Origin of the sequence: Enterobacteriaceae endosymbiont of Donacia semicuprea, assembly GCF_012570535.1 — a bacterium.
Taxonomy (GTDB): domain Bacteria; phylum Pseudomonadota; class Gammaproteobacteria; order Enterobacterales; family Enterobacteriaceae.
In genome coordinates, this window is record NZ_CP046210.1 from 100962 (window position 1) to 154076 (window position 53115).

The 53115-nt window shown below is 19.6% G+C and carries 41 protein-coding genes, 2 tRNA genes and 1 pseudogene (1 of these 44 cut by a window edge); 22 read left to right on the top strand and 22 right to left on the bottom strand.

Going from position 1 to position 53115, the window contains the following annotated elements; all coding sequences use genetic code 11:
- From pheS to tyrS, 4 genes are all read left to right on the top strand, one after another.
- On the top strand, positions 1 to 140 hold the final stretch of the coding sequence (gene pheS, locus GJT91_RS00530; protein ID WP_168868317.1) for a phenylalanine--tRNA ligase subunit alpha. Its footprint begins 856 nt before the window's first position; the window shows 140 of its 996 coding nt (coding positions 857-996); the start codon falls outside the window, past its left edge; it ends in the stop codon at positions 138 to 140.
- Positions 137 to 2254 carry a phenylalanine--tRNA ligase subunit beta gene (gene pheT, locus GJT91_RS00535; protein WP_168868318.1) on the top strand — a complete coding sequence of 706 codons (2118 nt, stop codon included), beginning with the start codon at positions 137 to 139 and terminating at the stop codon, positions 2252 to 2254. The genes pheS and pheT overlap by 4 nt, the downstream gene beginning before the upstream one ends.
- Positions 2255 to 2410: 156 nt before the next feature.
- Positions 2411 to 3031: a riboflavin synthase gene (locus GJT91_RS00540; RefSeq protein WP_168868319.1), complete on the top strand. Its 621-nt coding sequence runs from the start codon at positions 2411 to 2413 to the stop codon at positions 3029 to 3031.
- A 22-nt stretch (positions 3032 to 3053) separates the two neighbouring features.
- Positions 3054 to 4343, top strand: a complete 1290-nt coding sequence (gene tyrS, locus GJT91_RS00545) for a tyrosine--tRNA ligase (protein ID WP_168868320.1) — start codon at positions 3054 to 3056, stop codon at positions 4341 to 4343.
- A gap of 22 nt (positions 4344 to 4365) precedes the next feature.
- Here the strand turns inward: tyrS and GJT91_RS00550 are convergent.
- Positions 4366 to 4438 (bottom strand) — tRNA-Val (locus GJT91_RS00550).
- A gap of 1429 nt (positions 4439 to 5867) precedes the next feature.
- Here GJT91_RS00550 and grxD point away from each other — a divergent pair.
- Positions 5868 to 6185 (top strand): Grx4 family monothiol glutaredoxin, encoded by a 318-nt coding sequence (gene grxD, locus GJT91_RS00555; protein WP_168868321.1) that lies wholly within the window; start codon positions 5868 to 5870, stop codon positions 6183 to 6185.
- 8 nt (positions 6186 to 6193) lie between these two features.
- Here grxD and rnt read toward each other — a convergent pair whose 3' ends face one another.
- Positions 6194 to 6835: a ribonuclease T gene (gene rnt, locus GJT91_RS00560; RefSeq protein WP_168868322.1), complete on the bottom strand. Its 642-nt coding sequence runs from the start codon at positions 6833 to 6835 to the stop codon at positions 6194 to 6196.
- A gap of 304 nt (positions 6836 to 7139) precedes the next feature.
- Positions 7140 to 7820, bottom strand: a complete 681-nt coding sequence (tsaB, locus tag GJT91_RS00565; protein ID WP_168868323.1) for a tRNA (adenosine(37)-N6)-threonylcarbamoyltransferase complex dimerization subunit type 1 TsaB — start codon at positions 7818 to 7820, stop codon at positions 7140 to 7142.
- 254 nt (positions 7821 to 8074) lie between these two features.
- Between tsaB and hslV the strand changes: the two genes are divergently transcribed.
- Together hslV and hslU are read left to right on the top strand one after the other, a co-directional pair.
- The gene (gene hslV / locus GJT91_RS00570; protein ID WP_168868324.1) at positions 8075 to 8608 is read left to right on the top strand and encodes an ATP-dependent protease subunit HslV; all 534 of its coding nucleotides are present in this window, start codon (positions 8075 to 8077) and stop codon (positions 8606 to 8608) included.
- A gap of 14 nt (positions 8609 to 8622) precedes the next feature.
- Positions 8623 to 9942 (top strand): ATP-dependent protease ATPase subunit HslU, encoded by a 1320-nt coding sequence (hslU, locus tag GJT91_RS00575; protein ID WP_168868325.1) that lies wholly within the window; start codon positions 8623 to 8625, stop codon positions 9940 to 9942.
- A gap of 93 nt (positions 9943 to 10035) precedes the next feature.
- Here the strand turns inward: hslU and hisIE are convergent, their stop codons facing one another.
- From hisIE to rnhA, 9 genes and pseudogenes are all read right to left on the bottom strand, one after another.
- Complete coding sequence (hisIE, locus tag GJT91_RS00580) at positions 10036 to 10653, bottom strand: bifunctional phosphoribosyl-AMP cyclohydrolase/phosphoribosyl-ATP diphosphatase HisIE (protein ID WP_168868326.1); 618 nt, start codon at positions 10651 to 10653, stop codon at positions 10036 to 10038.
- On the bottom strand, positions 10647 to 11426 hold the full coding sequence (gene hisF, locus GJT91_RS00585) for an imidazole glycerol phosphate synthase subunit HisF (protein WP_168868327.1): 780 nt from the start codon (positions 11424 to 11426) through the stop codon (positions 10647 to 10649). Before hisF ends, hisIE begins: the two co-directional genes overlap by 7 nt.
- A complete protein-coding gene (locus tag GJT91_RS00590) occupies positions 11408 to 12148 on the bottom strand; it encodes a 1-(5-phosphoribosyl)-5-[(5-phosphoribosylamino)methylideneamino]imidazole-4-carboxamide isomerase (protein WP_168868328.1) in 741 nt (246 codons plus the stop codon). The genes hisF and GJT91_RS00590 overlap by 19 nt, the downstream gene beginning before the upstream one ends.
- A gap of 9 nt (positions 12149 to 12157) precedes the next feature.
- Positions 12158 to 12748, bottom strand: coding sequence for an imidazole glycerol phosphate synthase subunit HisH (hisH, locus tag GJT91_RS00595; RefSeq protein ID WP_168868329.1), 591 nt, complete (start codon positions 12746 to 12748; stop codon positions 12158 to 12160).
- Positions 12745 to 13812 carry a bifunctional histidinol-phosphatase/imidazoleglycerol-phosphate dehydratase HisB gene (hisB, locus tag GJT91_RS00600; protein ID WP_168868330.1) on the bottom strand — a complete coding sequence of 356 codons (1068 nt, stop codon included), beginning with the start codon at positions 13810 to 13812 and terminating at the stop codon, positions 12745 to 12747. Before hisB ends, hisH begins: the two co-directional genes overlap by 4 nt.
- Positions 13813 to 13822: 10 nt before the next feature.
- On the bottom strand, positions 13823 to 14944 hold the full coding sequence (gene hisC, locus GJT91_RS02275; protein ID WP_246212912.1) for a histidinol-phosphate transaminase: 1122 nt from the start codon (positions 14942 to 14944) through the stop codon (positions 13823 to 13825).
- Positions 14921 to 16225 (bottom strand): annotated as a pseudogene (hisD, locus tag GJT91_RS02280) (histidinol dehydrogenase); the annotation flags it as partial. The pseudogene hisD and the gene hisC, both read right to left, overlap by 24 nt.
- Positions 16226 to 16227: 2 nt before the next feature.
- Complete coding sequence (gene hisG, locus GJT91_RS00610; RefSeq protein WP_168868331.1) at positions 16228 to 17127, bottom strand: ATP phosphoribosyltransferase; 900 nt, start codon at positions 17125 to 17127, stop codon at positions 16228 to 16230.
- A 174-nt stretch (positions 17128 to 17301) separates the two neighbouring features.
- A complete protein-coding gene (gene rnhA / locus GJT91_RS00615) occupies positions 17302 to 17772 on the bottom strand; it encodes a ribonuclease HI (protein ID WP_168868332.1) in 471 nt (156 codons plus the stop codon).
- A 45-nt stretch (positions 17773 to 17817) separates the two neighbouring features.
- Here rnhA and dnaQ point away from each other — a divergent pair, with 45 nt between their 5' ends.
- A complete protein-coding gene (dnaQ, locus tag GJT91_RS00620; RefSeq protein ID WP_168868333.1) occupies positions 17818 to 18552 on the top strand; it encodes a DNA polymerase III subunit epsilon in 735 nt (244 codons plus the stop codon).
- 59 nt (positions 18553 to 18611) lie between these two features.
- Positions 18612 to 18685 (top strand) — tRNA-Asp (locus tag GJT91_RS00625).
- A gap of 30 nt (positions 18686 to 18715) precedes the next feature.
- On the opposite strand, the gene GJT91_RS00630 is transcribed toward GJT91_RS00625, so the two are convergent.
- The 4 genes from GJT91_RS00630 to tkt all read right to left on the bottom strand — a co-directional run bounded on the left by GJT91_RS00630 (position 18716) and on the right by tkt (position 23967).
- Positions 18716 to 19549 carry a mechanosensitive ion channel domain-containing protein gene (locus GJT91_RS00630; protein WP_168868334.1) on the bottom strand — a complete coding sequence of 278 codons (834 nt, stop codon included), beginning with the start codon at positions 19547 to 19549 and terminating at the stop codon, positions 18716 to 18718.
- A gap of 56 nt (positions 19550 to 19605) precedes the next feature.
- The gene (gene fbaA, locus GJT91_RS00635) at positions 19606 to 20685 is read right to left on the bottom strand and encodes a class II fructose-bisphosphate aldolase (RefSeq protein ID WP_168868335.1); all 1080 of its coding nucleotides are present in this window, start codon (positions 20683 to 20685) and stop codon (positions 19606 to 19608) included.
- A gap of 65 nt (positions 20686 to 20750) precedes the next feature.
- Complete coding sequence (locus GJT91_RS00640) at positions 20751 to 21920, bottom strand: phosphoglycerate kinase (RefSeq protein WP_168868336.1); 1170 nt, start codon at positions 21918 to 21920, stop codon at positions 20751 to 20753.
- Positions 21921 to 21966: 46 nt separating this feature from the next.
- Complete coding sequence (tkt, locus tag GJT91_RS00645) at positions 21967 to 23967, bottom strand: transketolase (RefSeq protein ID WP_168868337.1); 2001 nt, start codon at positions 23965 to 23967, stop codon at positions 21967 to 21969.
- A gap of 195 nt (positions 23968 to 24162) precedes the next feature.
- Here tkt and metK point away from each other — a divergent pair, with 195 nt between their 5' ends.
- Positions 24163 to 25317 (top strand): methionine adenosyltransferase, encoded by a 1155-nt coding sequence (gene metK, locus GJT91_RS00650; protein WP_168868338.1) that lies wholly within the window; start codon positions 24163 to 24165, stop codon positions 25315 to 25317.
- Positions 25318 to 25370: 53 nt separating this feature from the next.
- Here metK and gyrA read toward each other — a convergent pair whose 3' ends face one another.
- The 3 genes from gyrA to GJT91_RS00665 form a co-directional block, all read right to left on the bottom strand.
- Complete coding sequence (gene gyrA / locus GJT91_RS00655) at positions 25371 to 27905, bottom strand: DNA gyrase subunit A (protein ID WP_168868339.1); 2535 nt, start codon at positions 27903 to 27905, stop codon at positions 25371 to 25373.
- Between the two features lie 126 nt (positions 27906 to 28031).
- Positions 28032 to 30425 carry a DNA mismatch repair protein MutS gene (gene mutS / locus GJT91_RS00660; RefSeq protein WP_168868340.1) on the bottom strand — a complete coding sequence of 798 codons (2394 nt, stop codon included), beginning with the start codon at positions 30423 to 30425 and terminating at the stop codon, positions 28032 to 28034.
- A 76-nt stretch (positions 30426 to 30501) separates the two neighbouring features.
- Positions 30502 to 31230 carry a Bax inhibitor-1/YccA family protein gene (locus tag GJT91_RS00665; protein ID WP_168868341.1) on the bottom strand — a complete coding sequence of 243 codons (729 nt, stop codon included), beginning with the start codon at positions 31228 to 31230 and terminating at the stop codon, positions 30502 to 30504.
- Between the two features lie 150 nt (positions 31231 to 31380).
- On the opposite strand from GJT91_RS00665, the gene rsmH reads away from it, so the two are divergent.
- The 8 genes from rsmH (at position 31381) to GJT91_RS00705 (ending at position 41249) form a co-directional block, all read left to right on the top strand.
- Positions 31381 to 32310 (top strand): 16S rRNA (cytosine(1402)-N(4))-methyltransferase RsmH, encoded by a 930-nt coding sequence (gene rsmH, locus GJT91_RS00670; protein ID WP_168868342.1) that lies wholly within the window; start codon positions 31381 to 31383, stop codon positions 32308 to 32310.
- Between the two features lie 72 nt (positions 32311 to 32382).
- Positions 32383 to 33897 carry a UDP-N-acetylmuramoyl-L-alanyl-D-glutamate--2,6-diaminopimelate ligase gene (gene murE, locus GJT91_RS00675; RefSeq protein WP_168868343.1) on the top strand — a complete coding sequence of 505 codons (1515 nt, stop codon included), beginning with the start codon at positions 32383 to 32385 and terminating at the stop codon, positions 33895 to 33897.
- Positions 33898 to 33905: 8 nt separating this feature from the next.
- Complete coding sequence (locus tag GJT91_RS00680) at positions 33906 to 35282, top strand: UDP-N-acetylmuramoyl-tripeptide--D-alanyl-D-alanine ligase (protein ID WP_168868344.1); 1377 nt, start codon at positions 33906 to 33908, stop codon at positions 35280 to 35282.
- Entirely contained in the window at positions 35276 to 36361 is a 1086-nt protein-coding gene (gene mraY, locus GJT91_RS00685) for a phospho-N-acetylmuramoyl-pentapeptide-transferase (RefSeq protein WP_168868345.1), read from the top strand. Before GJT91_RS00680 ends, mraY begins: the two co-directional genes overlap by 7 nt.
- A gap of 18 nt (positions 36362 to 36379) precedes the next feature.
- Positions 36380 to 37693, top strand: a complete 1314-nt coding sequence (gene murD, locus GJT91_RS00690) for a UDP-N-acetylmuramoyl-L-alanine--D-glutamate ligase (protein WP_168868346.1) — start codon at positions 36380 to 36382, stop codon at positions 37691 to 37693.
- A gap of 63 nt (positions 37694 to 37756) precedes the next feature.
- Positions 37757 to 38815, top strand: coding sequence for an undecaprenyldiphospho-muramoylpentapeptide beta-N-acetylglucosaminyltransferase (gene murG / locus GJT91_RS00695; protein WP_168868347.1), 1059 nt, complete (start codon positions 37757 to 37759; stop codon positions 38813 to 38815).
- An 18-nt stretch (positions 38816 to 38833) separates the two neighbouring features.
- Positions 38834 to 40324 (top strand): UDP-N-acetylmuramate--L-alanine ligase, encoded by a 1491-nt coding sequence (gene murC, locus GJT91_RS00700; RefSeq protein WP_168868348.1) that lies wholly within the window; start codon positions 38834 to 38836, stop codon positions 40322 to 40324.
- A gap of 7 nt (positions 40325 to 40331) precedes the next feature.
- Positions 40332 to 41249: a D-alanine--D-alanine ligase gene (locus tag GJT91_RS00705; RefSeq protein ID WP_168868349.1), complete on the top strand. Its 918-nt coding sequence runs from the start codon at positions 40332 to 40334 to the stop codon at positions 41247 to 41249.
- 66 nt (positions 41250 to 41315) lie between these two features.
- Here GJT91_RS00705 and GJT91_RS00710 read toward each other — a convergent pair whose 3' ends face one another.
- On the bottom strand, positions 41316 to 41801 hold the full coding sequence (locus GJT91_RS00710; protein WP_168868350.1) for a hypothetical protein: 486 nt from the start codon (positions 41799 to 41801) through the stop codon (positions 41316 to 41318).
- A gap of 115 nt (positions 41802 to 41916) precedes the next feature.
- Between GJT91_RS00710 and secA the strand changes: the two genes are divergently transcribed.
- On the top strand, positions 41917 to 44655 hold the full coding sequence (gene secA / locus GJT91_RS00715; RefSeq protein ID WP_168868351.1) for a preprotein translocase subunit SecA: 2739 nt from the start codon (positions 41917 to 41919) through the stop codon (positions 44653 to 44655).
- A 64-nt stretch (positions 44656 to 44719) separates the two neighbouring features.
- On the opposite strand, the gene dnaJ is transcribed toward secA, so the two are convergent.
- On the bottom strand, positions 44720 to 45829 hold the full coding sequence (gene dnaJ, locus GJT91_RS00720; protein WP_168868352.1) for a molecular chaperone DnaJ: 1110 nt from the start codon (positions 45827 to 45829) through the stop codon (positions 44720 to 44722).
- Between the two features lie 119 nt (positions 45830 to 45948).
- A complete protein-coding gene (dnaK, locus tag GJT91_RS00725; protein ID WP_168868353.1) occupies positions 45949 to 47862 on the bottom strand; it encodes a molecular chaperone DnaK in 1914 nt (637 codons plus the stop codon).
- A gap of 374 nt (positions 47863 to 48236) precedes the next feature.
- Here dnaK and GJT91_RS00730 point away from each other — a divergent pair, with 374 nt between their 5' ends.
- The 3 genes from GJT91_RS00730 to GJT91_RS00740 all read left to right on the top strand — a co-directional run.
- On the top strand, positions 48237 to 49733 hold the full coding sequence (locus GJT91_RS00730; RefSeq protein WP_168868354.1) for a leucyl aminopeptidase: 1497 nt from the start codon (positions 48237 to 48239) through the stop codon (positions 49731 to 49733).
- Positions 49734 to 49777: 44 nt separating this feature from the next.
- On the top strand, positions 49778 to 52618 hold the full coding sequence (locus tag GJT91_RS00735) for a valine--tRNA ligase (protein ID WP_168868355.1): 2841 nt from the start codon (positions 49778 to 49780) through the stop codon (positions 52616 to 52618).
- A 45-nt stretch (positions 52619 to 52663) separates the two neighbouring features.
- A partial coding sequence (locus GJT91_RS00740) for a Rossmann-fold NAD(P)-binding domain-containing protein (RefSeq protein ID WP_484488976.1) occupies positions 52664 to 53115 on the top strand: 452 nt, incomplete at its 3' end.

Below are 53115 nucleotides of genomic sequence, written 5' to 3' on the forward strand. Positions count from 1 at the left end.
CTTCTAAATATAATGGATTTGCTTTTGGTATAGGAGTAGAACGATTAACAATGTTATATTATAATATAAATGATATTCGTTCATTTTATGAAAATGATTTACGTTTTCTTAAACAATTTAAATTAAATAATTTTATATGATTAAACTTAGTGAATCATGGTTACGTGAATGGTTAAAAATTAATGAAGATATTAATGTTTTATCTAAAAAATTAACAAAATTAGGTTTTGAAGTAGAAAAAATAGAACATATTTGTATTAATAATAATTATGATAATATTTTATATATAAATATTCCATTTAATAGACCAGATTGTTTAAGTATATTAGGTTTATCAAGAGATTTATCTACTTTATATAATAAATCTTTTTTTAAAAATCTTCATGATAATTTTTTAAAAAAGACTAAAAAATATAATATAAATATTTTTTTTGATAAAAAAATTGAAAAAAAATTATATCAATATAATTATTGTATAATAAAAAATATTAATTTTCAAAAAAAAAAATTTGTAACGATTAAAAATAGATTACATCAATCAGGTTTATATATACATAAAAATCCAATATTAAATATTCGTAATTATATATTTTTAGAATTAGGTTATCCTATTCAATTTTATGATTTTAATAAAATTAAAGGAAATATTTATATAACAGATAATAAAAAAAATAAATTTAATTTTATTGATACTGAAAATCAAAAAATTAATTTTGATAGTAATAATTTATTAATTATTAAAGATAATAATAAAATATTATCTATACCTGCAATAACTCAAAATAAAAAAATAATAGTAGAATTAAATACAAAAGATATTTTAATAGAATGTTTGCTTTTAAATAAAGTATATATAAATTCACTTTTTAAAAAATTTAATTTTCATAATAATATTTCTAATATGTATACTAGATATTTAGATCCATTAATTACTAAAAAAGTAATTATAAGAACAGTAGAATTATTATTAGAAATATTTCAAGGACAAATAAGTAATATATATTCATTTAATATAAATAATTATAATTATATTCATAAAAAAATAACATTATTTTTTCATACAATAGATAAAATTTTAGGTTTTAATATTAATAAAAAGAATATAAAAGAAATTTTAATTAAATTAGGTTTTTTTATTATAAAAAAAACAATTCATTATTATATTATACAAATACCTAGCTGGCGTAATGATATAAATATAGAAGAAGATATAATAGAAGAAATTATACGTATATATGGATATAATAAAATTCCCAATAATGTAAAAATATATTTAACTGAAAATAATATTTTAAAAAATAATAAATTTAAATTAAAAAATGATAAAATTAATATAAAAAAAATTAAAAATATATTAATTCAAAAAGGATATTATGAAGTAATTAATTATAGCTTTATAAATCCTAAAATACAATCTATTTTATATCCTAAAATAAATTGTATTAAGATTAATAATCCTATTACAAAAGAATTATCTGTAATGCGTAATTCATTATTATATGGTTTAATAAATAATATTATTTATAATCAAAATAGACAACAGAAAAATTTACGTTTTTTTGAATATGGTTTATGTTTTTATAAAAATTCAGAAAAAAAATTAGGTATATTACAAAAATTTGTATTATCTGGTATAGTTAATGGTAATATATATGAAGATTATTGGAATGAAAAAAATAGACTTATTAATTTTTATGATTTAAAAGGTGATTTAGAATCTATTTTTAGCTGTTTTATTAAAAAAAATAAAATTGAATTTCGTAAAAACTGTAAAATAACAATTTTACATCCTAATATAAATTCATTAATTTATTTTAATAATATATATATTGGATATATCGGCATGTTACATCCTCAATTAATTAATTATTTTAATATAGAAAATAAAAATACTTTTTTTTTCGAATTATTTTTTAATAAAATTATTATTAATAATATTTTTTCTATTAAAAAAGTTATTAATTTCCCAATTAATCGTAGAGATATTTCTTTTATTATTAATAAAAATATCTATTTTAGAAATATAGTAAATGAATTAAATTCATTAAATCTAAAAGAAATAATAAAAATAAATATATTTGATATATATAAAGGTAAAAATATTCCTGTTGGTTTTAAAAGCATTACTTTAAGTCTATTTATTCAAAATAAAAAATATACTTTAAATGAAAAAGAAATAAATTTTATTTTAAATAAGTGTATTTCAAAATTAAAAGAAAAATTTCAAATTTTATTAAGAGATCATATTATTTAATATAATCTAAAAAAAATTAAAATTATTTATAAAATTATTTAAATAAATAAAAGTTTATTTTTATCTATCATGATTAATTAAATATTTTTTATTATAAAAAATAATAATTATTTGTTAATATATAATTCACAAATATACTTAAGAGCTAAGTGTAAAATGTTTACAGGAATTATTCAATCCATAGGTCAAATTAAAAATATTATTTTTAAAAAAAATTTATATTTTATTTATATAAAAATACAAAAAAAATTTAAAAAAAATTTAAAAATAGGACAATCAATTTCTAATAATGGATGTTGTTTAACAATTATTAATTTATATAAAAATATAATTGTTTTTAATATAATAAAAGAAACATTTGATATGACAACTTTTAAAAAAATTAAAATAGGTGATTATTTAAATCTTGAAAAACCTATGAAAATAAATGATTTTATTGGAGGACATATAGTTACAGGACATATTACTGATATAGCTAAAATTATTAATATTAAGAATTATAATTTATTTAAAATTTTATGGATAAAACCAAATAATATTGTTCAAATGAATTATATTTTTCAAAAAGGATCAATATGTATTGATGGTATTAGTTTAACTATAGATAAAAAATTAAAAAAAGAATTTAGTGTAAATATAATACCGGAAACATTATTAAAAACTACATTATCAAATAAAAATATTAGTGATTATGTAAATATTGAAATTGATTTATATTCTCAAATTATAGTTAAAACAGTAAAAAAAATTTATCAAAATAATATTAAATATATTTAATAAAATAAATAAAGGAATATGGATGTTAATAAAAAAAAAAAGAAAAATAGATGTTATACAAATATTAGAAAATCGTAATATTTTATATCAAGTAACTAATAAAAATAATTTATGTAAAATTTTAAAAGAAAAAAATATTAATCTTTATTGTGGATTTGATTTAACAGCAGATAGTTTACACATAGGTCATCTTATACAATTAATTACACTACAATATTTTCAAAAATTAGGACATAAACCAATAATTTTATTAGGTGGAGCTACTAGTTTAATTGGTGATCCTAGTTTCAAATTAAAAAAAAGACAAACTAATTCAATAGAGTTAATAAATACATGGTTACAAAAAATTAGTTTACAATTAGAAAATTTTTTAGATTTTGATTGTGGTCACTATAGTGCAAATATAATTAATAATTATGAATGGTTTCATAAAATGGATATTTTATCGTTCTTAAAAAAAATAGGAAAATATTTTTATATTAATAATATGATGAATAAAGATTCAATAAAAAAAAGAATGACAAATAATAATGTAGAAGGTATCTCTTTTAAAGAATTTTCTTATAATTTATTGCAATCTTATGATTTTGCTTACTTAAATAAAAATTTTAATGTTATCCTCCAAATTGGAGGATCTGATCAATGGGGACATATTATTTCCGGTATTGATCTTGTAAAAAAAATAAATAAAAAAAAAGTTTTTGGTTTAACTACAAATTTAATTATTAAAAATGATGGAACCAAATTTGGAAAAACAGAAAATAAAACAATTTGGTTAGATTCTAAAAAAACTAGTCCATATAAATTTTTTCAATTTTGGTTAAATATTCCAGATTCAATAGTATTTAATTTTTTATATATGTTTACTAATTATGAAATAAATTTTATTAACCATTTTAAACAAAAAAATCAAAGAATTAAAAAAGATAGTCCTCAATATTTATTAGCTGAATATCTTACAAAAATAGTTCATGGGGAAAAAAAATTAAATATATCAAAAAAAATAACTAATTTACTTTTTAATAAAAATATAAATAATTTATCAGAAAAAGAATTCTATATATTACTAAATAATATTAATAATCTTTATTTAGAAAATAAAGAATTTGATTTATCAACAATTCTTATTTTAAGTAAATTTGTCTCATCTCGTAATCAAGCTTTTATTATGATCAAATCACATTCAATATATATAAATAATGAAAAAATATTAAATAATTCATTTATTTTTACAAAATATCATAAAAAATTTAACCATTTTACTTTATTACGTAAAGGAAAAAAAAATTTTTGTTTAATTTATTGGAAATAAAAAATATTTAATTATGATTTTATGCGTTCTAGAGGATTTGAACCTCTGACTTTCACCATGTCATAGTGACACTCTAACCACTGAGTTAAGAACGCATTTATAAAATAAATATTAATAATATATATATAATATATATTATTATTTTAATAGTCAATTTTTTGTATTTTTATAATATTTAATATAATTAAAAACCTAAATCTAAAAATCCTAAAAAATTCATTAGTAATGATATAATAAAATGAGTAATATATAAAAATAATCAAGGGGGTAAATTTATTATATAATAAGAAAAAATGTAATTAAAAAATAAATTTATTATCTACTTTTAAAATTACATATCCTATAATTTGAATAAAATCTAAAATTTAATAAATAAATGCTAATAAAATTAGATATGAAGATAAATTTATAATATTTATATTAAAATTATATAATAATACCATTTTATTTCTAAAAATAATACATCTTAAAATAATAAAGAAAGATATTATTATTTTTATAATTTGTAGAATTTAACTAATAATTTTTGATTTATCTTTATTAACTTAAGCTAAGGATCCTATAATTAGGATTTATTGAAATATTTAAAGATAAAGAAGAAACAAAAATTAATAAACTAAAATTCAAATTTATTTAATGACTAATCATATTTTCTATTTTCATATTAAAAAATATTAATAAAAAAATAACAATAAATAATTTTATTTAAAAAGAATGAATAATCAAATAAGAATTTCTAATTTTAATAATTTCATTAATATTCTAATATTAAATTTATTAAATAAACTAAAATATTTAATATTATTAAAAAATTTAAATTATAATATATATTATATGGTAATAAAAAAATTATCTAATATATTAAAATTATAAATATATTATATTACTATAAATTTTGGTTTTTAATAATTAAATATATGTATACAAATTATATTTGTATACATATATTTAATTATTTTTAACCAATTAATTAATCTGTATACAATAAATAATAAACTTATATATTAGTGTTTTAATATTTGTAATAATAAATATCCTAGTATACTTTATGAAATAATTTTTAAATAAAAAAATTAATTTTATAAATAATAAACATTATATTATATAAAATAATATTATTACTAATAAATATAATTATTATATATATTTTGTTATATTTTTTTATTATTAAATTAATTTATTTTTGTATTAATTATTAATAAATATAATAAGTTACTATAACTAAATAATACTATTATAGCTATCATAACTAAATCTATATTATTATAATAATAATTAGGCTAGATAATATTTAGAATATTTATGAAATAAACATGCTATTTTTGTTAAAATAATTAGTATTGTAATATTAAATAATTTTTTTATTTTAATTAAATATTTTTACATATATATCCTTTTTAATTTTAATATTTATTGAGTTTTAAATAATAAAGTAAATATATTTTTAAAAAAATTTGAAATTATTTTATATGATTAATATAATTATATTAGTTTAAAATAAATTAATATTAAATTGAGGAATTTATGCAAATTTTTCAAAAAATTAAAGAACAGATAAAAAATAATCCTATTATTTTATATATGAAAGGAACACCTAATAATCCTCAGTGTGGTTTTTCAAATAAAGCTATAAAAATTATTTTATATTATAAAGTAAAATTTACTTATATAGATGTTTTAAAAAACCCTGATATTAGAAATTTTTTACCAAAATATGCTAATTGGCCTACTTTTCCTCAATTATGGGTAAATAATAAATTAATAGGAGGATATGATATCCTAAATTCATTACATAATACAAAAAAATTAAAAAAAATTTTAAATTTTAAAAAAAATAATTAATTTAATATTTAAAATAAAAATTTTGGAGGCCATCCTCCTATTTCTTTCCACTTATTAACTAATTTACAAAATAATTCAGCAGTACGATTAGTATCATATAAAGCTGAATGTGCTTGATTATTATCAAAAGAGATTCCCATAGCATGACATGATTTTGCTAAAACAGTTTGACCTAAAATTAAACCACTCATTGAAGCAGTATCAAATGTTACAAAAGAATGAAATGGATTATAATTTTCCATTTTTGTACGTTTTATAGCTTCCATAATAAAACTATGATCAAAACTAGCATTATGTGCTACTATAACTGCTTTTTTACATCTGTTTTTTTTTATATCTTGAGAAATTTTTGAAAAAATAATTTTTAAAGCTTTATTTTCAGTTATAGCACCTCTTAACGAGGTATTAATATTTATACCATTAAAAGCTAATGCATCTTTAGATATATGAGAACCATTGAAAGGTAAAATGTGAAAATGTAACATTTCATTTTTTTCTAACCAACCATTATTCATTTTTAATGTTATTAGACTAATTTCTAATATAGCATTATATTTGGAATTAAATCCTGAAGTTTCAATATCTATTACAACAGGATAAAATCCTCTAAATCTAGAAGATAAAAGATTAAATTTTGATAATTTATTCATTTTTTAAAATTTTAAATATATTAACATTAATTTTATATACATAAATAAATTATACTTTTATGAAAAAAATTACAAGTATAAAATATTAAAACTATTTTATAATTAAATTAATTTTTTACCAAAATTTTTTTTAAAATAACATTTAAATTTAATTTTAAAATTAATTTATTATAATAATAACTATAAAAAAAATAATATAAATTAAAAAATAATAAAAATAAAAATAGGAATTTATATTTTAATTAAATTTTTAAATAAGAATAAAATTTATATAAAAAATCCTAATTATATATTAAATTTATATTTAAAAAATATTTTTAATATAATTAATTTTATAATGTTTTTTTATTTTTTTTTTATTTAATAAAATATTATCAATAATATTAATAATTTCTTCTGATGAATTAGATAAATTTTTAATAAAATATATTTTTAAATTTTTATTTAATTTTTTTTTTATATAAAATCTTATTTTTTCACTAATATTAGAAGTTAAAACCCATATTCCTTTTAATATTAAAATTTTTTTTAAAAAATCATTATAATTTAATAAACATTCACTATTCTTACCAATCCATAAACCTTTAAAATTTTTTTTATATAAAGCAAAATATATATAATTTTTATTACATTTTATTACAGTTATTATATTTTTAATTCCAGTTAATTTCCAAGATTTTTCAGCAATAATCATTAAATGAGATAAACCAATTTTAGGAATATTAAGAGCATAAGATATACTATCAATTGTTGCAATACCTATTCTTAAACTTGTAAAATTACCCGGTCCTAAATTACATCCTAATAAATTTAAATTAGATAATAATAACTTATTTTTTTTTAAAATATTATGAATTAAATGTAATATATATTTTATATGTGAGTAAGGACAATATATTTTTTCATTATAAATAATATTTTTACTTTTTAAAGTAATAAGACAATATTCAGTAGAAGTATCAATAGCTAAAATATTTTTGCACATAAAATTTTATTATTAATTAATTAAATATAAATTTATTGTTTAAAATTTAAATTATGTTATAATTTTACTGTTTTTAATAGAATTAAAACTTTTTTTTATAAAAAAATTATAATATTATATATTATATAATAATTATTTATTTAATTAATTTAAATTTTATTAAAAATATTATTAATATTTAATATTTAATATTTAATATTTAATATTTTAGTGTTATGAGATATAAAAAATAATAATTGAGGATAACGTAACTCATGACAACAATAGTTAGTGTAAGAAAAAATGGAGATGTAGTTATTGGTGGTGATGGACAAGCTACTCTTGGTCATATTATAATGAAAGGAAATGTAAAAAAAATTCGTAAATTATATAATAATACAGTAATTGCTGGTTTTGCCGGAGGTACTGCGGATGCTTTTACACTTTTTGAATTATTTGAACAAAAATTAGAAATATATCAAGGAAATTTAACAAAATCTGCAGTAGAATTAGCAAAAGATTGGAGAACAGATCGTATTTTACGTAAATTAGAAGCATTATTAGTAATTGCGGATAAAGTTACTTCTTTAATAATTACGGGTAGTGGAGATGTAATTCAACCTGAAAATAATATAGTGACTATTGGTTCTGGTGGTCCATATGCACAAGCTTCTGCACGGGCTTTATTTGAAAATACTAATTTAAGTGCATATGAAATAGTAAAAAAATCTTTAAATATTGCAGGAGATATTTGTATATACACTAATCATAATTTTACAATTGAAAAATTACCATCTAATAAAGCATGAGGAAAATGCTAATTATGTCTGAAATGACTCCAAAAGAAATCGTTAATGAATTAAATAAATTTATTATTGGTCAAGAAAATGCAAAAAAAGCTGTAGCTATTGCATTAAGAAATCGTTGGCGACGTATGCAACTTAATGAAAATTTAAGACAAGAAGTAACACCCAAAAATATATTAATGATAGGACCTACTGGAGTAGGAAAAACTGAAATTGCACGTCGTTTAGCAAAATTAGCAAATGCTCCTTTTATTAAAGTAGAAGCAACTAAATTTACTGAAATTGGTTATGTAGGAAAAGAGGTAGATTCTATTATTCGAGATTTAACTGATGTTGCAATAAAAATGATACGTATAAAAGAATTTAAAAAAAATTGTGATAAAGCAAGAAAAATGGCCGAAGAAAGAATTCTTAATGTATTAGTACCTAATAAAAATAATTGGAATCAAGATGATAATATTAAATCTATTCGTGAAAAATTAAAAATTAAATTAAAAAAAGGATTATTAGATAATCAAGAAATTGAAATTAATATATCAAGCTCCCCAATGGGGATCGAAATTATGGCACCTCCCGGTATGGAGGAAATGACAAGCCAATTACAATCATTATTTCAAAATTTAGGAGGTAATAAACAAAAAAAACGTAAATTAAAAATTAAAAATGCTGTGAAATTATTAATAGAAGAAGAAGCAAATAAATTAATTAATAATGAAAATATTAAACAAAAAGCTATAGAATCAGTTGAACAAAATGGTATTGTTTTTTTAGATGAAATAGATAAAATTTGTAGAAGAAACAACAATATATCATCAGATGTCTCACGAGAAGGTGTACAAAGAGATTTATTACCATTAGTAGAGGGATGTACAGTTTCAACAAAACACGGAATGGTTAAAACAGATCATATTTTATTTATTGCATCAGGATCATTTCAAATATCTAAACCCTCTGATTTAATTCCAGAATTACAAGGTAGATTACCTATTAGAGTAGAATTAAAAGCTCTTACTAGTAATGATTTTGAAAGAATTCTTATAGAACCTAATGCTTCTATAACAGTGCAATATAAAGCACTTTTAGCAACTGAAAAAATAAATATTATCTTTACTAAAGATGGCATTAAAAGAATAGCTGAATCTGCTTGGAAAGTAAATGAAACAACAGAAAACATAGGAGCAAGAAGATTACATACTGTTCTTGAACATTTAATGTCAGATATTTCTTATGAAATTGATGAATATAATAATAAATCAATTTTTATTGATAAAAATTATGTAAGTAAACATCTTGATTCATTAATCATAAATGAAGATATTAGTAGATATATTTTATAATAAATTTGCCATTTTATTTTTCTATAAAAAGTGTATTAATATGATAAATTAAAAAATTTACTTTAAGTATAATTAATGAAAAATAAATAAAATTTAATTATTTCTTTTTTTTAAAATATTTATAATATCATTTAAATTAATATTTTTAAATCTTAAAAGTATAATTAAATGATATATTAAATCCGCTGTTTCTTCAATAAAACTTGTCTTATTATTATGATTTGCAGCTATAATAGTTTCTATAGCTTCTTCGCCTACTTTCTGTGATATTCTTTTTAAACCACTTTGATATAAGCTATAGGTATATGAAAAAGGTTTTATATTATTTTTTTCTTTTTTTTTATCTAAATATATTTCTAATAAATATAAAAAGGTAAAATTTGATATAGATTTTTTAAAACAACTATATTCATTTAAATGACATGTTTTATTAACCGGATCTACCAAAATAAGTAATGTATCTTTATCACAATCTGTAGTAATATTTTTTAAAAATAAAAAATTACCTGTGGTTTCTCCTTTTGTCCATATTTTTTTTTTAGTTCGAGAAAAAAATGTAACTTTTTTAGTTTTTAAAGTTATTTCTAAAGATTTTTTATTCATATAAGCATGCATAAGAATTTGTCCAGAAATTTTATGTTGTATAATAGCAGGTATTAATCCATTAGTTTTTATCCAATTTAAATTACTTATAAAATTTTCTTTTAACATATTCTTACCTCTATATTTTTTTTATATAAAAAATTTTTTAATACTGTAATATTAAGAATATTTTTATGAAAGATGGATGCTGCTAAAGCACCATCTACATTAATTTTTTTATTGAACACATTATAAAAATCTTCTTTAGAACCTGCACCTCCAGAAGCAATTAATGGAATTTTACAAATTTTTCTTATTTTTTTTAGTTGTTTTAAATCATAACCACTACATAATCCATCTTTATTCATTGTATTTAATACTATTTCACCAGCTCCTAAATTTTGTACTTTTTTAATCCATTCAATTGTTTCCCAATTAGTTACCTTAGTGTATTTTATATTACCAGTATATTTATAAACATGATATTTTTTTGTTTTTTTATTATAATAAGAATCAATACCTACTACTACACATTGTTTTCCAAAATATTCTGATAATTTTGTAATTAAAGAAGGATTATTTAATGCAGGAGAATTTATAGATATTTTTTCAGCTCCTAAATGCAATATTTGTGCAGCATCATTTACTGATTTAATTCCTCCTGCTACACAAAAAGGTATATTAATTAAATTTGCTATTTGAGATATCCATTTTTTATTAACTAATCGATTATCAATTGATGCTGTAATATCATAAAATATTAATTCATCTGCCCCTTCTTTATCATATCTAGAAGCTAATGATAAAATATCTCCTACAATTTGATGATTTTTAAATTGTTTACCTTTAACAACTTTATCTTTATAAACATCTAAACAAGGAATTATTCTTTTTGCCAACATAAATTAGCCTCTTTAAGAGAAAATATTTTTTCTAAAAAAGCTCTTCCAATAATTATATCCTTTATTCCAATTTTTTTTAAATTTTTAATATCTTTTAATTTGGATATACCTCCTGATGCTTGAAAAAATATTTCTGGATATTTTTTAACAATCTCATTATAAAGATTTATATTAGGTCCTAATAAAGTACCATCTTTAGAAATATCAGTACATAAAACATATTTTAATCCTAAATCTAAAAATTTTTCTATAATATCTTCAAAAATAACATTACTTTTATTTTGCCATCCATTAATAAAAATTATTTTTTTATTATTTATATCAAATTTAATATCTAATGCTAAAATTAAAGAATACGGATTATATAATTTAAACCATTTTTTAACATTATTAAAATTTTGTATAATTGAAGAACCTAATATAATTTGTGCTTTAGGCATTAAACCTAAAATAAAATCTATATCTTTTTTAGTTCGAATACCTCCTCCTATTTGTATAGAAATAGGATTAATTTTAGATAAATTCTTTAATAAAGAAGTTTGTTTTTCACTAGGATTTTTTGCACCATCTAAATCTATTAAGTGTATTTTTTTAGCTCCTTGTTTTAAATATTTTTCAATATAAAAAAACGGTTTATATAAATATTTACGTTTTAAATTAAATTTACCTTGATGTAGTCTAACAACTTGTCCTTTTATTAAATCAATAGCTGGAATAATCATTTTTTTATTTTATATTTGTAAAAAATTTTTAATTAATTGAATTCCATTAGTTCCTGATCTTTCTGGATGAAATTGTACTCCAAAAAAATTATTTTTTTGTATAGCCGAACTAAATGAATTTTCATACTTTGTTTTAGCTATAGTATAATTATTTAAATTAATATTATAACTATGAGAAAAATAAAAATAAGAATTTGTATGTATATTTTTAAATAATGGAGATTTTTTTATAATATTTACTGTATTCCATCCCATGTGTGGAATTGGTAAATTTTTATTATTCATTAAATGGACCGAATAATTTAAAATTCCTAAAGTATTTATTCCTTTATTTTCTTCACTATATTTACCTAAAATTTGCATTCCTAAACATATTCCTAAAATATCTTTTTTACAATTTTTAATTAATTTTATTAAATTATCATTTTTTAATTTTTTTATTGCAGAGTATGCTGAACCTACTCCTGGTAAAAAAATTTTATCAGCATTTAAAATTAAATCTTTATTATTTGTAACAATAGCATTAAATCCTATTTTTTTTATAGTTGATTTTAAAGAATAAAAATTACCACAAGATGTATCTAAAATAACAATATTCAATCTAATACTCCTTTTGAACTAGGAATAATATTATTTACAATTTTTATTGCTTGTTTTAAAGTACACCCAAATGCTTTAAATAAACTTTCAACTTTATGATGATCATTATCTCCTATAACCTTTAAATATATATTACATGACATAGAATACGATAAAGAATAAAAAAAATGTTTAATCATATCAGTATTTAAATCACCAACTTTTTGATATTTAAATTTAGCATAATATTGTAAATATGGTCTTCCTGATAAATCTAACGCACATTGTGCTAATGATTCATCCATAGGTAATAAAAAACCAAATCTATTAATTCCTTTTTTATTTCCAATAGCTTTAGATAAAGCTTGTCCTAATGATATTGCAATATCTTCTATTGTATGATGATCATCAATTTTTAAATCTCCTTTACTAAAAATATTTAAAATAAATCCTCCATGTATTGCTATTTGTTCTAACATATGATTTAAAAAATTAATTCCTGTATTAATTATATTTTTTCCTTTTCTATCTAAAAATAACTCTACAAATATTTTAGTTTCTTTTGTTACTCTTTTTATTATAGCATATCTTTTAATTGGTGTTAATTTACTTAAAATATCTAACCAATTACATTTTTTGCTGTTATATAAAATACCGTTAATACCAATATTTTTAGCTAATTCTAAATCAGTTAAACGATCACCTATTACATAACTATTTTTTTTATCTAAGTCATTATTTAAATAAAATTTTAACATTGTTATGTTTGGTTTTCTACATATACAATTATCATATGAATAATGAGGACATATCAAAATATCTTCAAATTTTATATTTTGAGATTTAAAAATACTAAGCATAAAATTATGAGGTATATTAAAATTTTTGTAAGAAAAAGATTCAGTACCTAGACCATCTTGATTTGTGATCATTACAAATGAATAAGACAATTTTTTTAATTCTGATAATACAATAATAACATTTTTTTCAAAAAATAGTTTATTTATATGATCAATTTGATAATTATTCTTTGGTTCAGATATTAATGTACCATCTCTATCTATGAAAAGTATTTTTTTTAACATATATTAAACCTTAATGTGATAATTTTTTTAATTCAAAAAGTAATTTTTTACATTCATAAAATGTTCCTATTGTAATTCTTAAACAATTATTTAATCTTTTTTCATGATTTTGATTTCTAACAATTATTTTATTTTTATATAATTCTTTAAAAATATAATTAGAATTGTAAAATTTAATTAAAATAAAATTTGTTTCACTATAAAATATTTTTTTTATAATTTTACATTTTTTTAAATTATTAATTAACCATTTTTTATTATCGATAATTATTTCTACATTTTTTTTCATAATGATCAAATTTTTAGGATATAAAGCTTGTTTTGCTATATCTATTACAGGATCTGGTATTGGATAAGGAGCTATAACTTTTTGTAAAATATTGATAATTTTTTTATTAGTTAATATGAAACCACAACGTAAACCAGCTAATCCAAATGCTTTTGATAAAGTTCTTATTATAATTAAATTATTATATTTATTTATTAAATTAATTAGAGTTTTATTTATACAAAATTCAATATATGCTTCATCGATAACAACAATTATATTATAATATACTAATTTTAAAAGTTTTATTATATTTTTTTTATCTAAACAATTACCTGTAGGATTATTTGGATGACAAATAAATATTATTTTAACATTATAAAGATTTTCTTTAATAAGATTTATATTTAATTCCCAATTATCCAAACTGTTAATCATAATATATTTAATATTTAATATTTCAGCATTAACACGATACATATCATATGTAGGAGGACAAAATAAAATTTTTTCTTTTTTAGGATCACAAAAAGTACGCATAATTATATCTATACCTTCATCTGCTCCTCTAGTAATTAAAATATTTTTAGAATTTAAATTTATGTATTTACTATAAAAATTAATTAATTCCTGAGATTGTGGTTCTGGATATTTGTTAAATATTTTTTTATTTAAAGAAAAAAGAGAAATAATAGGAGATTCATTAGCATTTAATAAAATTGAATCATTATTATTATTATTATTATATAATGACCTTGCTGATTGATATGGTTTAAGATTAATAATATTTTTTCTAACTATATTATTTATATTTTTTTTTATATTTAATAAATTATTATTAATAAAATTTTTTCTTACAGTAATAGCATTACTATGACCTAACAAATTTTCTGATTTTGCCATAATTTCTACTGTATGAGAAATATTTAATAATCCTTGTTTAGTTAGTTTCTGTACGGATATTTTTTTTTGAAAATCATATACTCCTAAACAAGAATAAGTTAATGCATGTCCGTAAGTTGGTAAAACGTGATTAGTTCCTGATGCATAATCTCCAGCTGACTCAGGAGACCAATTACCTAAAAAAATGGATCCAGCATTAATAATTTTAGGTAAAATTTTATGATAATTTTTACATTGAATTATAAGATGTTCGGGAGCATATTTATTAACTATTTTTATACATTCTTCAATATTTTTAACTATTATAATATAACTATTATTTAGAGATTTTTTTGCTATTTTTTCTTTAGGTAATATTTTTAATTTTTTATAAAGTTTTTTTTGAACTAATTTTGCTATTTTTTCTTCAGGAGTAAGTAAAAATACTTGTGAATCAATTCCATGTTCTGCTTGTGATAATAAATCAGCTATAATAAAATTATAATTTGCTGATTTATCTGCTATAATCATTAATTCTGATGGGCCTGCTGGCATATCTATAGAAATATTTTTATAAAAAATTTCATTTTGATTATTAACTTGTCTTTTAGCTTCTGTAACAAAAAAATTTCCTGGACCAAAAATTTTATTTACTTTATTTACTGATTCAGTACCAAAAGCCATTGCAGCTATAGCCTGAGCTCCTCCTATTTGAAAAATATTTTTTATATTACATAAATATGCGGAAAATAAGATTTCATTAGATATAGGAGGTGGAGAACATAATATAATATTTGGACATAATGCTAATTTTGCAGGTATTCCTAACATTAATACAGTAGAAAATAATGATGATGTACCTCCAGGAATATATAATCCTATTTTAGATATAGGACGATAAATTTGTTGACAAAAGACACCAGGTATAATTTCAATTATTTTTTTTTTTAATAATTGAGATTTATGAAATTTATATATATTATTATATGCTTGTTGTATAGCAACTTTAATATTTTTTTTTATATATAATTTTGAATTATTTATTTTTTCCTGATTTATTTTTAATTTATTAGTTTTAATTTTATCAAATAATAAATTATATTTTTTTAAAGCACTATCACCTTTTTTTTTAACTTTATTTAAAATATCTGTTACATCATTTTTAATTTTTTTATCTATTAAAAATATTGGTCTAGATAAAAATTTTTTTTTTTGAATTTTATTATAATTATTCCAATATATAAGATTATTTATAATAGTCATTTTTACTCCATTATTTTTTCAATAGGTAAAACTAAAATAGAACTTACTCCTAATGATTTTAATTTTTCCATTGTTTCCCAAAATAGTGTTTCACTACTTACCATATGCATTGCTACTTTTTTATTATCTCCAACTAATGGTAAAATAGTAGGATTTTCAGCACCTGGTAATAATGCAATTACTTCTTTTAATTTTTTATTAGGAGCATGTAACATTATATATTTTGATTCTCTAGCTTTTATAACTCCTTTAATTCGAGTTAATAATTTATTTATTAATTTTTGTTTAATCTTTTTAATTTTACCACATCGTTGTATTAAACATGCTTGTGAATTATAAATAACTTTTACTTCTTTTATACCATTTGCTTCCAATGTAGACCCTGTTGATACTAGATCACAAATAGCATCTGATAAACCTACTCTAGGTGCTAATTCAACAGAACCATTTAACATACAAGATTTAAATATAATATTATGTTTATCAAGATATTTTTTTAAAATATTAGGATAAGATGTTGCAATACAAGAATTTTGTAAAGATTGTAAACCTGTATATTTTTTATTAATAGGTATTGCTATCGATAATCTACATATACCAAAATCTAATTTACGTAAAGTTAAATAGTTTGCTTTTTCTCCTTTAGATAAACGAGTTAAAACTTCTTCTTCTAAAACATTTTTTCCAATAATTCCTAAATCAACAACTTCTTCCATTATTAATCCTGGAATATCATCATCACGTACTCTTAATATATCAATTGGCATATTTTCAGTAAAAGCTATTAAACGTTGTTGATTTAAATTAATTTTAAGACCACATTTTTTTAATAATTTACTAGATTCATTACTTAAACGACCAGATTTTTGCATAGCTATTCTTAAACGATTATTGTCTAGCATGCTTTATACCTTTTTTTAGAAAAACTTAAAATTTTTATAAAAAATCTTATTTAAAGTTTAATTTTATAATTTTCATTAAAATTAGAATTTTATTTTAATTTAACAAATATTTTTTATTTCTAAAAATTATTTAAACATAAAATAATTTTTATACTTTTTTATATTTTAAAATATCTATTTTTTTATTGTTATATATCCTAAATCATTATTTATAGGATTTTTTGCTGAAAAACGAGCCAATTCATCACATTTATTATTCATCTTATGATATGAATGTCCTTTTATCCAATTCCAATTAACATTATGTTTTAATAAAGCTGAATCTAATCTTTTCCATAAATCAATATTTTTTACTATTTTTTTATTATTACGAATCCAATTAAATTTTTTCCAAAAATATATCCATTTCGTAATACCTTCTTTTAAATATCTACTATCAGTAGATATATAAATTTTACAACTTTCTTTTAAAGATTCAAATGCAATAATAGATGCCATTAATTCCATTCTATTATTAGTAGTTAAAAAAAAACCTTGAGTTAAAATTTTTTCATATTTATTATATTGTAAAATGGCTGCACAACCTCCAGGACCAGGATTATATATACAAGAACCATCTGTAAAAATATTTATATTTTTATACATAAAACTTCTTTTTTTTTAAAATTTATTTTATTTATATAAACAAATATGAAAAAAATTGATATACGTCAAGTAGTTTTAGATACGGAAACTACAGGTATGAATTTTTCTCCACCATATTATTTAGGACATCGTATAATAGAAATAGGAATAGTGGAAATTATTAATCGTAATATAACTAATAATAACTTTCATACATATTTAAATCCTAAACAAATTATAAGTCAAGATGCTTTTAATATCCATGGTATTTCTAATAAATTTTTATTTGACAAACCTATTTTTTCTGATATTGTGAATAAATTTTTAAATTATATAACAGGATCAGAATTAATTATTCATAATGCACAATTTGATATTAATTTTTTAAACTATGAATTATCATTATTAAAAAATAATCTACCTAAAATTGAAAGTATTTGTAAAATTAAAGATACATTAAAAATAGCTAGAAATCTTTTTCCTGGAAAAAGAAATTCATTGAATTCTTTATGTTCTAGATTTAATTTAGATAATAGTAAACGTCATTTACATGGAGCATTATTAGATGCAAAATTTTTAGCAAAAATTTTTTTATTTATGACTACTAAACAAAATACATTTAAATTAGAATTATTAAAAATTAAAAATAATAATATTGATATAAAATTACCATTTTTTTATAAAAAACAAATAGAAAAAAAATTTTTAATCATATACGCTTCTAATAAAGAATTAGAATTACATAAATTACAATTAAAGTTAATTAAAAAAAAATGTGGATTTTGTTTATGGTTAAAATAAAAAGTAAATAAAAAATATTGATAATTAATAATTTATAACATATAATGCAAAAATATTATGGTGCGATAGTTCAGTTGGTTAGAATACCGGCCTGTCACGCCGGGGGTCACGGGTTCAAATCCCGTTCGCACCGTGTATTTTTTTAAATAAAACTAATCTTAGTTTAGTCATTATGTATCCATAATACACAAGATTTTTTATATAATTCTAAATTATTTTTTAAAATATTGATTAAGTCTGAACAAATTTCTTTTTTATTTCGAAAATCATTGATCCAAAAAAAAATAGTAAAATTAATAGAATTATTAGTAATTTCATCAATAATAACATTTACAATAGAATTTTTTATTATTTTATTATTTATTGAAATTGTATCTAATAATATTTTTTTTATAATATTAATGTCTTCTTGTATTAAATTACGTGAAACACCTAAAGTAATTTTATTACGATATTCATTTGCTTTAGAAAAATTTATTATATTTTCTGTTAAAATTTTACCATTAGGTACAGATATAATAGTTCCATCAAATGTTTTAAAAAGAGTACAAAAAATTTCCACATTAGTTATTTTACCGGTAACATTACCTATATTAATATAGTCTCCTACTTTAAAAATCCGAAAAGTAATGATTAATAATCCTGATGCTAAATTTGCTAATGCACTTTGCCAAGCTAAACCGACTACTAATCCTATAGTACCAAATGCTGCAAAAATAGATGATGTTTGTAATCCAATACTACTTAATGCACTAACTATTACAAATATTGTTAAACTATATTTTAAAATATTAGAAAGAAAACCAATTGTTATTGGATCTATATTTCTAATAGTAAAAATATTTTTTATGGTTTTAGTAATAATTTTCACACCCCATAATCCAAAAAATAAAATCATACCTGCTAAAAAAAAATGTTCAAATTGATAAAAAATAAAAATTTTATTATTTATAATCCATAATTTTATAAAATCTAATACACTAGTAAATTTACTCATATTTTAATAATCCATTTTATAAAATAAATTATATTTTTTTTTATAATTAAAATTTTTTATAATGTATTAATTGCATTTAATTCTTTAAAAATTTTCTCTAATTTTTTTTTTATTGAAATTTGAGATGCTCTAATCCACGATCTTGGATCGTAATATTCTTTATTAGGTTTATTTAAACCATTAGGATTTCCTAACTGTTTTAGTAAAAATTTTTTATTTTTTTTAAAATATTTAAATATACCTTTCCATGTTGCCCATTGAATATCTGTATCAATATTCATTTTTATGACACCATATTTTATAGATTCTTTAATTTCAGATAATGAAGATCCAGAACCACCATGAAATACAAAATTTATAGGATTTTTAGTAAGATTATTTTTTTTACAAATAAAATTTTGTGAATCTCTTAAAATTTTTGGTAATAATTGTACATTACCTTTTTGGTATACTCCATGTACATTTCCAAAAGATGCTGCAATAATAAATTGAGAACTAATTAATTTTAATTTTTCATAAGCATAATTAACATCATAAGGATCAGTATATAATAATTTTCTAGTTAAATTACTATTATTTATACCATCTTCTTCTCCTCCTGTACATCCTAATTCTATTTCTAATGTCATATTCATTTTTGACATTCTTTTTAAATATTGACTACATATTTTAACATTATCTATAACTGATTCAGTAGATAAATCTATCATATGAGATGAAAATAAAGGTTTTTTATGTTTTAGAAAATATTTTTCATTTTCATTTAATAAATTATCGATCCATGATAATTTATCTTTAGGACAATGATCAGTATGTAAAATTACTGGTATACCATAATATTTAGCAATTTGATGAACATGTTTTGCTCCAGATATAGCTCCAATTATAGAAGCTAATTTATTATTAATAATTTGTAATCCTTTTCCTGCAATAAAAGCAGAACCTGCATTGGAAAATTGAATAATAACTGGAGATTTTACTTTAGCTGCAGTTTCTAAAACTACATTAATAGAATCTGTACCAATACAATTAATTGCTGGTAATGCAAAATTATGTTTTTTTGCTATTTTAAAAATAGTTTGCACATCATTACCAACAACGACACCAGGTTTTATATAATTTAAAATTTTGGGCATAATGTATATTTTACCTTATTATTTTTTTTATATTTTAAATATAATTATTGTTATTATTTTAATTTTTAAATATAATTTTTTAGTAAATTATTTTCTAATTTTGATATAACAGGTAATTGATTACCTTCAATATATTTTAAAAAAGCACCTCCACCTGTAGAAATATAGGAAATTTTATCAAAAACATTAAATAACTCTATAGCAGATAAAGTATCTCCTCCACCTACAATTGAAAAAATATTATTTTTAATAATAGCATTAATTATTGCTTCAGTTCCTTTTCTAAATTTTTTAAACTCAAATACTCCAACAGGACCATTCCATAATATAGTTTTTGCTTTTTTTAATTCATTTTTTATTAGGTTAATTGTTTTATCTCCTATATCAAGAATTTTTTCATTTCTTAATATTTTATTTACTTTTTTCATTTTTACTGGAGAATCATCAGAAAATGAAATACCTACTCGACAATCAACTGGGATAATAAGATTATTATATTTTTTTACTATTTTTTGAGCTAAAAAAACACTATTTGGTTCATATAATGAACTACCAATATTATTATTTAATGATAAAATAGTATTTGCTATACCTCCTCCAACTATTACTTTATCGGATAATTCTGCTAGTTTTTTTAAAATATTAAATTTAGTAGATATTTTAGAACCACCAATAATAGATATTATTGGTTTTTTAGGATTTTTTAAAAATTTTTTTAGATTTTTTATTTCATTAATTAATAATAATCCAGCACAATATTGTTTAGTAAAATTCATAATTCCATAAGTAGATGAATGCATGCGATGTGATGTAGCAAATGCATCCATTACAAATATATCGCATAAAGAAGCATATTTTTTAGATAATTCTTTATTATTATTTTTTTCACCAATATTAAAACGTACATTTTCTAAAAGAGTTATTGTATTTTTTTTTAAACTAATTCCGTTTAAATAATTTTTTTTTAAAACTACTTTATAAGATAAAATTTTTTCTAAATAAATAGCAATATTTTTTAATGAATATAAAGAATTATAGTGTCCTTCAATAGGTCTACCTAAATGAGAAGCTAAAATAATTTTAGCTCCTTTTTTTAAAGCATATCTAATAGTAGGTAATGATAATTTAATTCTAATATCAGAATTAATATTACCTTTTAAATCTATTGGAACATTAAAATCAGATCTAATTAATAAAATTTTATTTTTAATATCAATATTTAAAATACTTAACATAAATAAATTTATCCTATAATTTAAATTAAAAAATAATTTAATAAAATTAACTAAGAATTTTTTTTATTTTTAAAATAATATTTTGTACAGTAAAACCAAATTTATTAAATAATTCATTAGCAGGTGCTGAATATCCAAAATCATTAATTCCAATAATATCACCATCTAGACCAACATATTTATACCAATAATTTTTTGATCCAGCTTCAATGGCTATTTTATATTTAACATTATTTGGTAATACATGATTTTTATATTTTTGTGTTTGCTTATCAAAAACATCAGTAGATGGCATAGAAACAATTCTAATTTTATATTTTAAAATAGATAATTTTTTATATACTTCTATTGCTAAAGCAACTTCAGAACCAGTAGCTATTAATATAATTTTAGGATTTTTATCTAAACAATCTTTTAATATGTATCCACCATATGATATATAAGATATTTTATTTTTATTTCTTTCTTGTGTAGGTAAATTCTGTCTGGATAAAACTAAAATAGTAGGATTATTTATATTTTCTATAGCTTTTTTCCAAGCTATAGCTGTTTCAATTTTATCACATGGACGCCAAATACTTATATTTGGAATTAATCTTAAACTAGTTAATTGTTCTATTGGTTGATGTGTCGGTCCATCTTCACCAATACCGATTGAATCATGTGTATAGATCATTATATTTCTAATTTTCATTAAAGAAGCCATTCTTATAGCATTACGACAATAATCTGAAAAAACTAAAAAAGTAGCAGTATAAGTAATAAAACCACAATATAAAGCTATTCCATTTGCAATTGCAGTCATCCCAAATTCTCTTACTCCATAATAAATATAATTTCCATTTTTAATTTTATTAATTGGTTTAGAATTTTTTAATATAGTTAAATTACTAATAGATAAATCAGCAGAACCTCCTAATAATTCTGGTAATAATTTAGAATATTTGTTTAATATATATTGAGATGATTCTCTTGTTGATAAATTTGTAAAATTTTTATTTATTTTATTAATAAGTTTATATGTTTCATAATTCCAATTATTAGGAAGAATATTATTTAATCTTCTTTCTAATTCTTTAGCTAATTTAGGAAATATAAGAGAATAATTTTTAAAATTATCTTTCCATTTTAATTCTTTTATATTACCTTTATTTTTTGCATTCCATTTTTTATAAATAGATGAAGGAATTTCAAAAGGTTTATAATTCCAATTTAATTGTTTTTTTGTTAAAATAATTTCTTTTATACCTAAAGGAGATCCATGTGCAATATTTTTTCCTGATTTATTTGGCGATCCAAAAGCAATTGTTGTATTACAAATTAATAAAGTTGGTTTACTTTCTTTTAAAGATTTTGCTTTTTTAATCGCTGTATCTATATTTTCAAAATTATGTCCATCTATATTAGATATAACATTCCATTGATAAGATTCAAATCTTTTTTTAGTATCATCATTACACCATCCCTTAATATTCCCATCAATAGATATTCCATTATTATCATAGAAAACTATCAATTTTTTTAGTTTTAGTGTTCCCGCTAGAGAACATACTTCATGAGAAATTCCTTCCATTAAACATCCATCACCAACAAAAACATAAGTATAATGATTAATTATATTATAATTTGGTCTATTGAATTGTGCAGCTAGAGTTTTTTCAGCAATAGCCATACCGACAGCATTAGCTAATCCTTGTCCTAAAGGACCAGTACTAGTTTCAATACCTGGAGTACATCCAAATTCCGGATGTCCAGGAGTTTTAGAATGTAATTTTCTAAAATTTTTTAAATCCGATATTGTTATATTATAACCAGTTAAATGTAATAAACTATAAATTAACATTGAACAATGTCCATTTGATAATATAAATCTATCACGATTTATCCATTTAGGATTATTAGGATTATGATTTAAATGATTACGCCAAAGTACTTCTGCTATATCTGCCATACCCATAGGTCCGCCAGGATGCCCAGAATTAGAATTTTGTATAGCATCTATACTTAGAAATCGGATAGCATTAGCAAGATCTCTTTTGGAAAGCATAGTTTAAATTACTCCTAAAATTTTTTTTAAAAAATTATTTTTATAAAAATATTATTTATATAAAGAAATATATACTTAAAATGTTTTAAAATCTATTTATTATAAATTTATAATTTTTATATATTTTTGTTAAAAAATATATATAATATTAATATATAATATTTTTTTTATAGTAATTATATAATGAGGGTATTAATGACAGAATATTTATTTACTTCAGAATCTGTATCAGAAGGACACCCAGATAAAATAGCAGATCAAATTTCTGACGCTATATTAGATAATATAATTAAACAAGATATAACTTCACGTGTAGCATGTGAAACATACATTAAAAATAACATGGTATTAATTGGTGGTGAAATAACTACCAAAGCTAAAATAAATATAGAAATTATTACTAGAAATACTATAAAAGAAATTGGATATACCAATCCTAAAAAAGGTTTTGATGCAAATACATGTACAATATTAAATATTATAAGTAAACAATCAAAAGATATCAAGAAAGGAATAACTAATTTAAATAAATATAATCAAGGAGCAGGAGATCAAGGTTTTGTATTTGGTTATGCAACAAATGAAACTGATGTATTAATGCCAGCGCCTATTACATATGCTCATAAATTAGTATATCAACAAGCAAAAATTAGAAAAAAAAAAATTATATCATGGTTAGAACCAGATGCAAAAAGCCAAATTACTTTTAAATATAAAAATAATAAAATTATTTATATAGATTCTGTAGTTTTATCTACTCAGCTATCAAAAAATATACCATATAAAAAATTACAAGAAGCTATTATGGAAGAAATTATTAAACCAGTATTACCTAAAATATGGATTAATAAAAAAACTAAATTTTTTATTAACCCATCTGGACGTTTTATTATTGGAGGCCCCATAAGTGATTGTGGTTTAACAGGAAGAAAAATTATTGTAGATACTTATGGTGGTATGGCTAGACACGGAGGAGGAGCTTTTTCTGGTAAAGATCCATCTAAGGTAGATAGATCGGCTGCATATGCAGCTCGTTATATAGCAAAAAATATAGTTGCTTCATCTTTAGCATCACGTTGTGAAATACAAATTGCATATATTATCGGAATTTCTAATCCAATATCAATAATGGTAAATACATTTGGTACTGGTAAGGTACCTGATGATAAATTAGTTTTTTTTATTAAAGAAATATTTGATTTAAGACCATTTAATTTAATAAAAATGTTAGATCTTTTAAAACCTATATATAAAAAAACTGCTTCTTATGGTCATTTTGGAAGAAATATTTTTTCATGGGAAAAACTTAATAAAGTAAATGAATTTAAAAATATTTCAGGTATTAAATAATAAATAATTTTTAAAAAATATATTTTTATATAATAATTTTATAAAAATTATTATTAAATTTTTTGTAACCCAATAACTTTTTCATTAAGTTTTGTATTTATTATAATTACACCTTTAGTATTACGTCCAATAATACAAATTTCAGACATGTTAATACGAATTAAAGTTCCCATATTTGTTATTATAATAATTTGATCATTTTTTGTTACTTTTAATGATCCTATAATTTTCCCATTTTTTGAATTAATTTTCATTGAAATAACTCCTTTTGTAGCCCTTGATTTTATTGGAAAAAATTTATTATTAGTACATTTACCATATCCATTTTCTGTAAGAGTAAAAATATTATATTCAAATTTATTTTCAATGGTTGTTAATGAAATAACACTATCTTTTTTTTTATTAGATATTTTAATTCCTTTTACACCTATTGTATTTCTTCCCATAGATCTAACTTGATATTCATTAAATGTTACTACTTTACCTAAAGTAGAAAATAACATAATTTTATCATTTTTATTAATTAAAGATACTCCTATTAAACTATCATTTTTTTTTAATTTTATTGCAATAATTCCATTACGTCTTGGGTTACTAAATTTAGTTAAATTAGTTTTTTTTACATTTCCTTGTAAAGTAACCATAAATAAATTTGTATTTTTTGTATAAATATTAACTATAAGAAAATTTGTAATAATTTCATTATTTTTTAAAGGTATAATATTTACAATAGGTCTTCCTTTCGCATATCTACTTGCTTCTGGAATATTATATACTTTTAACCAATACAAACGTCCTTTATTAGAAAAACATAAGATATTATCACGAGTATATGCTACTAAAATTTTAGAAATAATATCATTTTCTTTTAATTTAATAGCTAATTTACCTTTTCCTCCTCTATGTTGTATATTATATTCAGTAATTTTTTGATATTTTATATATCCTTGATAAGATAATGTAATAATTACTTTTTCATCATTAATTAAATCTTTTGTTCTAATTATGGAATTATTATTTAAAATAATTTTTGTTTTTCTTTTATCTCCAAATTCTTTTTTTATTAAGATTAATTCATTATATATTACCTTCATTAAATATTTATAATTATTAATTATTTTAATTAGTTTTGAAATTTTATTTATCAAATATTGATATTCTATGTATAATTTTTTATATTCTAAATTAGTTAATTTATTTAATTTAAGTTCTAAAATAGCTTTAATTTGTTTATAACTAAAATTATAATTATCATTAAATTTTGTTAAATTAGAATTTATTAAATCAATATTTAATATTTTATTTTTTTCTAAATTAAATGTTTGTAATTTATTTGAAATTTTCCAAGATTTTGAATATATTTTATTTCTTATATTTTCTGTAATTTTAGAAGAACGTATAATTTTAATAATTTTTTCTATATTTAATAATGCGACTATTAAACCTTCTAATATATGAGCTTTATTACGAGCTTTTTTTATTTCATAAACAGTTCTTTTTGTAACAATTTCACGACGATGAGAAATAAATGCTTTGATAATATTTTTTAAAGACATTACTGTCGGTTCTCCCTTAAATAAGGAGACCATTTTTATACTAAAAGAAATTTGTAATGATGTTAATGAATATAAATTATTTAAAATAACATTTGTTGATATATCTTTTTTTATTTGAATTATAATTCTTATTCCATCTTTATCTGATTCATCTCTTAAAGTTTTAATTCCTTTAATTTTTTTTTCTTTTATTAAATTAGCTATTTTTTCTATTAATTTAGCTTTATTTACTTGATAAGGAAGTTCATAAATTATAATTGTTTTATAATTATTTTTTTTATTTTTAACAATTTTATTTCTTCCACGAATAAAAATTTTTCCTTTTCCTGTCTCATATGCATTTTCAATACCATCAATACCATATATAATTCCAGCTGTAGGAAAATCTGGACCGGGAATATAATTCATTAATTCTTTTACAGTAATAGTACTATTTTTAATATATGCTAAACAAGCATTAATTACTTCAGTAATATTATGAGGAGGAATATTTGTTGTCATACCAACAGCTATACCGGAAGAACCATTAATTAATAAATTAGGTATTTTGGTAGGCATTATTTCAGGAATTTTTTCTGTACCATCATAATTAGGTAAAAAATTAACTGTATTTTTTTCTAAATCATTAATTATTTCTTGAGCTATCTTCGTCATTTTAATTTCAGTATAACGCATAGCTGCAGCCGAATCTCCATCAATAGAACCAAAATTTCCTTGTCCTTTTATTAAAGTATATCTTAATGAAAATGATTGAGCTAATCTAACAATTGTATCATAAACTGCATTATCTCCATGAGGATGATATTTACCGATAACATCACCTACTATTCTTGCAGATTTTTTATAAGATTTATTCCATGTATTTCCTAAAATATACATAGCATATAATATACGCCTATGTACTGGTTTTAATCCATCTCTTACGTCTGGTAATGCTCTTCCCACAATAACAGACATTGCATAATCTAAATAAGAATTTTTTAATTCTTCTTCAATATTAATTGATTTTATTTCTTTAACAAAAGAATTCATGTAAATAAATATCCTTTAAAATTGAATTACATAAGTTATATATTTATTATTTTATTTTATAAATAATTATATTATTTTATATATTATTAATATATTCATTTATTTTTTAAATTTATTTTTTAAAATTTAAAAAATATTATAATTTTCTAATTGTTTAATTTTTTTTTTTGCTTGATTAATAACTTCTTCAGGAATCCCTGCTAAAGATGCCACAAATAAACCATAATTTTTATTAATTGATCCATTTTTTAGTTTATGCAAAAAAACAATAGAATTATTTAATTCTATTGCATCAAAATATATATTTTTTATACATTTTATTTTTTTTGCTAAATTAGTTAATTCAATATAATTAGTTGCGAATAAAGTAAGTGATTTAATTTTTTTTGCCATATTTTCAGCGCAAGCCCATGCAATTGATAATCCGTCACATGTAGACGTTCCTCGACCTATTTCATCCATTAATACTAAACTTTTAGTAGTTGCATTTCTCAAAATATTTGCTGTTTCTATCATTTCTATCATAAAAGTAGATAATCCAGAAGAAATATCATCTGTTGATCCAATTCTAGTAAATATTCGATCTATTGGGCCTATAACAGCTTTATCAGCAGGAACGTAACTACCTATATATGTCATAATAATAATTAATGCAATTTGACGCATATAAGTACTTTTACCTCCCATATTAGGACCTGTTATTATTAACATATTATTATTAATAGTTAATAATACATCATTTGATATAAATGATGATTTTATAATATTTTCAACAACAGGATGTCTTGAATTAGTTAAAGATATTCCTATTTTATTACTAATAACTGGACAAGTATAATTTAAAGTTAAAGATCTTTCAGCTAAATTACATAATACATCTAATTCTGATAAAAATAATGATATTTTTTGTAATTTTTCTAAATGAGGATTAATATAATCAAATAACTCATAGTATAAAAATTTTTCTAAATTTAATAATTTTTCTTTTGAAAACATAATATTTTTTTGATATTTTTTTAATTCTGGAATAATATATCTATTAAAATTTTTTAAAGTTTGAATTTGAATGTATTTCTCTGGTAAATTTATATTACAATTTTTATTAATTTGTATATAATATCCATGAATTGTATTAAATCCTATTTTTAATTTTTCTATTTTTAATAAGTTACGTTCTTTTTCTTCTAAATAAAATAAATATTTTACCGAATTTTTTGAAAATTTTCTTAATTTGTCCAATAATAAATTATATCCAGAAGCGATAACGTTTCCTTCTCTTAATAATAAAGAAGGTTTTTTTTTTATTGCTTTCTTTAATAAATTTTTTAACTCAATAAATAATCCTAAATTTAAAATTTTAGATTTAATCTCACAATTTTTAATTTTTTTTAAAATTTTATGAAATTTAGGTAAATAATTTAATGTTTGTCTTAAAGAAACTAAATCATTTGGTTTTGCTGTACGTAATGCTAATCTAGCAATAATTCTTTCTATATCACTTACTTTTAACATCATTTTTTTGAATTTTAAAAAATATTCTTTTAATATAGAAATATTTTTTTGTCTATCTAAAATAATATTTTTACTACGTATAGGATTATTTAGCCATCTTTTTAATAACCGACTACCCATTGTCGTAGTAGTATTATCTAATATTTTAATTAAAGTATTATTTTTATTTCCTGAAATACTATAAATAATTTCTAAATTTTTACGAGTATTCTCATCCATAATAATTTCATCATCATGATTTTTTAATAAAATATTATTAATATGAGGTAAACATACTTTTTGTGTATCTTTTACATATTGTATTAAACAACCTGCTGCTCTAATAGCCATAAATGATTTTTCAATACCAAAACTTTTTAAATTTTTTGTACCAAATTGCATATTTAATTGTTGTAAAGCTGTATCAATATCAAATTCCCATAATGGTCTACGTCTGATACAATTTCTTTTTTCTATTAATTGTATATCCTGAAAATTTTCAGGATATAATAATTCAGTAGGATTAGTTCTTTGTAATTCTCCAGCAATTATATTATAATCTTTATTTTCCATAATTTTAAAATCACCAGAACTAATATTTAATGTAGCATAACCGAAACCAAATTTTTTATCTTGATAAATAGCTGCTAATAAATTATCAAAATAATTGTTTAATAAGACATCATCACTAATTGTTCCTGGAGTAACAATACGTACAATTTTCCTTTTTAAAATTTTTTTTTTATGTAATATATGTTTATCTTTTATTTGCTCACAAATAGCTACTGATTCTCCTAATCTTATTAATTTTAATAAATAATTTTCGACACTATTAACTGGAATTCCCGCCATAGGAATAGGTTTACCGTTTAATTTACCTCTTTTTGTTAAAACAATATTTAATAATTTTGATGCTTTTTTTGCATCATCATAAAACATTTCATAGAAATCTCCTAATCTATAAAATAATAAAATATTAGGATATTGTTTTTTTAGTTGAAAATATTGTTCCATCATTGATGTAGACATATTTTTGTTATTTTATTTTAAAATATATATTTTATTAAAATTTTAATTTATATAATTTTTAGTTTTTATAAAAATATTATTTTTCATCATCATTATTATTACTAATAATACGTAATATTACAAAAAATAAATTAATAAAATCTAAATATAACATAAGAGCTCCGATAATAGCATATCTTCTTAAATTATCTTCGTCATTTATATTTATACTAATTTTCTTTGCGATATTTTTTAGTTTTTGAGTATCATAAGCTACAAGTAATGTAAATAAAATTACACTAATATAATTTAATGTAGATGCAAATAAACTATTTTGTAACCATAAATTTATAAATAATGCTATAACTACACCAAAAATACCCATTGTAATAATATTACCTAAATTACTTAAATTTTTTTTTGTAAAATATCCCCAAATACACATACTTAAAAAAGTAAGTGATGTAGTAATAAATGCTGTGAAAATAGTATTTTGATTATATATAGAAAAAATTCCTGCTGTTGTTAAACCAGTTAAAGAAGAATAAAACATAAATAATGTAGTTAATGTTTTTCCAGATAATCTATTTAAAAGGTTTGAAATTATAAAAACTAGTATAAATTGTACAAAACACAAACTGAATAAAATAAATTTATTATTTAATAAATAATTTATGACTGGAATTGTATTAGCTACGTACCAAGAAACAAAAGCAGTTAATAATAAACCACAAGACATCCATCCATATACTTGTCTAATATATTTTTGTATATGATATTTTTCTTTTTTTAATGTTGTACTTTTAAAATTTGGATATTCTATCATAAAATTATACCTTTTTAAAAATTTAACCAAATTTTTAAACTAATGTTAACATTATATAATAATATTATTAATAATTTCAAATAAAAATAAATAAAACAATATTTTTATTATATAATATTATATATAATATATAAAATATACATTAATATAATGAATCATATCCCAGTTTTATTAAAAGAATCTATTGACAGTTTAAATATTAAAGATAATGGAACATATATAGATGCAACTTATGGTTGTGGTGGACATACTAAATTAATTTTGTCTAAATTAGGTATTAATGGACGTATATATGCTATTGACTGTGATATAACAACAATATTAAAACATAAAATTTTAGATAAAAGAATTATTTATATTCATAATAATTTTTCTAATTTAAAATTTTTTTTAAATAATGAAATAGGTAAAATAGATGGTATTTTATTTGATTTAGGAATATCTTCATTTCAATTAGATAATCCTAAACGAGGTTTTTCTTATATATTTAACGGTCCATTAGATATGCGTATAAATCAAAACCAAAATATTAATGCTTATAAATTATTACAAGATATTAATGAAAAAAAATTATCTGAAATATTAAAAATATATGGTGAAGAAAGATTTCATAAAAGAATAGCATATAATATAAAAAAATATTTATTAAATAATAAATTAAATAATACAAAAGATTTATCATATTCAATATGTTCTGCTTTTAATAAAAAAAATAAATTTAAACATCCAGCTAGAAGATCTTTTCAAGCTATAAGAATTTTTTTAAATAAAGAAATAGAAGAACTTAAAAAAGTTTTAAATATTTCATTAGATTTATTAAAAAAAAATGGAATAATGTCTATTATTAGTTTTCATTCCTTAGAAGATAGAATTATTAAAAATTTTATGAAAAAAAATAGTTCTTATAATAAAAATATTATTAGAAAAATTCCATTAACTGAAAATGAAATAAATAATTTATATTTTAAAAAAAAAAATTTAAAATTAAAAATTATTAATAGAATATTTCCTAATAAAAATGAAATTTTAACAAATTTAAGATCAAGAAGTGCAATATTACGTGTTGCAAAAAAAATATAAAAATAATTTTTTTATTTTTTTATAAAATTTAAAAATTTATTTTTACTATATTATATAATAAAGGTATTAAAATTGGTTGATTATTCATTAAATTTACAAAAATTATTAAATAATTATATAAATAATTATATAAATAATGATTTAATAAAAAATATATTAATAAATAAAATTATTTTAGATAGTCGTAAAATTAAAGGAAAACATTGTCTTTTTATCGCTATAAAAGGACATAAAAAAGATGGTAAAAATTTTATAAAACATGCTATTACAAAAGGTGCTGCTGCAATATTAACATATCCAGATAATATTACATCTTATCGTAAAATTTTATTTAAAAAAAATATTCCTATAATTTACTTACCTAATTTACATAAACATATTTCATATTTTGCTGGATTATTATATGGACGACCAAGTGAAAAAATTCCAATTATAGGAATAACAGGTACTAATGGTAAAACAAGTATAACAAATTTTTTAATGCAATGGTTATATTTTTTAAAAAAAAAACCAGCAATATTAAGTACAATAGGAAATGGTTTTTATAAAAAATTAATTAAAACTAATAATACAACTGATTCTGCTGTTAAAATACAATCTACATTAAAAAAATTTATAGATAAAAAAGCTGATATTGTTATTATGGAAGTTTCTTCTCATGGAATAACTCAATTTAGAGTAGCAAATATAATATTTTATATTGGAATTTTTACAAATTTAAGTAGAGATCATTTAGATTATTATTATAATATGAAAAATTATGAATTATCTAAATGGAATTTTTTTTCTAAATATAAAATTAAAAAAAAAATTATAAATATTGATGATAATATAGGATATAAATGGTTTAAAAAATTACCTAATTCTATAGCAGTTACTACAAAAAAAAGAGTTATAAATAAATCAAATTTATTTTTTAATGCAAAAAAAATAATTTTTTTTGAAAAAAAAACAATTATTTTATTTAAATCTAGTTGGGGTAATGGGAAAATAAAAATAAATCTTATAGGTAATTTTAATGTTTTAAATATTATTTTAAGCATAACAGCATTATTAAATTTAAATTATCCTTTAAAAGAATTGTTAAAAACAGCATCTAAAATATATCCAGTTGAAGGACGTATGCAAGAAGTATATTTTAAAAAAAAATCTATTCCTAAAATAATTATTGACTATGCTCATACTCCTGATTCATTAAAAAATGTACTATTAACTATAAAATTATTTTGTAAAAGAAAAATATGGTGTGTTTTTGGATGTGGAGGAGAAAGAGATATTGGAAAACGTCCTATGATGGGACATATAGCAATAAAACATGCCAACTATGTAATTTTAACAAATGATAATCCTAGAACAGAAAATGCATTAAATATTATTAATGATATTAAAAAAGGATGTAAAACATTAAAAAATGTTTATTCTATTTTAGATAGAACTAAAGCAATTAGTTATGCAATATTTAATTCTCATAAAAAAGATACTGTTTTAATTACAGGTAAAGGACATGAAAATTATCAAATTATTGGTAATCAAATTTTAAATTATTCAGATTATAATACTATTCAAAAAATATTAAAAAAATATTAAAATATAAAATGACAGAGTTAATTAGTTTAAAATTAATATCAAAAATAGTAAATGGAATTTTAATAGGTAATAACATTAAAATAATAAATTTTTCAATAAATAGTAAAAAAATTAAAAATAATTGTATGTTTATTGCCATTTATGGAAAAAAATTTGATGGACATAATTTTATTAAAAATGCCATTCATAATGGAGCGATAGCTTTATTAGTAAATAAATATATAAATACTAATATTCCTCAAATAATTGTATCAGATACTATTTTAGGATTAGGAAAATTAGGTTTATGGAAAAGAATGAGATTTAAAAATAAAATGATAGCAATTACTGGTTCATCAGGTAAAACATCAGTTAAAGAAATGACGGCATCTATTTTAAAAATAAAAAATAAAATTATTTATACTAAAGGAAATATGAATAATAATATTGGTGTTCCTTTAACTTTATTAAAGTTAAAAAATAAGTATAAATATGCAATAATTGAAATAGGTGGTAGTAAAAATAACGATATTGAATATAATAGTAATTTAGTTAAACCTAATATAGCATTAATTAATAATATATCAGTTGCTCATTTAGCAGGTTTTAATTCATTAAGTAATATTATTAAAAGTAAAATTACAATTTTTAATTTTTTATCAGTAAAAGGTATTATAATTATTAATTACGATGATTCTAATCAAAAAAAAATTTTAAAAAAAATATTATTAAATAATAATAAAAATATTTTTACTTTTTCTATAAATAATAAAAATGCTGATTTTTTTGCTGAAAACATAAAAATATTACAAAATAAAATTTATTTTAAATTAAAAACTCCTATTGGAAAAATATCAATTCACCTATTTTTAATAGGTGGTGGTATTCACAATATTAGTAACGCATTAGCTTCAGCTGCATTATCTTTTTCAGTAGGAGTTTCATTAGATGAAATAGCTAAAGGTTTACAAAATTTTAAATCTATTCCTGGAAGAATGTACCCAATTATTATTAATCATAATAAATTAATTATAGATGATTCATATAATGCTAATCCTAATTCTGTTTTTGTAGCTATTAATATACTTCAAAATATGCCTAATAAAAAAATTTTGGTTATTGGAGATATGTTAGAATTAGGATCATATACTTTATATTATCATTATAAAATTAAGAATTTACTTCTAAAATCTAATATAGATTATATATTTAGTATTGGTAAATATAGTAAATATATTACTGAAAATAATATAAAAGCAATTCATTTTATAAAAAAAGAAGAACTAATAGATAAATTAATTTTAATAACAAAAAAATTTCAAAACTATACTATTTTATTTAAAGGATCACGTAATAATAATATGGAGATATTAATTAATATTTTATTGGAAAAATTAAAATGTTAATAATAATATTTAAATATTTAAAATTATATTATTTAAAATATTTAAGTTATTTTTTAATAAGCTTGAAATTTCGCTCTATAATGACATTATTAACATCATTTTTTATAACTTTTTATCTAAGTCCATTTTTTATTTATTTTTTTAATAAAAATAAAATTTCTCAAATTATTAGAAATGATGGTCCTATAACTCATTTGAAAAAAAATAATACTCCTACAATGGGAGGAATAATTTTATTATTATCTATTTTTTTTTCTGTATTTTTTTGGTCTAATTTATCAAATAAATATATATCTTATATAATAATTAGTACGATATTATATTCTATTATAGGATTTATAGATGATTATTATAAAATAATTTTTAATAATGCAAAAGGTTTATCTTCATATAAAAAAATTTTTTTTCAATCGCTTGTCACTATTATAATTATATTTATTTTTTATAATAAAATTGATAAATTTTATATTCAACAATTAATCATACCTTTTTTTAATAAAATAATTAAATTTCATTTAAATAATATTATATATTTTATTATTGTCTATTTTATAATTATAGGAATAAGTAATTCTGTAAATTTAACTGATGGGTTAGATGGATTAGTAATTATGCCTATAATTTTTATTTCCTTAGGATTAGCTATCCTAAGTTATTTTGTAGGAGATATATATTTTTCTAAATATTTTAATATTTTTTATATAAAGAGTGCAAAAGAATTAATTATTATATGTTTTTCTATTATTGGTTCAGGATTAGGATTCTTATGGTTTAATACATATCCAGCTAAAATTTTTATGGGAGATATAGGATCCTTATCTTTAGGATTTATTATATCTATAATTTCTATTATCATTAAACAAGAATTTTTATTTCTTATAATGTGTGGTGTTTTTATATTAGAATCTATTTCGGTAATAATTCAAATTATAAAATTTAAATATAATAAAAAACGATTTTTTTTAATGGCGCCTTTACATCATCATTATGAATTAAAAGGTTTGAAAGAACCTTGTATTATTGTTAGATTTTGGATTATATCACTAATATTAGTTTTAATTTCTTTAACTATAATTTGATTTAATAAATATTGTAAAATGAATAAAAAAATAGTTATTATTGGCTTAGGTTTAACAGGAATTTCTTGTGTAAATTTTTTTTTAAAAAAAGGATTAATACCATCTATTATAGATGAAAATGATAATTTAAAACTTATAAAAAAAATACCATCATATATACCATATCATTTAGGTTCTTTAAAAGAAAATTGGATATTAAATGCTGATTTAATCATTTTAAGTCCTGGTATTTCAGTATTTCATCCTTTATTATTAAAAGCAAAAAAAAAAGGTATTGAAATAATAGGAGATATAGAATTATTTTCTCGTTATAATAAAACTCCTGTAATAGCTATTACAGGTACTAATGGAAAAAGTACTGTTGTTAATATGGTTAGTCAAATTATGAAAAAAAATAATTTTAACATTGGTATTGGAGGAAATATAGGATATCCTGTTTTAGATTTATTATCTTATACAAGAGATTTTTATATTTTAGAAATATCTAGTTTTCAATTAGAAACAATAAAAAAATTTAAAATATATATAGCTTTAATTATAAATATTTCACAAGATCATATGGATAGATATCCTTTAGGAATTAAACAATATCGTGATATTAAATTACGTATTTATAAAAATGCTTCTTTTTGCATATATAACACAGATAATAAATTATGTTATCCTAAAATTTTTTATAAAAAAAAAAAATATATAACTTTTGGTACATTTATTGGTAAATATAAATTATCTTTTTGTAAGAAAAATACATATCTAGAAGTAGATAATAAAAAAATTTTAAATTTTAATAATACAAAACTAAATGGAATACATAATTATTTAAATTTTTTAGCTGTTTTGGCTATTACAGATATATTAAAAATTCCTAAAAAAATATCTTTACAAGAAATAAATAATTATAAAAATATGGATCATATTTTACAAATTATACATAAAGAAAATGGAATTACTTGGATTAATGATTCTAAATCTACTAATATTAATAGTACTATAGCTGCTTTAAAATATTTATATAAAAAAAAAAAAATTTGGTTATTATTAGGAGGATATGACAAAAATTGTGAATTAAATTTATTAATAAAATACTTAAAAAATAAAAATAATATTCATATTTATTGTTTTGGAATATCTAGTAAAAAAATATTATCCTTATATAATAAATCAATAAAGGTACAAACAATGTTTGAAGCTTTAAAAAAAATAATAAAATTAGTAAAATATGGAGATACAGTATTACTGTCTCCTGCTTGTTCTAGCATTGATCAATTTAAAAATTTTAAACATCGTGGTAATGAATTTATAAAATTAGTTAAAAAATTACATAAAAAATAATATTAATAATATATTATTTAATATGTTTTATTTTACTTTAAATAAGTATTTATAGAATATAAAATGAAAAAAAAAATTATTATAGTAGCTGGAGGAACAGGAGGTCATATTAATCCTGCTTTAAATATAGCATATAAGTTAATTAAACAAGGTTGGAAAGTTCGTTGGTTAGGTGAATCATCAAGAATGGAATCCGAAATTATTCCTAAAAAAAAAATTTATATTTATTTAATTAAATTTTTTAGATTTAAAAACAAAAATATTTTTTCAATAATTAAAACTATAATTAAATTATTTATATCTACTTATAAGTCGATTATTATATACAAAAAATATAAACCAAATTTAATATTAACTATGGGTAATTATATTTCTGGTCCTAGTGGATTAGCTGCATGGTTATGTCAAATTCCTTTAATAATACATGAACAAAATAATATTCCTGGAATAACTAATCAAATTTTATCTAAAATAGCAACTAAAACAATGCAAGCATATCCTAATACATTTAAAAATGGAATATTAGTAGGTAATCCAATTAGTAAAAAAATTATTAAATTATCTTTATACAAAAGATCTATTTTAAAAATTCATAAACCAATTCATTTATTAATTACTGGCGGAAGCCAGGGATCAAATATAATAAATAAAATAGGTATAAAATTATCTAAAATTTTAAAAAATAAAATATTAATTTTTCATCAAGTAGGTAAAGGAAATTTTAAAAAAATTTTTAATAAATATAAAAAAAACAAAAATAATAATTTTATAATAAAAGAGTATATAAAAAATATACATAAAGCATATAAATGGGCTGATATAATTATATGTAGATCCGGTGCCATGACTGTTAGTGAAATTACTGCAATAGGATTACCGGCTATTTTTATACCCTTTAAACATAAAGATCAACAACAATATTATAATGCTATAAATTTAGAAAAAATAGGAGCAGCTAAAATATATGAACAACATAATTTAAATATTAATAATATTGTAGATACTATATTATCTTTAAATAAGAAAAATATAATAAATATGGCTCAAAAATCTTATAATTTATCAATAATTAATTCTACAGAATTAATTTATCAAGAATTAAATAATATAAAAATTAACTAATTTAATATTTTAAAAAATATGAAATTTAATAAATATAATAAAAAATTATTATATCAAGTACCAAAAATGACAAATATTAATCATATATATTTTATTGGTATTGGTGGTTCTGGTATGTGTGGAATTGCTAGAATATTAGCACAACAAGGATATAAAATTAGTGGTTCGGATTTATTATCTAATTCTATTACACAGAATTTAATTTTATTAAATATAAAAATACATTTAGACCATAATAAGAATCATATTACAAATAATATAGATCTTGTTGTAATATCTCATGCTATTAAAAAAAATAATCCTGAATTAATTGCTGCAAAAAAATTAAATATTACTATAATTAATAGAGTACAAATGTTAGCAGAATTAATGAGATTTTCTTATGGAATTACTGCTTCAGGAACACATGGTAAGACTACAACAACTGCAATGATATATGAAATATATAAATTAGCTGGTTTAGATCCAACATTTATAAATGGAGGAATTTTAAAATCTTCTAATGAATATTCTTATTTAGGTTTAAGTAAATATTTTATTACTGAAATAGATGAAAGTAATAAATCTTTTTTATATTTAAAACCAATTATTAATATTGTTACTAATATTGAAAATGAGCATTTAGAATGTTATAAAAATAGTCTTAAAATTTTAAAAAAAACATTTTTAAAGTTTTTAAAAAATATTCCATTTTATGGATGTATAATTATTTGTATAGATAATAAAAATAATTTTAATTTAATAAAAAAAAATAAACATTTTTTAAAATCAAAAATTATTACATATGGATCTCATAAAGATGCTGATATTAAATTATCTAATTTTACTCAAGATACTCATGGAAGTAAGTTTTATTTATTAGAAAAAAAAACAAATCTAAATTTAAAAGTAAATTTAAATATTATAGGTTATCATAACGCATTAAATGCAACAGCTGCTTTTGCAGCAGCTTCATATATTGGATTAAAATATTCAATTATTTTAAAAATTTTAAAAGAATTTAAAGGTATCAAAAGAAGATTTGATATTTTAGGTACTATATCATACAATAAAAAACTAAATTTAAAAAAAAACACGATAATTATCGATGATTACGGACATCATCCAACTGAAATAAATGTTACTATAGAAACAATACGTAATATTTGGCCAAATAGACATTTAATAATGGTTTTTCAACCTCACCGTTTTTCAAGAACTTTAAATCTTTTTAATGAATTTGTAAAAATTTTATCTAAAGTAGATATGTTGTTTTTATTAGAAATTTATTCTGCAGGAGAAAATTATAATAAAAATATTAATAGTGAAAATTTATGTAAAAAAATAAAAGAATTAGGAATAATTTCTCCTTTTTTGATTAAATCAAATAATTATACTACTATTACAAATAGTATATTTAAAAAATTAAAAGGAAATGAAATATTAATTTTTCAAGGAGCTGGAAATATCAATAATATATCATCTTTTTTTATAAAAAATAAACTTAAAAATAAAAAATTAAATAAATAATAAAATTATGTCTGAAAAAATAGCTGTTTTATTTGGAGGAAATTCACAAGAAAGGGAAATTTCGTTAAAATCAGGTAAAGCTATTTTAAATGCTTTATTAAAATTAGGTATAAATGCAATTGGGATAGATCCAATAAATTTCCCATTATTATATTTAAAAAAATATGGATTTACTAAAATTTTTATATCTATACATGGTAAAGGTGGAGAAGATGGTACTTTACAAGGGATTCTGGAATATTTAAATATTCCTTATACTGGGAGCGGGGTATTATCTTCAGCAATAACTATGAATAAATTTATTACAAAAACTATATGGAAATCACATGGATTACCAGTATATCCTCATTTTTTACTAACAAAACAAGAATTTATTAAATCAAATTATTTAAAAATAAAAAAAAGAATTTTAAAATTAACTTTACCTATTTTTATAAAACCAAACTGTAGTGGGTCTAGTTTAGGAATTTTTAAAGTTAATCATATGGATGATATTTTTAATGTAATAGAAAAATCATTTGTATATAGTAATGATATTTTAATCGAAAAATATATAAAAGGAATAGAATATACAGTAGGAATATTAAATAAAGAAATTTTACCACCTATCAGAATAGAATATATAAATTCTTTTTATAATTATCAAGCAAAATATTATTTAAACAGTACAAAATATTTTTGTCCTAGTGGATTAAGTAAAAAAAAAGAAAAAGAATTATCAAATATAGTGTTACATGCATGGAATTCAGTAAAATGTACTGGATGGGGTAGAATTGATGTTATTTTAGATAATTATAACAATTTTCAATTATTAGAAATAAATACTGTTCCAGGAATGACATCACATAGTTTATACCCAATAGCTGCTAAAAAAGCAGGATTATCTTTTTATGATTTAATTATTAAAATTTTAAATATAACTTAATAAAAAATTAATTAAATTTTATAAAATATAAATTTTTTTTAAAATTTGATTTTAAAATATTTTAATTTAAATATTATTTTTTGCTAATTTAATAAATTTTTGTATTATAAAACGTAATTTTATTGAACTTTTTTTTGATAAATCTGTTAATAATTTAGCACTATATTTACTTAAAATATTTTTTTTTAAATGATATTTATAATTATAGTTATTAACTAATGTTGTTTTAAAAAAAACAGGATTTATTTTAAAATCAATTTTTTTAAGAGAAGGAATAATATTTTTTTTTAAAAAAAATATAAGATTATCTCTTTCCGATAAAAATTTAATAATATAATTAGAATTATATAATTCTAAAATTAAAATATTATTTTGAAAATTTTTAATATTATAATAATTATATAATTCAATAGGTAAATATTTTTTGATAAATTTATTAATTTTTATTAAAATATTTGTATGTATATATATTTTATATAATATTTGTGCATGAGATGAATAATGTTTTTTTTGGAAAATTTTATTGATTAATAATAATTTATTATTACGCATAAAATTTATTCCTTAAATTTTAAAAATAAATATTTATTATTTTTTAATTAAATTAACTACTTAATAACATTTATTATATCACAATTATATTTTTTATAAAGAAAAGAGCATTCATATGTTTAAAAAAATCTTTACTAAAATTTTTGGTAGTAATAATGATCGTATTTTAAAACGTATTCAAAAAACAGTTGATATTATAAATAACATGGAAAAACAATTTAAAAAATTAACTGATTCTGATTTACAAAATAAAACTTTATATTTTAAAAAAAAATTACAAAATAATTCCTCATTAGAGGATATTTTACCAGAAGCTTTTGCAACAGTTAGAGAAGCCAGTAAAAGAATATTTAATATGCGTCATTTTGATGTCCAATTAATTGGAGGGATTGTATTAAATAATAATTGTGTAGCAGAAATGAGAACTGGAGAAGGTAAAACATTGACATCTACATTGCCTGCTTATCTTAATGCTCTTAATGAAAAAGGTGTTCATATAGTTACTGTGAATGATTATTTAGCACAAAGAGATGCTATAAATAATAAAATATTATTTGAATTTTTAGGTTTAAGTGTCGGTATTAATATATCTAATATGTCATTAGATGAAAAAAAAATTGCTTATAAAGCTGATATTACATATGGAACTAATAACGAATATGGATTTGATTTTTTAAGAGATAATATGGTTTTAAATTTTGATGATAAAGTACAACGTACTTTAGATTATGCTATTATAGATGAAGTTGATTCAATACTTATTGATGAAGCTCGTACACCTTTAATTATTTCAGGTACAACAGAAGATAGTTCAGAATTATATATTCAAATAAATAATATTATACCTAAATTATTATATCAATCAGAAGAAGATTCTGAATTTTATAAAGGTAAAGGACATTTTTTTATAGATGAAAAATCACGTCAAGCATATTTAACAGAGAGAGGTTTAATTTATTTAGAAAAAATATTAACAAAAAAAAATATTATAAATAAAGGAGAATCTTTGTATTCTAATTCTAATATTATTATTTTACATCATGTTATTGCTGCATTAAGGGCGCATAAACTTTTTAAAAAAAATGTAGATTATATATTAAAAAATAATAAAATTATAATAGTAGATGAACATACTGGAAGATTAATGAAGGGAAGAAGATGGTCTGAAGGTTTACATCAAGCAATAGAAGCAAAAGAAAATGTAAAAATTAATAATGAAAATCAAACTTTAGCTTCTATTACATTTCAAAATTATTTTAGATTATATAAAAAATTATCAGGGATGACTGGTACTGCTAGTACAGAATCTTTTGAATTTAAAGAAATTTATAAATTAAATACAATAGTAATTCCAACTAATAAACCTATGATCAGAAAAGATTTACCAGATTTAATTTATTTAACTAAAAAAGAAAAAATAAAAGCTATAATTAAAGATATAAAAGATAAAAATTTAAAAGGACAACCTGTATTAGTAGGTACTATTTCGATAAAAAAATCAGAATTAATTTCTCAAGAATTAAAAAAGATAGGTATAAAACATAATGTTTTAAATGCAAAGTTTCATGCTAGGGAAGCAGAAATTATATCAAAAGCAGGAAAAAAAAATGCAGTAACAATTGCAACTAATATGGCAGGTAGAGGAACAGATATTGTTTTAGGTGGTAATTTATTATTAAATAAAACTCAATATAAAGTAGAAATAATAAAAGAATTACAATTAAAATGGGAAAAAAATCATAATGAAATAATTAAATTAGGAGGTTTATATGTTATAGGAACAGAAAGGCATGAATCAAGAAGAATTGATAATCAATTAAGAGGACGTTCTGGCAGACAAGGTGATATAGGATCTTCAAGATTTTATTTATCAATGGAAGATTATTTAATGCGTATTTTTGCATCTAAAAATATATCTAATTTAATGAATAGATTAGGTATGAAAAAAGATGATTATATTGAACATCCTTGGATAACTAAATCAATTTTAACTGCACAAAAGAAAGTAGAAAATTATAATTTTGAAATAAGAAAACAATTACTTGAATATGATGATGTAATAAATGATCAACGTTTAGCTATATATTTACAAAGAAATATATTATTAAAATCAGCAAATATTAATCAAATAATTAAAAATTTTAGAATTGATTTTTTATCAAAAATTTTAAATAATTATATAAAATCTGATAATTTTATAAAAGAAAAATGGAATTTAAAAAAATTAAGAATTTATTTTATAAATACTTTTGATTATAAATTACCAATTAAAAATTGGATAAATTTATATCAAAAAAATAATAAAAAAATATTAAATAAAGAAATTTTTTGTAAAAAAATAATTAATTTTATAGAAGTAGAGTACTTTAAAAAAGTAAATGTAATAGAAAAAAAATATATAGATAATTTTGAAAAAAATATTACATTACAAATTTTAGATAATTTATGGAAAGAACATCTTTCAGCTATAGAATATTTAAAACAAGGAATTCATTTAAGAGGATATGCACAAAAAGATCCTAAACAAGAATACAAAAATGAATCTTTTCATATGTTTAGTTTAATGTTAGATTCTTTAAAAGAAAAAGTAATTATTGCTTTAAATAAAGTAGAAATTAACACAATTAAAAATTCTAGTATAAATACTTTATTAAAAAAAATTAAAAAAAATAATAAAAATAAAAATAATAATGATTTAAAAATTATAAAAAAAATCCCTAATTTTTCTATAAATAAAACAAATAAATACTTAAATAATATTAATATTTTAAAAAAAAAAATAGGTAGAAATGAAAAATGTCCTTGTTTTTCGGGGAAAAAATATAAATTTTGTCATGGTTTAATTTTAAAATAAAAATAATAATAGAGGGTATAAAAAATAAATTTATTTTTTATACCCTCTATTATTATTTTTATTTTTATTTAATTTTATAAAAAAAATTTTTAATATTATTTAAAAATTTTTTTAATTTAGGATAATTTCTATAATCAGCAAAATTATTAAAATTTTCTTTTAATTCATATAAAATTTTTTTTTGTTTATTGTTTAAATTAATTGGAACTTCTACTTTTATCTTACAAAATAAATCACCAAAATTATTATTTTTAATAGATTTAATTCCTTTATTACGTATTCTAAAAACTTTACCTGTTTGAGTACCTTGAGGAATTTTTAATTTTACATAACCATTTAATATAGGAATATCTATATTCCCACCTAAACTAGCTATAATAAAATTAATAGGTAATTCACAATACAAATCATTTTCTTTTCTAATAAAAAGGTGATGTTTTTTTATTTTTACTTCTATATATAAATCTCCAGATAAAAATTTATTATAACCTAATTCACCTTCTCCACTTAATCTAATTTGATCTCCTGAATTAATTCCACTAGGAATTTTTACTGATAAAGTCTTATAAACTTCTAGTTTTTTTTTACCTTTACAATAAAAACAAGGATGTTTTATAAAATTTCCTTGACCATGACACTTAGGACAAGTTTGTTGTACTGTAAAAAATCCTTGACTCATATGAATCTGTCCTAAACCATGACATGTATAACATTTTTGTAAATCACCTTGAGATCCTGTTCCATTACAATAACTACAATTTTTTAAAATAGGAATTTTTATTTCTTTAGTAACACCTTTTATTGCATCTTCTAGAGAAAGTTCAATTAAATATTTTAAATCAGATCCTCTTTTAGATTTTTGTTTATTTCTTGAATTTCCAAAAATATCACCAAAAACATCTCCAAAAATATCACTAAAATCAGTTGTTGTATTGTTTACATTTTCATGTTCAAAAGCAGAATGACCATATTCATCATATGTAGCTCTTTTTTTGGAATCACTTAAAATTTCATAAGCTTGTTTAATTTCTTTAAACTTATCTTCAGAATTTTTATTTCCGGGATTACGATCTGGATGAAACTTCATAGCCAAACGTTTATATGCTCTTTTAATTTCACGATCTTCAGCATTTTTTGTAACACCTAAAATATCATAATAATCTTTTTTTGCCATAATAAATTACTGTCCTAATCTAATCCCATAATTACTTAATACCGATTATTATTTTAAATATAAACGGTATTAACGTATTTTAATAATTTTATAAAAAAAATAATTAAATATAAAAATAATTATTTTTTTTTATCTTTTATTTCTTCAAATTCAGCATCAACAACTTCATTATCTTGATTATCATTTTTCATATTATTATTTTTTTTTTGTTTATTATTATTATCTTTATTTAGAGTTAAAATATGACTAGATAATTCAATTAATTTTTGTATTTTTTCTTGTATATCTTTTTCATTTTCTGTTTTAAGAGATTTATTTAATTCATTAATTGCGTTATTAATTGATAATTTATCTTTTGGTTGAATTTGATTATCAATTTCTTTTATTTTTTTTTCTGTATTATGTATAAGTTGATCTCCTTCATTACGTATTTTAACTAGTTTTTCAAAGAGACGATCAGATTCACTATTCGCTTCTGCATCTTTTATCATATTTTCAACTTCTTGTTTATTTAAACCTGATGATGCTTGTATAGTAATTTTTTGTTCTTTACCACTTTTTTTATCTTTTGCAGAAACATGTAAAATTCCATCTGCATCTATATCGAAAGTAACTTCTATCTGAGGAATTCCTCTAGGAGCAGAACTAATACCATCTAAATTAAATTGACCTAAAGATTTATTATCATTTGCTCTTTTACGTTCTCCTTGTAAAATATGAATAGTTACAGAAGACTGATTATCTTCAGCTGTTGAAAATATCTGACTATGTTTTGTAGGAATAGTAGTATTTTTATTAATTAATGGAGTCATTATTCCACCAATAGTTTCAATTCCCAAAGATAATGGAGTAACATCTAATAATAATACATCTTTTACATCTCCAGCTAATACTCCGCCTTGTACTGCTGCTCCTATAGCGACAGCTTCATCAGGATTGACATCTTTTCTTGGATCTTTACCAAAGAATGATGCCACTTTATTTTGGACCATAGGCATACGAGTTTGTCCACCTACTAAAATAACATCATTAATATTTGAAACAGTTAAATTAGCATCCTTTAAAGCTATCTTTAAAGGTTTAATTGATTTATCTATTAAATCTTCTACTAAAGATTCTAATTTTGCCCTTGTTAATTTAATATTTAAATGTTTTGGACCTGAAGCATCAGCGGTAATATATGGTAAATTAACATCAGTTTGTTGTGTTGAAGATAATTCAATTTTTGCTTTTTCTGCAGATTCTTTTAATCTTTGCATTGCTAATGGATCATTTTTTAAATCTATTCCCTGATCTTTTTTAAATTCCGTTACTAAATAATTAATTATACGACTATCAAAATCTTCTCCTCCTAAATGAGTATCTCCATTAGTTGATAAAACTTCAAATGTTTTTTCTCCATCAACATTATCTATTTCAATAATAGAAATATCAAATGTACCTCCACCTAAATCATATACAGCTATAGTACGATTACCTTGTTGTTTATCTAATCCATATGCTAATGCAGCAGCTGTAGGTTCATTAATAATTCTTTTTACTTCTAATCCCGCTATACGACCAGCATCTTTTGTTGCTTGACGTTGAGCATCATTAAAATATGCAGGTACTGTAATAACAGCTGCATTTACTTTTACTCCTAGAAAATCTTCAGCTGTTTTTTTCATTTTTTTTAAAACTTCGGCTGAAATTTGTGGTGGAGCCATTTTTTTCCCTTTAATATCTATCCATGCATCACCATTATTTGCTCTTACAATTTTATAGGGCATTATTTTTATATCACGTTGTACTTCTTCATCATCAAAACGTCTTCCTATCAATCTTTTAATTGCAAAAAGAGTATTTTTTGGATTAGTAATAGCTTGTCTTTTTGCAGGTTGTCCTACTAAAATTTCACCATCTTGAGTATATGCAATAATAGAAGGAGTTGTTCTATCTCCTTCCGAATTTTCTAAAACGCGAGCTTTAGTTCCATCTATAATTGCTACGCAAGAATTAGTTGTTCCTAAATCAATACCAATTATTTTACTCATTTAAATAACTCCTATAAATTTATAATTGTTTTTATAATAAAAATTTTGGTATATAAATAATTATAATATATTTAATTTTTATATATTCTAAAACATAATCCTTGATGAAGAGGAAATGGGGACACATCTGTACTCATCAAGGGGTGGGGGCAAATTTTTTTTTAAAATTTCTAATTTTTTTTAAATAATTATAAAATAATTTAATTATTAATATAAATTTTTTTTAAAATAAAAATATTTATATAATATTATTTTTTTAAATAATGTTATATATTAGATATATTATTATTTATTTTAATATTTTTAATAAACAAAAATAATTTTTATTTATTATATATAATTATTTTAATTTCTATATATTTTGGAGATTATAAATGAAATATGTAGCAGAAAAAATAACTTTTTTTAAAAAAAATTTATTAGATTGTATAGTAATACCTATATTTGAAAAATATAAACTTTCTAAAATTACAAAAAAAATTAATATTATATCTAATAATTATATATTAGATATATTAAAAAAAAATAATATAAAAGGTAAAATTAATCAAAATATAATTTTATATCAAATTCCTAATTTTTCATTTAAAAAGGTAATAATTATTGGTTGTGGTATTAAAGAAAAAATTAACAGAATAACAAATAAACTAATTATCAATAATGTTATTAATATATTAAAAAAATATAAAATTAAAGAAGTTATTTGGTATCTTACAGATATAAAAATTAATGATTGTAAATTATACTGGAATATAAGAGATACAATTAATATTATTGAAAACAATATTTATGTATTTAATAAATTTAAAAATAATTCATCATGTTTTTCTTCAAAAATAATATTTAATATTAATAATAATTCTGATATCTATGAGGTAGCTATAAATCATGCAAAAGCAATTAATTTAGGTATAAAAAAAGCTAAAAATATAGCTAATCTTCCACCAAATATATGTACTCCTGAGTATTTATCTATTAAATCATTAACATTAGCAAAAAAATATAAAAATATTTCTATAAAAATTATTGACAAAAACATTATGAAGAAGATAGGTATGAATGCTTATCTTGCAGTAAGTAAAGGTTCTAAAAACAAACCTTTTATTTCTATTTTAGAATATCAAAATAATGATAAATTACAACCTATAATATTATTAGGTAAAGGAGTAACTTTTGATTCAGGAGGTATATCTCTAAAACCAAGTAAAAATATGGAAGAAATGAAATATGATATGTGCGGTGCAGCAGCTGTATATGGAACTATATATGCAATAGCTGAACTTAAGTTACCATTAAATATTATTGCTATTATAGCTGGATGTGAAAATATGCCAAGTAATAACGCATATAGACCTAGTGATATTATAAAAACAATGTCAGGAATAACTGTTGAAATTACAAATACAGATGCAGAAGGACGTCTAATTTTATGTGATGTATTAACATATATTAAAAAATATAATCCTAAATATGTTATTGATATTGCTACTTTAACAGGAGCTTGTGTTATAGCATTAGGTAATAATATAAGTGGTCTAATGTCTAATAATAAAAAATTATCTAATAATCTTATAAAATCTTCTCTAGAATCAGATGATCGTGTTTGGGAATTACCTATAGATGATAAAAGTTATTATGATCAATTAAAATCTAATTTTGCTAATTTAGTTAATAGTAGTAATGGTATAGCTGGAGCAATTACTGCAGCATGTTTTTTATCTAAATTTACTAAAAAATATAAATGGGCTCATATAGATATTGCAGGAACAGCATGGTATTATTTAAATCAAAAAGCAATTTCTTCAGGAAGGCCTATTAATATGTTATGTCAATTTTTAATTAATGAGACATTAAATTATGAAAACAAATAATTAATTTAATATAAATTTTATTTATATATAGGATATTTCTTATCATGGATAAAATATATAATCCAATTTTTTTTGAAAAAAAAATTTATAATTATTGGGAAAAGCATAAATATTTAAAAAATAAATTAAAAAATTCTAAAAAATATTTTTCTATTATGGTACCACCGCCTAATATTACTGGATATTTACATATAGGACATGCATTACAATATACAATTATTGATATTTTAATACGTTATCATCGTATGTTAGGAGAAAATGTATTATGTCAAGTAGGAATAGATCATGCAGGTATTGCCACACAAAATTTAATAGAACAAAAAATTTTTAAAGAAATAGGAAAAACAAAAAATGATTATAGTAAAAAGTTTTTTTTAGAAAATATTTGGAAATGGAAAAAAAAATACAGTAATATTATTTATAACCAAATGAAAAGTTTAGGTTTATCTGCAGATTGGGAAAGAACAAGATTTACAATGGATAATAAATTTACTAAATCTGTAAGAAATATTTTTATCTTACTTTATAATAATGGATTAGTATATAAAAAAAAAAAATTAATTCATTGGGATTTTAAACTAAAAACTGTAATTTCTGATTTAGAAGTAGAACATAAAAAAATAAAAACAAATATTTGGTATATAAAATATTTATTAGTAGATAAGATAAAAACTTTAGATAATAAAAATTATTTAATTGTTGCAACAACTCGTCCTGAAACATTATTAGCTGATACTGCAATAGCAATTAATCCGTTAGATGGAAGATATAATAATTTAATTGGAAAATTTGTAATTATACCAATAATTAAACGTAAAATTCCTATTATAGCTGATAGTTATGCTAAAATAGAAAAAGGGACTGGATGCGTTAAAATTAGTCCGGCTCATGATTTTAATGATTATAAAATTGCAATAAAACATAATTTACCTCTAATTAATATTTTTGATTTAAATGGTAATATTGCAAATAAATACCAAATTTATAATAATAAAAAAAAAATAAATATTTTCTCTGAAAATATACCTAAAGAATTACAAAAAATTCATTTTATAAAAGCAAGAAATATTATTATAAAAAAAATAAAAAAACAAGGATTATTAGATTCATATAAAAAAAAATCTACACTTATTCCATTTAATATGCGTAGTAATACAGTAATAATTCCTATGTTGACAAATCAATGGTATCTTAACACAAAAATTTTATCAAAAAATGCAATTAATGCTGTAAAAAAAAAACAAATAAATTTTTTTCCTAAACAGTACAAAAATATGTTTTATTCTTGGATGAATAATATACAAGATTGGTGTATATCTAGACAATTATGGTGGGGACATCAAATACCAGCTTGGTATGATCAAAATAATAATATTTATGTTGGTGAAAATTTAAAAGAAATAAGAAAAAAATATAATTTAAATAAAAAAATATGTTTAATACAAGATTCTGATGTTTTAGATACATGGTTTTCTTCAAGTTTATGGACTTTTATTACACTAGATTGGCCTAAAAATAAAAAAGATTTTTTCTTATTTCATCCTACTAGTGTTATTGTAAGTGGTTTTGATATTATTTTTTTTTGGATATCAAGAATGATAATGATGACAATGTATTTTGTTAAAAATAAAAATAATATTCCACAAATTCCTTTTAAAGACATTTTAATGACAGGATTAATAAGAGATAATAAAGGAAATAAAATGTCCAAATCTAAAAAAAATATTATTAATCCTATAGATTTTATTGAAGGTACTTTATCTAAAGATATATTAAATAATAACAATTATAAAAAAAATCATAAAATTAAAATTTTAAAAAACAATATAGGAAAAAAAATACCAAATAAAATTTATGGAGCAGATGCATTAAGATTTACATTAGCTTCTTTATCATCTACTAGCCGTGATATATATTGGGATATAAATAGATTAGAAGGATATCGTAATTTTTGTAATAAAATTTGGAATGCAAGTTTTTTTATATTAAAAAATATAAAATATGAACTTATTAAAAATAAAAAAAATCTATCTTTAGTAGATAAATGGATTTGGTCTGAATACCATTTAGTAATTAAATCTTACACAAAATCATTTAATGAATATCGTTTTGATTATTCTACTAATATTCTATATAACTTTATATGGAATAAATTTTGTAATTGGTATTTAGAATATAGTAAATTAATTTTTCAAGAAGAAGATCAATTAAAATACTCAGGAACACATTATACATTATATTATCTTTTTAAATCATTATTAAAATTATCACACCCTATAATTCCATTTATTACTGAATATATATGGCAAGAAATGAATAAAAATGATAAAAATACATATAATGATAGTATTATGATTAAAAATTTTCCTAAGTTTAATAAATTAAAAATAGATCAGAAATCTACAGATATTTTTAATATTTTTATAAAAATAATTACTACTATTCGTAAATTTAAAATAGAAATGAATATAAATAATAAGACAAAAATTAATTTATATATAAAAAATATCGATTATGAATTAAATATTTTTTTTAAAAAAAATATAAATATTTTAAAAAAGTTTGCACATCTTCAAAAAATTTTTTTTATTAAAAATAATATTAATTTTCCTAAAAAAACATTAATAAATAAAATAAATAAAATTGAATTTGCAATACCCTTAAATAGGTTAATTATTAATCAAAAAGAATTATTAAATAAAATTATTAAAAAATTACAAGATAATCAAAAAATAATAAATATTTTAAACAAAAATATTACAAATAAAATTTTTTTATCTAAAGCTCCAAAACAAATTATACAAAAAAAATTAGAAAAAATAAAAAATTGTAAAATTTTAAAAAAAGAATTATTAAAAAAAATTTTATTAATTAAAAATTTATAATATTTATTATTAATCTAAAATTATTTATAAATAAGGATTTATATTATGAATCAATTTTATAATAAACATTTTTTAAAATTATCAGATTTTTCAAAAGAAGATATTCTTGAATTAATTAAAATTTCAGAAAAATTAAAATATGATAAAAAAAATTTTCAAGAAAAAAAAACATTAATAAATAAAAATATTATTTTAATTTTTGAAAAAGATTCAACAAGAACTAGATGTTCTTTTGAAATAGCTTGTTTTAATCAAGGAGCTAATGTTACTTATTTAGATATTAAGAATAGTCATATAGGACATAAAGAATCATTGAAAGATTCTGCAAGAATTTTAAGTAATATGTATAATGGAATACAATATAGAGGAAAATATCAAAAAAATTTAGAAATTTTTGCTAAATATTCTAAAATTCCTGTATGGAATGGCTTAACAAATGAATTTCATCCTATTCAAATATTAGCAGACTTATTAACTATTAAAGAAAATATAAAAAA

Bases quoted from the DNA above. Each gene is read 5' to 3' on its own strand.
- GJT91_RS00540 (WP_168868319.1), top strand. From the start codon at position 2,411: ATGTTTACAGGAATTATTCAATCCATAGGTCAAATTAAAAATATTATT.
- tsaB (WP_168868323.1), bottom strand. From the start codon at position 7,820: ATGTGCAAAAATATTTTAGCTATTGATACTTCTACTGAATATTGTCTT.
- tkt (WP_168868337.1), bottom strand. From the start codon at position 23,967: ATGCTTTCCAAAAGAGATCTTGCTAATGCTATCCGATTTCTAAGTATA.
- hisIE (WP_168868326.1), bottom strand. From the start codon at position 10,653: ATGTTAAAAGAAAATTTTATAAGTAATTTAAATTGGATAAAAACTAAT.
- rnt (WP_168868322.1), bottom strand. From the start codon at position 6,835: ATGAATAAATTATCAAAATTTAATCTTTTATCTTCTAGATTTAGAGGA.
- grxD (WP_168868321.1), top strand. From the start codon at position 5,868: ATGCAAATTTTTCAAAAAATTAAAGAACAGATAAAAAATAATCCTATT.
- hisG (WP_168868331.1), bottom strand. From the start codon at position 17,127: ATGCTAGACAATAATCGTTTAAGAATAGCTATGCAAAAATCTGGTCGT.
- GJT91_RS00730 (WP_168868354.1), top strand. From the start codon at position 48,237: ATGAAATATGTAGCAGAAAAAATAACTTTTTTTAAAAAAAATTTATTA.
- GJT91_RS00630 (WP_168868334.1), bottom strand. From the start codon at position 19,549: ATGAGTAAATTTACTAGTGTATTAGATTTTATAAAATTATGGATTATA.
- GJT91_RS00590 (WP_168868328.1), bottom strand. From the start codon at position 12,148: ATGATTATTCCAGCTATTGATTTAATAAAAGGACAAGTTGTTAGACTA.
- GJT91_RS00735 (WP_168868355.1), top strand. From the start codon at position 49,778: ATGGATAAAATATATAATCCAATTTTTTTTGAAAAAAAAATTTATAAT.
- dnaJ (WP_168868352.1), bottom strand. From the start codon at position 45,829: ATGGCAAAAAAAGATTATTATGATATTTTAGGTGTTACAAAAAATGCT.
- hisB (WP_168868330.1), bottom strand. From the start codon at position 13,812: ATGTTAAAAAAAATACTTTTCATAGATAGAGATGGTACATTAATATCT.
- hslV (WP_168868324.1), top strand. From the start codon at position 8,075: ATGACAACAATAGTTAGTGTAAGAAAAAATGGAGATGTAGTTATTGGT.
- GJT91_RS00640 (WP_168868336.1), bottom strand. From the start codon at position 21,920: ATGTTAAGTATTTTAAATATTGATATTAAAAATAAAATTTTATTAATT.
- fbaA (WP_168868335.1), bottom strand. From the start codon at position 20,685: ATGCCCAAAATTTTAAATTATATAAAACCTGGTGTCGTTGTTGGTAAT.
- rsmH (WP_168868342.1), top strand. From the start codon at position 31,381: ATGAATCATATCCCAGTTTTATTAAAAGAATCTATTGACAGTTTAAAT.
- GJT91_RS00705 (WP_168868349.1), top strand. From the start codon at position 40,332: ATGTCTGAAAAAATAGCTGTTTTATTTGGAGGAAATTCACAAGAAAGG.
- rnhA (WP_168868332.1), bottom strand. From the start codon at position 17,772: ATGTATAAAAATATAAATATTTTTACAGATGGTTCTTGTATATATAAT.
- GJT91_RS00665 (WP_168868341.1), bottom strand. From the start codon at position 31,230: ATGATAGAATATCCAAATTTTAAAAGTACAACATTAAAAAAAGAAAAA.
- tyrS (WP_168868320.1), top strand. From the start codon at position 3,054: ATGTTAATAAAAAAAAAAAGAAAAATAGATGTTATACAAATATTAGAA.
- pheT (WP_168868318.1), top strand. From the start codon at position 137: ATGATTAAACTTAGTGAATCATGGTTACGTGAATGGTTAAAAATTAAT.
- GJT91_RS00710 (WP_168868350.1), bottom strand. From the start codon at position 41,801: ATGCGTAATAATAAATTATTATTAATCAATAAAATTTTCCAAAAAAAA.
- mraY (WP_168868345.1), top strand. From the start codon at position 35,276: ATGTTAATAATAATATTTAAATATTTAAAATTATATTATTTAAAATAT.
- dnaK (WP_168868353.1), bottom strand. From the start codon at position 47,862: ATGAGTAAAATAATTGGTATTGATTTAGGAACAACTAATTCTTGCGTA.
- hslU (WP_168868325.1), top strand. From the start codon at position 8,623: ATGTCTGAAATGACTCCAAAAGAAATCGTTAATGAATTAAATAAATTT.
- mutS (WP_168868340.1), bottom strand. From the start codon at position 30,425: ATGTCTACATCAATGATGGAACAATATTTTCAACTAAAAAAACAATAT.
- metK (WP_168868338.1), top strand. From the start codon at position 24,163: ATGACAGAATATTTATTTACTTCAGAATCTGTATCAGAAGGACACCCA.
- murD (WP_168868346.1), top strand. From the start codon at position 36,380: ATGAATAAAAAAATAGTTATTATTGGCTTAGGTTTAACAGGAATTTCT.
- murG (WP_168868347.1), top strand. From the start codon at position 37,757: ATGAAAAAAAAAATTATTATAGTAGCTGGAGGAACAGGAGGTCATATT.
- murC (WP_168868348.1), top strand. From the start codon at position 38,834: ATGAAATTTAATAAATATAATAAAAAATTATTATATCAAGTACCAAAA.
- hisF (WP_168868327.1), bottom strand. From the start codon at position 11,426: ATGTTGGCAAAAAGAATAATTCCTTGTTTAGATGTTTATAAAGATAAA.
- dnaQ (WP_168868333.1), top strand. From the start codon at position 17,818: ATGAAAAAAATTGATATACGTCAAGTAGTTTTAGATACGGAAACTACA.
- gyrA (WP_168868339.1), bottom strand. From the start codon at position 27,905: ATGAATTCTTTTGTTAAAGAAATAAAATCAATTAATATTGAAGAAGAA.
- GJT91_RS00680 (WP_168868344.1), top strand. From the start codon at position 33,906: ATGACAGAGTTAATTAGTTTAAAATTAATATCAAAAATAGTAAATGGA.
- secA (WP_168868351.1), top strand. From the start codon at position 41,917: ATGTTTAAAAAAATCTTTACTAAAATTTTTGGTAGTAATAATGATCGT.